The 55037-nt window shown below is 69.6% G+C and carries 57 protein-coding genes and 3 pseudogenes (2 of these 60 only partly in view); 25 read left to right on the forward strand and 35 right to left on the reverse strand.

Annotation, left to right across the window (positions count from 1 at the left end):
- Nucleotides 1-397, reverse strand: the 5' portion of a protein-coding gene (locus tag Q9G87_RS29570) for an AAA family ATPase (protein WP_305919779.1). Its footprint begins 233 nt before the window's first position; only the first 397 of its 630 coding nucleotides appear in the window; it begins with the start codon at nucleotides 395-397; its stop codon lies off the left edge, out of view.
- Nucleotides 398-499: 102 nt separating this feature from the next.
- On the reverse strand, nucleotides 500-1267 hold the full coding sequence (locus Q9G87_RS29575) for a potassium channel family protein (protein WP_305919780.1): 768 nt from the start codon (nucleotides 1265-1267) through the stop codon (nucleotides 500-502).
- A 348-nt stretch (nucleotides 1268-1615) separates the two neighbouring features.
- Between Q9G87_RS29575 and Q9G87_RS29580 the strand changes: the two genes are divergently transcribed.
- Nucleotides 1616-2329, forward strand: a complete 714-nt coding sequence (locus Q9G87_RS29580) for a PaaI family thioesterase (protein WP_305919781.1) — start codon at nucleotides 1616-1618, stop codon at nucleotides 2327-2329.
- Between the two features lie 40 nt (nucleotides 2330-2369).
- Complete coding sequence (locus Q9G87_RS29585; protein ID WP_305919782.1) at nucleotides 2370-2891, forward strand: hypothetical protein; 522 nt, start codon at nucleotides 2370-2372, stop codon at nucleotides 2889-2891.
- A 7-nt stretch (nucleotides 2892-2898) separates the two neighbouring features.
- Here the strand turns inward: Q9G87_RS29585 and Q9G87_RS29590 are convergent, their stop codons facing one another.
- Nucleotides 2899-3762 carry an alpha/beta hydrolase gene (locus tag Q9G87_RS29590; protein ID WP_305919783.1) on the reverse strand — a complete coding sequence of 288 codons (864 nt, stop codon included), beginning with the start codon at nucleotides 3760-3762 and terminating at the stop codon, nucleotides 2899-2901.
- Nucleotides 3763-3771: 9 nt separating this feature from the next.
- Entirely contained in the window at nucleotides 3772-7284 is a 3513-nt protein-coding gene (locus tag Q9G87_RS29595; RefSeq protein WP_305920057.1) for a WD40 repeat domain-containing serine/threonine-protein kinase, read from the reverse strand.
- A gap of 57 nt (nucleotides 7285-7341) precedes the next feature.
- Here Q9G87_RS29595 and Q9G87_RS29600 point away from each other — a divergent pair, with 57 nt between their 5' ends.
- On the forward strand, nucleotides 7342-8025 hold the full coding sequence (locus Q9G87_RS29600; protein ID WP_305919784.1) for a type 1 glutamine amidotransferase: 684 nt from the start codon (nucleotides 7342-7344) through the stop codon (nucleotides 8023-8025).
- A gap of 314 nt (nucleotides 8026-8339) precedes the next feature.
- Here the strand turns inward: Q9G87_RS29600 and Q9G87_RS29605 are convergent.
- Nucleotides 8340-8582, reverse strand: a pseudogene (locus tag Q9G87_RS29605) (HXXEE domain-containing protein); the annotation flags it as partial.
- A gap of 174 nt (nucleotides 8583-8756) precedes the next feature.
- Here Q9G87_RS29605 and Q9G87_RS29610 point away from each other — a divergent pair.
- From Q9G87_RS29610 to Q9G87_RS29625, 4 genes are read left to right on the forward strand one after another with little or no spacing between them, the layout of a single operon-like run.
- Nucleotides 8757-11687, forward strand: coding sequence for a bifunctional [glutamine synthetase] adenylyltransferase/[glutamine synthetase]-adenylyl-L-tyrosine phosphorylase (locus Q9G87_RS29610; RefSeq protein WP_305919785.1), 2931 nt, complete (start codon nucleotides 8757-8759; stop codon nucleotides 11685-11687).
- Between the two features lie 32 nt (nucleotides 11688-11719).
- Nucleotides 11720-12754 (forward strand): hypothetical protein, encoded by a 1035-nt coding sequence (locus Q9G87_RS29615; protein ID WP_305919786.1) that lies wholly within the window; start codon nucleotides 11720-11722, stop codon nucleotides 12752-12754.
- Between the two features lie 8 nt (nucleotides 12755-12762).
- Nucleotides 12763-13374, forward strand: coding sequence for a GNAT family N-acetyltransferase (locus Q9G87_RS29620; RefSeq protein WP_305919787.1), 612 nt, complete (start codon nucleotides 12763-12765; stop codon nucleotides 13372-13374).
- 56 nt (nucleotides 13375-13430) lie between these two features.
- Complete coding sequence (locus Q9G87_RS29625; RefSeq protein ID WP_305919788.1) at nucleotides 13431-14129, forward strand: B3/B4 domain-containing protein; 699 nt, start codon at nucleotides 13431-13433, stop codon at nucleotides 14127-14129.
- On the opposite strand, the gene Q9G87_RS29630 is transcribed toward Q9G87_RS29625, so the two are convergent.
- The 3 genes from Q9G87_RS29630 to Q9G87_RS29640 all read right to left on the reverse strand — a co-directional run bounded on the left by Q9G87_RS29630 (nucleotide 14119) and on the right by Q9G87_RS29640 (nucleotide 16294).
- Nucleotides 14119-14301, reverse strand: coding sequence for a hypothetical protein (locus Q9G87_RS29630; RefSeq protein WP_305919789.1), 183 nt, complete (start codon nucleotides 14299-14301; stop codon nucleotides 14119-14121). The genes Q9G87_RS29625 and Q9G87_RS29630 overlap by 11 nt on opposite strands.
- Before the next feature lie 358 nt (nucleotides 14302-14659).
- On the reverse strand, nucleotides 14660-15514 hold the full coding sequence (locus tag Q9G87_RS29635) for an FG-GAP repeat domain-containing protein (RefSeq protein ID WP_305919790.1): 855 nt from the start codon (nucleotides 15512-15514) through the stop codon (nucleotides 14660-14662).
- Between the two features lie 258 nt (nucleotides 15515-15772).
- Nucleotides 15773-16294, reverse strand: coding sequence for a hypothetical protein (locus Q9G87_RS29640; protein WP_305919791.1), 522 nt, complete (start codon nucleotides 16292-16294; stop codon nucleotides 15773-15775).
- 317 nt (nucleotides 16295-16611) lie between these two features.
- On the opposite strand from Q9G87_RS29640, the gene Q9G87_RS29645 reads away from it, so the two are divergent.
- Nucleotides 16612-17211, forward strand: coding sequence for a helix-turn-helix domain-containing protein (locus Q9G87_RS29645; RefSeq protein WP_305919792.1), 600 nt, complete (start codon nucleotides 16612-16614; stop codon nucleotides 17209-17211).
- Nucleotides 17204-18499, forward strand: a complete 1296-nt coding sequence (locus tag Q9G87_RS29650; protein WP_305919793.1) for an MFS transporter — start codon at nucleotides 17204-17206, stop codon at nucleotides 18497-18499. Before Q9G87_RS29645 ends, Q9G87_RS29650 begins: the two co-directional genes overlap by 8 nt.
- A gap of 338 nt (nucleotides 18500-18837) precedes the next feature.
- Here Q9G87_RS29650 and Q9G87_RS29655 read toward each other — a convergent pair.
- The 4 genes and pseudogenes from Q9G87_RS29655 to Q9G87_RS29670 all read right to left on the reverse strand — a co-directional run.
- Nucleotides 18838-19122: pseudogene (locus tag Q9G87_RS29655) on the reverse strand (type I glutamate--ammonia ligase); the annotation flags it as partial.
- Between the two features lie 163 nt (nucleotides 19123-19285).
- Nucleotides 19286-19468: a helix-turn-helix domain-containing protein gene (locus Q9G87_RS29660; protein WP_305920058.1), complete on the reverse strand. Its 183-nt coding sequence runs from the start codon at nucleotides 19466-19468 to the stop codon at nucleotides 19286-19288.
- Nucleotides 19465-19587 (reverse strand): hypothetical protein, encoded by a 123-nt coding sequence (locus tag Q9G87_RS29665; RefSeq protein WP_305920070.1) that lies wholly within the window; start codon nucleotides 19585-19587, stop codon nucleotides 19465-19467. Before Q9G87_RS29665 ends, Q9G87_RS29660 begins: the two co-directional genes overlap by 4 nt.
- Before the next feature lie 79 nt (nucleotides 19588-19666).
- Nucleotides 19667-20050, reverse strand: a pseudogene (locus Q9G87_RS29670) (type II toxin-antitoxin system RelE/ParE family toxin); the annotation flags it as partial.
- Here Q9G87_RS29670 and Q9G87_RS29675 point away from each other — a divergent pair.
- Both Q9G87_RS29675 and Q9G87_RS29680 read left to right on the forward strand, forming a co-directional pair.
- A complete protein-coding gene (locus Q9G87_RS29675; RefSeq protein ID WP_305919794.1) occupies nucleotides 19988-20260 on the forward strand; it encodes a CopG family transcriptional regulator in 273 nt (90 codons plus the stop codon). The pseudogene Q9G87_RS29670 and the gene Q9G87_RS29675 sit on opposite strands and share 63 nt — an antisense overlap.
- The gene (locus Q9G87_RS29680; RefSeq protein ID WP_305919795.1) at nucleotides 20257-20694 is read left to right on the forward strand and encodes a type II toxin-antitoxin system VapC family toxin; all 438 of its coding nucleotides are present in this window, start codon (nucleotides 20257-20259) and stop codon (nucleotides 20692-20694) included. Before Q9G87_RS29675 ends, Q9G87_RS29680 begins: the two co-directional genes overlap by 4 nt.
- A 202-nt stretch (nucleotides 20695-20896) precedes the next feature.
- Here the strand turns inward: Q9G87_RS29680 and Q9G87_RS29685 are convergent, their stop codons facing one another.
- Nucleotides 20897-21796 carry an MBL fold metallo-hydrolase gene (locus tag Q9G87_RS29685; RefSeq protein ID WP_305919796.1) on the reverse strand — a complete coding sequence of 300 codons (900 nt, stop codon included), beginning with the start codon at nucleotides 21794-21796 and terminating at the stop codon, nucleotides 20897-20899.
- A gap of 128 nt (nucleotides 21797-21924) precedes the next feature.
- Here Q9G87_RS29685 and Q9G87_RS60825 point away from each other — a divergent pair, with 128 nt between their 5' ends.
- A complete protein-coding gene (locus tag Q9G87_RS60825; protein ID WP_371825855.1) occupies nucleotides 21925-22149 on the forward strand; it encodes a M55 family metallopeptidase in 225 nt (74 codons plus the stop codon).
- On the opposite strand, the gene Q9G87_RS29690 is transcribed toward Q9G87_RS60825, so the two are convergent.
- The gene (locus Q9G87_RS29690; RefSeq protein WP_305919797.1) at nucleotides 22058-22711 is read right to left on the reverse strand and encodes a TetR/AcrR family transcriptional regulator; all 654 of its coding nucleotides are present in this window, start codon (nucleotides 22709-22711) and stop codon (nucleotides 22058-22060) included. The genes Q9G87_RS60825 and Q9G87_RS29690 overlap by 92 nt on opposite strands.
- Nucleotides 22712-22813: 102 nt before the next feature.
- On the opposite strand from Q9G87_RS29690, the gene Q9G87_RS29695 reads away from it, so the two are divergent.
- From Q9G87_RS29695 to Q9G87_RS29705, 3 genes are all read left to right on the forward strand, one after another.
- Nucleotides 22814-23770, forward strand: coding sequence for an oxidoreductase (locus Q9G87_RS29695; protein WP_305919798.1), 957 nt, complete (start codon nucleotides 22814-22816; stop codon nucleotides 23768-23770).
- A gap of 438 nt (nucleotides 23771-24208) precedes the next feature.
- On the forward strand, nucleotides 24209-24748 hold the full coding sequence (locus Q9G87_RS29700; protein WP_305919799.1) for an RICIN domain-containing protein: 540 nt from the start codon (nucleotides 24209-24211) through the stop codon (nucleotides 24746-24748).
- A 342-nt stretch (nucleotides 24749-25090) separates the two neighbouring features.
- Nucleotides 25091-25570 (forward strand): AAA family ATPase, encoded by a 480-nt coding sequence (locus Q9G87_RS29705; RefSeq protein WP_305919800.1) that lies wholly within the window; start codon nucleotides 25091-25093, stop codon nucleotides 25568-25570.
- Nucleotides 25571-25971: 401 nt separating this feature from the next.
- Here the strand turns inward: Q9G87_RS29705 and Q9G87_RS29710 are convergent, their stop codons facing one another.
- Nucleotides 25972-26337 carry a DUF2809 domain-containing protein gene (locus Q9G87_RS29710; protein WP_305919801.1) on the reverse strand — a complete coding sequence of 122 codons (366 nt, stop codon included), beginning with the start codon at nucleotides 26335-26337 and terminating at the stop codon, nucleotides 25972-25974.
- Between the two features lie 110 nt (nucleotides 26338-26447).
- Between Q9G87_RS29710 and Q9G87_RS29715 the strand changes: the two genes are divergently transcribed.
- Nucleotides 26448-26978: a hypothetical protein gene (locus Q9G87_RS29715; protein WP_305919802.1), complete on the forward strand. Its 531-nt coding sequence runs from the start codon at nucleotides 26448-26450 to the stop codon at nucleotides 26976-26978.
- A gap of 376 nt (nucleotides 26979-27354) precedes the next feature.
- Here Q9G87_RS29715 and Q9G87_RS29720 read toward each other — a convergent pair whose 3' ends face one another.
- Nucleotides 27355-27822, reverse strand: a complete 468-nt coding sequence (locus Q9G87_RS29720) for a helix-turn-helix domain-containing protein (RefSeq protein ID WP_305919803.1) — start codon at nucleotides 27820-27822, stop codon at nucleotides 27355-27357.
- A 441-nt stretch (nucleotides 27823-28263) separates the two neighbouring features.
- Nucleotides 28264-28869, reverse strand: coding sequence for a hypothetical protein (locus Q9G87_RS29725; protein WP_305919804.1), 606 nt, complete (start codon nucleotides 28867-28869; stop codon nucleotides 28264-28266).
- A gap of 149 nt (nucleotides 28870-29018) precedes the next feature.
- Between Q9G87_RS29725 and Q9G87_RS29730 the strand changes: the two genes are divergently transcribed.
- From Q9G87_RS29730 to Q9G87_RS29745, 4 genes are all read left to right on the forward strand, one after another.
- On the forward strand, nucleotides 29019-29135 hold the full coding sequence (locus Q9G87_RS29730; protein WP_305920059.1) for a tyrosine-type recombinase/integrase: 117 nt from the start codon (nucleotides 29019-29021) through the stop codon (nucleotides 29133-29135).
- A gap of 285 nt (nucleotides 29136-29420) precedes the next feature.
- The gene (locus Q9G87_RS29735) at nucleotides 29421-30002 is read left to right on the forward strand and encodes a hypothetical protein (RefSeq protein WP_305919805.1); all 582 of its coding nucleotides are present in this window, start codon (nucleotides 29421-29423) and stop codon (nucleotides 30000-30002) included.
- 706 nt (nucleotides 30003-30708) lie between these two features.
- Nucleotides 30709-31488 carry a site-specific integrase gene (locus tag Q9G87_RS29740; RefSeq protein WP_305919806.1) on the forward strand — a complete coding sequence of 260 codons (780 nt, stop codon included), beginning with the start codon at nucleotides 30709-30711 and terminating at the stop codon, nucleotides 31486-31488.
- A gap of 8 nt (nucleotides 31489-31496) precedes the next feature.
- On the forward strand, nucleotides 31497-31856 hold the full coding sequence (locus Q9G87_RS29745; protein ID WP_305920060.1) for a tyrosine-type recombinase/integrase: 360 nt from the start codon (nucleotides 31497-31499) through the stop codon (nucleotides 31854-31856).
- Nucleotides 31857-31883: 27 nt separating this feature from the next.
- On the opposite strand, the gene glnA is transcribed toward Q9G87_RS29745, so the two are convergent.
- The 3 genes from glnA to Q9G87_RS29760 form a co-directional block, all read right to left on the reverse strand.
- Nucleotides 31884-33308: a type I glutamate--ammonia ligase gene (glnA, locus tag Q9G87_RS29750; protein WP_305919807.1), complete on the reverse strand. Its 1425-nt coding sequence runs from the start codon at nucleotides 33306-33308 to the stop codon at nucleotides 31884-31886.
- Nucleotides 33309-33434: 126 nt separating this feature from the next.
- Nucleotides 33435-33851: a hypothetical protein gene (locus tag Q9G87_RS29755; RefSeq protein WP_305919808.1), complete on the reverse strand. Its 417-nt coding sequence runs from the start codon at nucleotides 33849-33851 to the stop codon at nucleotides 33435-33437.
- A complete protein-coding gene (locus Q9G87_RS29760; protein ID WP_305919809.1) occupies nucleotides 33848-34279 on the reverse strand; it encodes a hypothetical protein in 432 nt (143 codons plus the stop codon). Before Q9G87_RS29760 ends, Q9G87_RS29755 begins: the two co-directional genes overlap by 4 nt.
- A 77-nt stretch (nucleotides 34280-34356) precedes the next feature.
- Between Q9G87_RS29760 and Q9G87_RS29765 the strand changes: the two genes are divergently transcribed.
- A complete protein-coding gene (locus Q9G87_RS29765; RefSeq protein ID WP_305919810.1) occupies nucleotides 34357-34818 on the forward strand; it encodes an RDD family protein in 462 nt (153 codons plus the stop codon).
- 3 nt (nucleotides 34819-34821) lie between these two features.
- Here the strand turns inward: Q9G87_RS29765 and Q9G87_RS29770 are convergent, their stop codons facing one another.
- The 14 genes from Q9G87_RS29770 to Q9G87_RS29835 form a co-directional block, all read right to left on the reverse strand.
- Nucleotides 34822-35586, reverse strand: a complete 765-nt coding sequence (locus Q9G87_RS29770; protein ID WP_305919811.1) for a class I SAM-dependent methyltransferase — start codon at nucleotides 35584-35586, stop codon at nucleotides 34822-34824.
- Nucleotides 35586-36266 carry a DUF4191 domain-containing protein gene (locus Q9G87_RS29775; protein ID WP_305919812.1) on the reverse strand — a complete coding sequence of 227 codons (681 nt, stop codon included), beginning with the start codon at nucleotides 36264-36266 and terminating at the stop codon, nucleotides 35586-35588. The genes Q9G87_RS29770 and Q9G87_RS29775 overlap by 1 nt, the downstream gene beginning before the upstream one ends.
- Before the next feature lie 64 nt (nucleotides 36267-36330).
- The gene (locus tag Q9G87_RS29780; protein WP_305919813.1) at nucleotides 36331-38838 is read right to left on the reverse strand and encodes a beta-glucosidase; all 2508 of its coding nucleotides are present in this window, start codon (nucleotides 38836-38838) and stop codon (nucleotides 36331-36333) included.
- Between the two features lie 57 nt (nucleotides 38839-38895).
- On the reverse strand, nucleotides 38896-39708 hold the full coding sequence (locus Q9G87_RS29785; RefSeq protein WP_305919814.1) for an alpha/beta fold hydrolase: 813 nt from the start codon (nucleotides 39706-39708) through the stop codon (nucleotides 38896-38898).
- Nucleotides 39684-40070 carry a VOC family protein gene (locus Q9G87_RS29790; RefSeq protein WP_305919815.1) on the reverse strand — a complete coding sequence of 129 codons (387 nt, stop codon included), beginning with the start codon at nucleotides 40068-40070 and terminating at the stop codon, nucleotides 39684-39686. Before Q9G87_RS29790 ends, Q9G87_RS29785 begins: the two co-directional genes overlap by 25 nt.
- A gap of 92 nt (nucleotides 40071-40162) precedes the next feature.
- Nucleotides 40163-41119, reverse strand: a complete 957-nt coding sequence (locus tag Q9G87_RS29795; protein ID WP_305919816.1) for an AraC-like ligand-binding domain-containing protein — start codon at nucleotides 41117-41119, stop codon at nucleotides 40163-40165.
- Between the two features lie 108 nt (nucleotides 41120-41227).
- On the reverse strand, nucleotides 41228-42157 hold the full coding sequence (gene lipA, locus Q9G87_RS29800) for a lipoyl synthase (RefSeq protein WP_305919817.1): 930 nt from the start codon (nucleotides 42155-42157) through the stop codon (nucleotides 41228-41230).
- A gap of 42 nt (nucleotides 42158-42199) precedes the next feature.
- Nucleotides 42200-43180 carry a M48 family metalloprotease gene (locus Q9G87_RS29805; protein ID WP_305919818.1) on the reverse strand — a complete coding sequence of 327 codons (981 nt, stop codon included), beginning with the start codon at nucleotides 43178-43180 and terminating at the stop codon, nucleotides 42200-42202.
- A gap of 58 nt (nucleotides 43181-43238) precedes the next feature.
- A complete protein-coding gene (lipB, locus tag Q9G87_RS29810; RefSeq protein ID WP_305919819.1) occupies nucleotides 43239-43943 on the reverse strand; it encodes a lipoyl(octanoyl) transferase LipB in 705 nt (234 codons plus the stop codon).
- A gap of 38 nt (nucleotides 43944-43981) precedes the next feature.
- Entirely contained in the window at nucleotides 43982-44719 is a 738-nt protein-coding gene (locus Q9G87_RS29815; RefSeq protein ID WP_305919820.1) for a Type 1 glutamine amidotransferase-like domain-containing protein, read from the reverse strand.
- Between the two features lie 38 nt (nucleotides 44720-44757).
- On the reverse strand, nucleotides 44758-45651 hold the full coding sequence (locus Q9G87_RS29820; RefSeq protein WP_305919821.1) for a TIGR01777 family oxidoreductase: 894 nt from the start codon (nucleotides 45649-45651) through the stop codon (nucleotides 44758-44760).
- 102 nt (nucleotides 45652-45753) lie between these two features.
- Nucleotides 45754-47202, reverse strand: a complete 1449-nt coding sequence (sucB, locus tag Q9G87_RS29825) for a 2-oxoglutarate dehydrogenase, E2 component, dihydrolipoamide succinyltransferase (RefSeq protein WP_305919822.1) — start codon at nucleotides 47200-47202, stop codon at nucleotides 45754-45756.
- Nucleotides 47203-47241: 39 nt separating this feature from the next.
- The gene (gene lpdA, locus Q9G87_RS29830; RefSeq protein WP_305919823.1) at nucleotides 47242-48606 is read right to left on the reverse strand and encodes a dihydrolipoyl dehydrogenase; all 1365 of its coding nucleotides are present in this window, start codon (nucleotides 48604-48606) and stop codon (nucleotides 47242-47244) included.
- A gap of 51 nt (nucleotides 48607-48657) precedes the next feature.
- On the reverse strand, nucleotides 48658-50157 hold the full coding sequence (locus Q9G87_RS29835; RefSeq protein ID WP_305919824.1) for a leucyl aminopeptidase: 1500 nt from the start codon (nucleotides 50155-50157) through the stop codon (nucleotides 48658-48660).
- A 74-nt stretch (nucleotides 50158-50231) separates the two neighbouring features.
- Here Q9G87_RS29835 and Q9G87_RS29840 point away from each other — a divergent pair, with 74 nt between their 5' ends.
- From Q9G87_RS29840 to Q9G87_RS29855, 4 genes are all read left to right on the forward strand, one after another.
- On the forward strand, nucleotides 50232-50579 hold the full coding sequence (locus tag Q9G87_RS29840; protein ID WP_305919825.1) for a GntR family transcriptional regulator: 348 nt from the start codon (nucleotides 50232-50234) through the stop codon (nucleotides 50577-50579).
- A complete protein-coding gene (locus Q9G87_RS29845) occupies nucleotides 50576-51556 on the forward strand; it encodes a DUF1648 domain-containing protein (RefSeq protein WP_305919826.1) in 981 nt (326 codons plus the stop codon). The genes Q9G87_RS29840 and Q9G87_RS29845 overlap by 4 nt, the downstream gene beginning before the upstream one ends.
- Before the next feature lie 358 nt (nucleotides 51557-51914).
- Nucleotides 51915-53228, forward strand: coding sequence for an RNA-guided endonuclease IscB (iscB, locus tag Q9G87_RS29850; protein WP_305919827.1), 1314 nt, complete (start codon nucleotides 51915-51917; stop codon nucleotides 53226-53228).
- A gap of 106 nt (nucleotides 53229-53334) precedes the next feature.
- Nucleotides 53335-54234 (forward strand): CPBP family intramembrane glutamic endopeptidase, encoded by a 900-nt coding sequence (locus tag Q9G87_RS29855; protein WP_305919828.1) that lies wholly within the window; start codon nucleotides 53335-53337, stop codon nucleotides 54232-54234.
- 87 nt (nucleotides 54235-54321) lie between these two features.
- Here Q9G87_RS29855 and Q9G87_RS29860 read toward each other — a convergent pair whose 3' ends face one another.
- Nucleotides 54322-55037 carry the 3' portion of an adenosylcobinamide-GDP ribazoletransferase gene (locus tag Q9G87_RS29860; RefSeq protein ID WP_305919829.1) on the reverse strand. 232 nt of this gene lie beyond the right edge of the window, so 716 of the gene's 948 nt are visible here — the last part of the coding sequence; its start codon lies beyond the right edge, outside the window; it ends in the stop codon at nucleotides 54322-54324.

Consider the following 55037-nt stretch of genomic DNA (forward strand, 5'->3'; position numbering starts at 1 on the left):
CCGGGGCGTCCAGCAGGAGCAGGTGGAAGGCGGCGCCGTGGCGGCGGGCCAGCCAGGCGAAGCCGCGCAGCACGTACGGGCCGCAGCCCCGGTTGTGGGCGATGACCGACTGCCCGCCGGCCAGCGCGCGGCGGATGCGGGTCAGGTGGGTGACGAAGACGACGGCGCGGCGCAGCGGATAGGGGGCCCAGGTCATGCGGCCGTCCCAGTGGCGCCGGGACTGCGAGGAGTCGATCACCATGACCATGTCCCTCACGACGGGCGCGCTCTCCGCGCCGTGCAACCCGTACAGGCGTTGCAGCAGGGTGGTCTTGCCCGCGCCGGGGAGCCCGGTCAGGATGACCAAGGACCCGGACGGGTAGCGCACCATCGCGCCCTGCACAGGCTCACTTCGCACGGATCCGTGTCCCCTTCTTCCGATCACGCTGGCAACTTCTCTCCGATCACGCCGGCAACGCCCAGCCTCGCCGAGGCAGCAAGCTGGCGCGCACCTTAGAGGTTATGAATTCAACCGGGCGGTGAGCGTGGCCAGTTCGTCGCGCAGCGCGCCGTGGGTGTGGGCGAGCTCGACCAGCGCCTTGCGGGTCTCGGCCAGTTCGGCGGCGATCTGGGCGAGCTCGGCCTCGGTACGGCGCTCCAGCGCCGCCGTGCGCTCGAACCGCTCGACGAACCAGGAGGCGATGGCGGCGGTGACGACGCCGGCCAAGGCGATGCCGGCGATCATCAGGCCGGACGCCACCATGCGGCCCTCGGCGGTGACCGGGAAGCGGTCGCCGTACCCGACGGTGGTCATCGTGGTGAGCGACCACCACAGCGCGTCGCCGATGGTCTTGATGTTGCTGTCGGGGATGTCACGTTCCACGTCGAGCACGGCGATGCTGCCGACCATGCACAGGAACAGCGCTGTGCCCGTCACGTACACGACGGCACGCAGGCGCAGCGGGAGCTGTACACGTTCGGCGATGACCTGGAGCAGCAGCAGTGCCCGCAGCAACCACAGCGGCCGCAGGAGGGGGAGGAGGACGACCAGGAGCGAGGGGATGTTCCTGAGGAGGAAGCGCAGCCGGCGGGGCGCGAGGGCGACGCGGATCAGATAGTCGGCGGTGAACAGGGCCCAGGTGGTGACCTGGACATACCAGAAGGCCTTGTGCGCGGCGGGAGACAGGTCGGGGACGAGGACGGGGATCGCCCAGCTCAAGAGGAACCCCGTGCCGATGGCGAGGAGCGCCACGCTGGTGCGTCGCTCCCAGGAGGTCAGCCGGTCCATGCGGACAGTCTGCACCGGTCGGCCCGTATTAGGGGGATTGGTCGCGACACGCGGGATTTCCGGGCTAAAGTACGGGCAACGCCTTGATCGGCCTCACATCGGGATCGCTCCCGGAGTGAGGCCGATTTTCGTTGCTTCTGACCCTTGAGTCACGCTTGTGCCATGTGCGGTGCCTAACCTCATGGTGAGGGTGGGGAAGTTTCGGACCCGGTCGAGGCGTTATGGGAGGGGTACGGAGCACCCGGCACCCCCGCCCTCTGGGCAAACGGGTGGTCCAGGTAAAATTGGCCCTCTCTTTATGGTATTTCCGGACTTTGCGCCTCATGTGGCGATATTGGAGGATGTGGCATGACGACGGCTGCCCTGCAGACCGTATTGACCGTTCCCCAGCGTTTCCGCGGGCCCGAGGGAGTCGCCAACGGCGGCTGGATCGCGGGCACTATGGCGGAGGCGCTCAACGGTGGTCGATCAGCCGTCGAGGTCACGCTCCATGCCCCCACACCGCTGGAGACCGAGCTTCGGCTGGAGCACGTCGCCAACTCCGCGTCCCTCTCGCACGACGACAAGCTGCTCGTCGAGGCCATCCCCGTGGCCGAGGATCTGGAGGGGCCCGGGTTCGTGGCGTTCAACGACGCCGCCCGCGCCGAGGCCGGGTTCGTGGGGCTGAAGGCGCACCCGTTCGCCGAGTGCTTCGCGTGCGGGCTGCGCGAGCCGGGTGACGGCCTGCGCATCTTCCCCGGCCCGGTCGAGGGCACGGACCTGGTGGCCGCCGGCTGGCGGGTGCCGTTCACGGTGTCGGGCGAGGACGGGGTGCCCGCCTCGATCATCGGCGCCGTGCTCGACTGCATCACCGGCTGGGCGCACTTCGGCCCCGGCGAGACCGCCCTGCTCGGCAGGCTGGCCCTGCAGATGCACCGGCCCGTCCAGCCCGGTGGCCGCTACTCGGTGGTGGCCCGCCCGACCGGCCGCGACGGCCGCAAGATGTACGGCCAGAGCGCCATCTACGAGATGGACGGCACGCTGGTGGCCGCCGCCCGCGCCACGTGGATCGCTCCACGCTGACCTTACGCCGGCCATACAGGCGGTGACCGATCATGCCGCGATGGCGGGAAATTCGTTACTCAAGCTGACTCCGGTCTTCGGGGCCGCCGCCGTCGCCATCTACCTGATCGGCTACGAGCAGACGGCGAACTTCGCGAGCACGGGCATCCGGCGCCCGCTCGAGGAAGTGCTCGCGGCCCAGCGCGTCGTCACGGACGTGGTGATGGAGCCGACCGCGTTCGCCTGCGTGTTCTTCACCCTGGCCGCGCTCTCCTTCTGGCACCTGGCCAGGGCGCGGCCGACCTCCCGCGTCCTGCTGGTGGCGGGCCTGCTGACGCCGCCTTACCTGCTCGGCCTGTACGTCGTGGGCAAGGCCAACCCGGCGAACCACCTGCTGCGGCTCGGGCGGGAGGCGGCCGACGACGGCCATTCCGTCGCGCCCGAGGTGATCGGTCTCGGCTGGAGTCCTGCCGCGCTCGCCGTGGTCCTGGCCGCGGCGGCGATCGCGCAGGTCTGGGGCGTGCTGCGGCTGGCCCGCGGCCTGGGGCCGTGCGCGGGGGGCGGGTGCTGGCGGGCATGGTGACCCCTGTCTACGTGCTCGGCCTGTCGGCGGTGAGCCGCTCCACGACGGTCCTCACGCAGCGGTCGTCGAACATGATCGTGTAGTGGTTGCAGTCGGGGATCATCTCCTCCCGCAGCCCGGGCAGCCGCGCCGCCCACGGGGCGGTCAGGTCGTCGGGGAGCAGGCCGACGTCCTGGTTGAGCAGCCCGCGCGGCGCCCTGAGGAGCAGCAGCGGCGACGTGATCGCCTCCAGCGCCGCCCCCGCCCGGTCTTGCTCGGTGTTGAGCCACCGCCCGTCCTGCAGCACCGCCTCGCCCACGACCCGCGACCGCAGCGCGCCCTCGGGCCCGGTCAGGTCGTAGCGGACATACGCCTCGACGTCGTCGTTCCAGTGCCCTGTGAAGGCCGGATGGCTCTTGAAGAAGTCGACGTACGCCTGCGCCGACGGGTACGTCTGCCGCAACCGCGCCAGGGCGGGCCCCAGCGTGGCCTGCAGCGCCACGTCCGGGTCCACGCCCTCGGGCAGTCGCGGGAACGGGATCCCGCCGTCCACCAGCACCACCCTGGCCCAGTCCCGCTGGGCGGCGGCCAGCGCGGCGACGTACGCGCCCATGGAGTGGCCGGTCAGCACCGCGTCCGGCCCTGCCCCCACGTGGCCGGCGACCCGCAGCACGTCCTCGGCGTGCCTGGGCAGCCCGTACGGACCGGGCAGCGAGGCGCTGTGCCCGCGCCCGCGCAGGTCCATCGCGACCAGCGACCACCCTTCGGGCAGCCGCCGCCCCACCGCGCCCCACGCCATGAGCGAGGCGGTGATCCCGTGCACCGCGATGATCACCCGCGGCCCGTTCCCGAACGTGGCGATCCGCAGCCCGCCTACCTCTTCGACCCTCATATTCGGATCTTAAGGACAAACCTTCAGGTAGGGCGCACCGGTCACGTACCGCTTCCACTCGGCGCCGCTCAACGGCACACCCGCGCGGGCGCACACCGCGGCGGCCACGTGGCCGGGGCCGACGAGCTGCTCGCGCACCATTCCCGAGCCGTCGAGCTCCACCACCTTGGACCCGTCCGCGGAGAACGCCAGCGCCATCGGCCCCTCCACCGCCCCGTCGCGCAGCACCCCCAGGTCCGCCCCCGCCGCCAGGTCGAACAGCTGGACCCGCCCGTCCTGGGTGGTCACCGCCGCCACGTCCTCGCGCGGTGACCTGGCCGCGACGGCGCCGCGGCCGCCGAGCCGGCCCCGGATCGGCTCCCCGGACTGGCGGTGCGTGGCCACGTCGTACACCGTCACCCGGCCGCGCGAGTCCACCGCCGCCACCTTGCCGCCGTCCCTGGTGAACATCACGCCGGTGATCGTGGTCCCCTGTCCGGTGCCGCCGAAGGCCCCGCCGCGGCGCGTGCCCGACGCGGCGTCGAAGAGCTGCTGCGCGTCCGACGCCGCCGCCAGGGTCGTGCCGTCGGGGGAGAACACCATGTCCCGGATCTCGTCCACGTGGGCCGACCACAGCGGGCGGCGGGCCCGCCAGTCCCACGCCCGCAGCGTGTATGTGGTCTCTTCGTCCAGGTCGGCGGCCTCCAGCACACCCGCCAGCCGCGTCCCGTCGGGACTGAACGCCAGCAAGGTCGTGTTGGAGAACTCGCCGATCGGCCAGCGGGCCAGCTCCCGCCGCGTGCTCGTGTCCAGGACCGTGATCGTGCTGCTGCCCCCCACGGCCGCCAGCCGCCCGTCCGGGCTGAGTGCCAGTGCGCCGGCCCCATCGGCGTCCGGCCTGCGCTGCACGGGCTTTCCTGAAGGCTTGCCTGGCGTGGTCAGGTGGATCGCGTAGAGGTCCCCTGTGGCCAGCACGCGCCCGGGGACGAGCGCGGTCAGCGACCACCCGATGCCCCCCGGCTCCGGACGCTCCCCGGTCAGGTCGGCGAGGTCCACGGTGACGACACGGTCCTCGTTCAGGTACCGCAACGTGTGCCCGTCGAAGGCGGCCTGGGGGACCGGCTGAGCGTCGTCGTCCGCTCCGCCGGGCAACGACAGCGCCGTGAGGAAGGTGCTGTGACGCCGCCACACCTGGATCCCGGTACGGGTCACCGACGCCAGCAGCAACCCGTCCCGGCTGAAGGTGAGCTCGCCCTCGTTCCAACTCGTCCCGTCCGAGCCGATCTGCCAGGAGGCGCCGTCCTTCAACGAGGTCTCCTGAAGCCCGCGGCGCACCCTCTCCAGCAGCGATCGGCCGTCCGGGGTCAGCGCGAGCGGGAGCCCGCACGCGTCGCATCGCTCTGCGGCCGGCCGCGTGGACCTCCTGGCCAGGTCGGGCAGGCGCAGCAGGTCGATCCGCCCAGGCGTGTCCATGGCGTAGATCGCCTCGCCCGAGGGCGTCATGGCGCCCAGTGTCGCCTTGGTCCTCACCCGGGTGCCGCGTTCCAGATCCCACACGTGGTTGTCCTCGCCGTCCCACGCCAGCACGTACCGGTCCACGGTCCCGTACGCGAAGAACATCGGCGTGGACTTCTTGCCGTATGCCCACGAGCGCGTCACCTTGCCCGTCCGCAGATCCCAGACGTCGGCCCGCGCGGCGGTCGCCACCACCACGTAGCGTTTGCTGGGCGACAGCGCCGCACTGACCAGGGGTTCACCTGCGATGCCCAGCCTGGCGATCCCGCCCGTCCGCCGGCCGGTAGGCACGTCCCACAACCGGATCGCGTCCTCGCCGACGCTGGCCAGCGTCCTGCCGTCCAGGCTCAGCATCCGCAGCGTCTCAGCGGCCGTCGCCGGATCCCTGAACGACGCCACCTCCCGCTGCGCCAGCGAGGCCGTCAGCGCCGCGCGCGTCTGCGGCGTGCGGTGCAGCCGCCACGACGCCACGCTGAGCTGCATCGCCATCCGCGGGTCGCTGTGCCGCAGCGTGCCCGCCAGCTGCGCCAGCCTGGCCGCCTCCGCCTGGTCGCGCTGGGCGGCGATGTGCGCGGCCCGCTCGTCGGCCAGCCCGCCCTGGTACACGGCCAGCCCGGCGGCGACCAGAGCGATTACCAGCAGGCCGCCGAGCGAGAGCGTCACGAGCCGGTCCCGCCTGGCCCTGCGCGCCCGCATCCGCGCGCCCGCCGCCAGAAAGTCCCGTTCGAACGGCGACAACGTGATGTTCCTGCGGGCCGTGGCCGCCCACTGGAGCGCGTTCTCCAGGCTGTGGCCATGGAACAGGTCGCCGTCCCTGCGCCCGGCGCGCTCCCATCGCCGCGCCGCCGCCAGGATCTCCCGGTGCACGGACAGGCCGTCCCGGTTGGCGTCCACCCAGCGGCGGTAGCGCGGCCAGGCGTGCGGCAGCGCCGGCCGGGTCAGCCAGACCTGCTCGCCGTCCCTGCCCAGCAGGTACGCGAACACCTCCAGGATCCGCGTCACCGCCGACACCTCGGGCAGCGGCCGGCCGTCCACCAGCTCGGCCAGCGCCGCGCGCCGCGCCGACAGCTCGCCCCGCTCGCCCACCGTGACGAGTCTGAGGAACACCTCCGGCGCGAGCTCCCGCTCCTCCTGGCCGAGGTGCTCGTACGCCTCCTCGGCCAGCGTCCCGAGCGCCGGGTCCGCCGTGGCCGCCGTCACACCGGCCGCCTCCCTGCCGCCTTCGGCGAGGAGATGCGCGGTGTCCGTCCCGGTATGCCCGCTGACCAGGGACAGCAGCAGCTCCCGCGCCGTCGGCCGATGCAGCGGCTCCTTGCTGAGCGTGGCGGCCACGAGTGGGCGCAACGCCTCCGGCAGCACGCTCAGGTCGGGGACGGCCGACAACACCCGGTGCATGACCCCGCCCAGGCTCTCGGCCTCGAACGGATCCTTTCCCGTCGCCGCGTACAGCATGATCGCGCCCCACGCGAACACGTCCGCAGGCTTGCCGGCCCGCTGCCCGGTGAAAACCTCCGGCGCCATGTACGTCGGCGTCCCCGTCACCAGCCCGGTGCTGGTGAGTGACATCTCGGCCGTCCTGGCGACACCGAAGTCGATCACTCGCGGGCCGTCCGAGCCGAGCAGCACGTTGTCCGGCTTGAGGTCGCGGTGGATCACGTCCGCGTCGTGGATCGCGGTCAGCGCGGTGGCCACCGCCGCCCCCAGCCGGTGCAGGTCGCCGCCGGTGAACCGGCGTCCCTCCGCGACCGCCCCGCGCAGGCTGGGGCCCTCGACGTACTCGCTGACGATGTACGGCCTGGCCTCCTCCAGCCGCGCCTCGATGACCCTGGCCGTGCAGAAGGCGGCCACCCGCTGTGCCGCGGTCACTTCCCTGGCCAGCTGCGCGGCCTGGCCGCGGTGCAGCACCTTGATCGCCACCCGCCGGCCGTCCTCGGCGTACGCCTCGTAGACGACCCCCTGGCCGCCCGCTCCGAGCCGTCCGGCCAGCCAGTAGTCCCCGAGCCGCTGGGGATCGTCCTCGCTCAACATCTCCACGGCGTGTTGGATGATACGTTTGGGACGAAAGTTCCGGATAAATTACCTGGTATGCGCATCACCGTAATCGAGCACGAGGCCGAGGCCGGGCTCGGGTATCTCGGCGGCTGGCTGGGAGCGACCTGCGAAGTCGTGCGGCCGTACCTGGGGGAGGACGTGCCCGAGCGGGCCGCCGACGGCCTGATCGTGCTCGGCGGTGCGGCGGCGGCGTGGGAGGACGAGCGCAGCCCCTGGCAGCCGGCCACCCGTGACCTGCTGCGCCGCGCGGTGGACGAGGCCACGCCCACGCTCGCCATCTGCCTGGGGGCGCAGCTGCTCACCATGGCCTGCGGGGGCACGGTGGAGCGGGGCGCCGGCGGGCTGGAGGTGGGCGCATGCGAGGTGGTCACGCTGCCCGAGGCCGCCACCGACCGGCTGCTGTCGGGCGTCGGCACGGCCGTGGCCATCCAGTATCACCAGGACGCCATGACGCGGCTGCCGGACGGGGCGGTGCCGTTGATGACCGGCTCCCCGTACCCGAACCAGGCCTACCGGCTCGGCGAGGCCGCCTGGGCGGTCCAGTTCCATCCCGAGGCCACGCCCGAGATCTTCGCCTCCTGGACGGCCGAGTCGGATCTGGAGGCGGCCGAGGAGCTGAACGCCCAGGTCAAGGCCGCCGAAAGGGCCCTCGTGACCACGTGGCGCCCGGTCGCGCAGGCCTTCGCCGACGTGGTCAGAGCCGCCGCCCGCCCCTGACCCGCGGCCCACCGAGCGCTGGACGTAGCGTCTGGCCCGCCCCTGACCCACGGCCCCTCGGCGCCGGGCGTCGCGCCTCGTCCGCTCGCCGCCCGCGCGGCCTGCGCGGCACCCGCCCGGCGCGGGCCGCGCGGGTGGGCGAGCGCGTGGGCGATCGCATGCACGCCGCCCAGCACCAGCGGGAAAGCCGCCGTCGCCGCCAGGCCCGCGCGCCCGGAACGCACCGGCACCCCTTCGGACCGCAGCCGCCGCCACGCCCACACCGAGAAGGGGATCACCACCACGGGGGCGGTCACCGCCCCGGGCATGTACCCACGGGTCGCGGCCACCTGCGCCAGGTGCGCCACCCCATGCGCGCCGAAGCCGGCCAGCGCCGCCTGGAAGACCGGGCTCCGCCCGCCCGTGCGCGCCCCCAGGGCCGCCGCCCCCGCCATCACCCCGCCCATGAGCCCGATGGCCACGTTGACGTGCCGCTGCGGCACCTCCAGCCGTTCCCAGGGAATCCAGGGAAGCCGCTCCTCCAGCCGCGGCCGGGCGGCTCGCGTCCATCCCGCCATGGTCGCCAGCTCCTCCGCGTCGTGCACGGCCCACGCCGCGAGCAGCCCCCACGTCACCGTCGCCGGAACCCGTCCCACGTTCACCCGTCCCACGTTCACCCCTCCCACCGAAACACAACGCAACGTTGCGTTCGATGCTACGGCGGCCGGCGCGAGTGCTGTCAAGATGGAGAGGTGCCCAGGATCGAATCGACCACCGCGCGCCTCGCCAAGCTCGGCTTCGCCGACGGCGCCAGGGCGGCCCAGCTCGTCCGCCAGGCCGGCACCGACCTGGACGACCTCCTGGAGTCGCTGGTGGACGTGGCCGACCCCGACCTGGCACTGGTCTCGCTGACTCGGCTGATCGAGCGCGAGCCCGCCGTGCTCGGCACCCTCCGCCAAGACGACGACCTCAAGGTCAGGCTGCTGGCCGTGCTCGGCGTCAGTGCCGCCCTGGGCGAGCACCTCGTCCGTCACCCCGCCCAGATCGCGTGGCTGGCCGAGCCGCAGCCGGGCGAGGCGCGAGCCGAGCTGCTGCGCGCGGTCGGCGCCGATCCGGATGCCCCCGAGCCGGTCGCCACGGGCGAGAGGACGCTGGTGGCGCTGCGGGTCGCCTACCGGGGCAGGCTCACGCACCTGGCGGCGCGCGACCTGACCGGCCAGGCCTCGCTCCAGGAGGTCATGGCCGAGCTGTCCGACCTCGCGGGCGCCGCGCTGGAGGCCGCCCTGGCCATCGCGCGGGCGGAGGTGGACGCGAGCGACGTACGCCTCGCGGTCGTGGGCATGGGCAAGTGCGGCGCCAGGGAGCTCAACTACATCAGCGACGTGGACGTGATCTTCGTGGCCGAGCCGCGCGAGGACGCCGACGAGGCCAAGGCACTGCGTACCGCGACCAGGCTGGCCCAGGCCATGATGCGGGCCTGCACCGCGACCACGCCCGAGGGCTCGCTGTGGGAGGTGGACGCCGGCCTGCGTCCCGAGGGCCGCTCCGGGCCGCTGGTCCGCACACTCGGCAGCCACCTGGCCTACTACCGGCGCTGGGCCAAGACGTGGGAGTTCCAGGCGCTGCTCAAGGCCCGGCCGGTGGCGGGCGACATGGAGCTGGGCGCCGCCTACGTCGAGGCGGTCAACGACATGGTCTGGACGGCGGCCACCCGCAAGGACTTCGTCGAGGACGTGCAGGCCATGCGCCGCCGGGTCGAGGCCCACGTGCGCTCGGAGGGGGAGCGGCAGCTCAAGCTGGGGCCCGGCGGGCTGCGCGACATCGAGTTTGCGGTGCAGCTGCTGCAGCTCGTGCACGGGCGGCTCGACCCGCTGCTGCGCCGCCGGGCCACGCTCCCCGCGCTCGCCGCGCTCTCCCGAGGAGGCTACGTCGGCCGCGACGACTCGCGCAGCCTGGCGGAGGCGTACTCGTTCCTGCGCCAGGTCGAGCACCTGCTGCAGCTGCACCGGCTGCGGCGCACGCACCTCGTGCCCACGGGCGAGGGCGACCTGCGCAGGCTGGGCCGGGCGCTGGGCATGCAGACCGACCCGGTGGGGGAGTTCACGGCCAGGTGGCGGCGGCACGCCATGGAGGCGCGGCGGCTGCACGAGAAACTCTTCTACCGGCCGCTGCTGCAGGCGGTGTCGCGGCTGCAGGAGTCCGAGGCGCGGCTGTCGGCCACGGCGGCGGCGGCCAGGCTGGAGGCGCTCGGCTACGTCGACCCGAACGGGGCGCTGCGCCACATCGGCGCCCTCACCTCCGGGGTGTCCAGGCGGGCCGCGATCCAGCGCACCCTGCTGCCGGTCATGCTGGGCTGGTTCGCCGACACGCCCGACCCGGACGCGGCGCTGCTGGGGTTCAGGCAGGTCAGCGACAAGCTGGGCAGCACGCCGTGGTATCTGCGGCTGCTGCGTGACGAGACAGCGGTGGCGGCCAGGATGTCCCGTGTGCTCGGCACCAGCCGCTACGCGACCGGTCTGCTCATGAACGCACCCGAAGCGGTCGCCATGCTGGGCTCGGACGAGGAGCTCGCCGTGCGGCCGCGGGAGTCGCTGCGCGGCGAGGCCTCCGCCGCGGTGTCCAGGCACGTCGGCGGGGACGGCGGCGCGGAGACCGCCGTCGCCGCCGTGCGGGCGCTGCGCCGCAAGGAGCTGTTCCGCATCGCCGTGGCCGACATCTTCGGGCTCGCCGACATCGAGACGGTCGGCGGCGCCCTGTCGTCGCTGACCGACGTGACCCTCCAGGCGGCCATGGACGCCGCGCTCAGCAAGGTCGGCGATGTCTCCTCCTTCGCCGTCATCGCCATGGGCCGGCTGGGCGGCCTGGAGAGCTCCTATGCCAGCGACGCCGACGTCATGTTCGTCCACCGGCCCAAGCCCGGGGTCGAGGAGCGCAAGGCCACGGACGCCGCCTTCGCCGTGGCCAACGAGCTGCGCAGGCTGCTGTCGCTGCCGGCGCCGGACCCGCCCCTGATCATCGATCCTGACCTGCGGCCGGAGGGCCGGCAGGGCCCGCTGGTGCGCACGCTCGCCTCCTACCGCGCCTACTACTCCCGCTGGTCGTCGCCGTGGGAGGCGCAGGCGCTGCTGCGCGCCCGGTTCTCGGCGGGCGACGCCGAGCTGGGCGCGGCGTTCACCGAGATGATCGACGAGCTGCGTTACCCGCAGGGCGGGCTGCACGACGACGCGGTCAGGGAGATCAGGCGGCTCAAGGCCCGCATGGAGGCCGAGCGGCTGCCGCGCGGCGCCGACCCCGGCCTGCACACCAAGCTGGGCCCCGGCGGGCTGTCCGACGTGGAGTGGGTGGCCCAGCTGCTGCAACTGCGCTACGCGGGCACGCTGCCGTCGCTGCGCACCACGCGCACGCTGGACGCGCTGCGCGCCGCCGTGGCCGAAGAGCTGCTCACCCCCGCCGACGAGGCCGTGCTGGCCGAATCGTGGCGCTTCGCCTCCCGGATCAGGGACGCGATCATGCTGGTCAAGGGCCGTCCCGGCGACAGCGTGCCGCGCGACGCGGGCGAGCGCAAGCTCCTCGCACAGACCCTCGGCTACCCGCCGGACGGCTCGGAGGACTTCCTGAACGATTACCGCCGCGTGACCCGCCGCGCACGCCTCGTGGTAGATCGAGTCTTCTACGGGGCTTGATCCACCCCGGTGCGCCGGTGTATCAAGGCCCGGTGTTATCCGTTTACGTGGATCTGGCCCTCGGCCTGGTGGTGTCGTTCCTGCTGCTGTCGCTGCTGGTGAGCGGCGTCAATGAGGCGTTCGTGCGGGTGCTCGCCATCCGGAGCAAGTTTCTGTGGGCCTACCTCAGGGACACGATGGACGGCGCCGACGACAAAACCGGGTCATGGTTGCCGGCCAAGATACGCGACGTGTTCACCGCGCTGCCGTTCCTGCGCGATCCACGTCCCCGCCACAGCGACCTGCCCGCGCCCGCCGAGGCCGGCGGGCTGCCCGACCCCGAGCATCGGGCCGGTGACTCCATGATCAACCTGCTGTACGAGCGGGTTAGGGAGATCGACCACGCCAAACGCGGCCGCACCAGCATCGCCAACATCCCACCCGGCCGGTTCGCGGTCGCGGTGATGGAGCTGGCCGCGGGGCAGGACGGCGACGTCGACCGGTTCCTGGAGAAGCTGAAGGCCATCGACAGCCCCCTGTACGGCCCTCTCAAGGGCATCTGGGAGACGGCGCAGCGCGACCTCGACCGATTCAGGCAGGGCATCGAGACCTGGTTCGACAGCGAGATGCAGCGGCTGTCGATGTTGTACAAGCGCTACGTGAAGTGGGTCGTCGCCGTGCTCGGCCTGCTGGTGACGCTGGTGTTCTCGATGGACGGGCTCGAGTACGCCAAGACGCTGCTGCGTGACAACGCCTTCCGCGCCTCGGTGACCGCCGTGGCCGAGGCGGGGCCGGACGCGTACAACGAGCTCAAGGCCCGCTGCAGCGGCGAGGACCCGATGCGGTGCGTCACCGAGACGCTCAGCCAGCCGGCCCTGGTCAGGATGCTCGACCAGGGCCTGGTCAACGTGTCGATCCCGGAGCAGGGCGACCCGAGCATGCACTGGAACGGCGGCCTGTGGTGGGACCGGATCAGCACGCCCAGCCACTGGCCGGGGTTCCTGCTGACGTACGTGGCGTTGCTGTTCGGCGCGCCGTTCTGGTGGGACGTCTTCCGCCGCATCACGGGTATCAAGGCCAGGCGCTGAGCCCTATCGTGGGCCGGATAGAGACCGAACGGCTGATCATGCGCAGGTGGCGCGAAGAGGACAGAGAGCCCTTCGCCGCCATGAACGCCGACCCCGAGGTGATGGAGCACTTCCCGGGGACGCTCACCCGGGAGCAGAGCGACGTCATGGTTGACAAGATCGAGCAGCACTTCGACAAGCACGGATTCAGCCTGTGGGCTCTGGAGGTACGCGAGAGCGGGGAGTTCATCGGCTTCACCGGACTGGGCTGGCAGACCTTCGACGCGCCGTTCCTGCCCGCCGTGGAGGTCGGGTGGCGGCTGGCCCGCCCGGCCTGGGGTCACGGGTACGCCATCGAGGCGGCCAGGCAGGCCGTCGGCTACGCCTTCACCGAGGCTGGCCTCGAGGACATCATCTCGATGACCGCCGCGCGCAACCTGCGTTCCCGCGCCGTCATGGAGCGCCTCGGCATGACGTACGAGGCGGACTTCGACCATCCCCGGGTCGCGAAGGGCAGCCCGCTGCTCCCGCACGTCCTCTACCGGCTCAAACGCGGCACAACGTCCTCCCGTACCGCCCCCGCCCGCCCCGGCCCATTGCCCAACCCGCGCCTCCGTCCCTCCTCCGCGGATGGCGAGTAATGTGATCGGCGCGGCGGATGCCGTGCGGCGTGTGTTCCGTGGCCACGATGACGGGGGTGACCGTGCGTTTCCAGCATTCGAGCGACATCTGGCGTGACTTTCCCGAGCTCGTCCCCGCGGTGATCTCCGTGCGGGGCGTCAGCGCGGGCGTCTCCGTGGAGGACCGGATCGCGACGTTCGGCGAGCTCGCCGCCAAACGACTGGCCACCGCGTCGGAGGGCGAGCTGCCGGAGATCCAGGCGTGGCGCCGGGCGTTCTCCAAAATGGGGCTCAAGCCGACCCAATACCGCTGCGCCTCGGAATCGCTGCTGCGCCGCTTCAGGAAGGAGGGATCGCTGCCTCGCCTGCACCCCCTGATCGACCTGTGCAACGCGGTCTCCATCGCGTACGCGATCCCGGTCGCGGTGTTCGACACTTCCAAGATCGCGGAATACGTTGAGGTGCGGCGTGCGGCGGGCGACGAGACCTACGTGACCTTCTCCGGAGAGAGGGAGCACCCGCCCGCCGGAGAGGTGATCTTCGCGGACGCCGAGCGGATGGCGCACGCCCGCCGCTGGACTAACCGCCAGAGCGGCTATTCGGCCATCCGCGACACGACCGCCGACGTCCTGATCGTCGCCGAGGCGCTGCACGAAACAGCCCAGTCCGACGTCGAGTCCCTCATGGTCACGCTCATCGACGAACTGGCAGCGCTCTGGCCGGTGACTCCCCGGGCGGCGATCCTCAGCTCCTCGGCGCCCGAGTTCACCGTGTGATGCCGCACAGGACGGCGTCGGCCAGTGCCTCGGCCTGATCGGCGGGGGAGAAGAGGTCGGGGCAGGCCAGCCATGTGGCGGCGGTCCCGTTCACGGAGGTGATGATCGTCAGGGCGGCGGCCTCCGCCGAGACCCCGTCGCGCAGTCCCGCCCCTGCGAGCAGTTCCATCATGCCGCGCTTCCATCGGCAGGCGGGCAGGCTTCCACGGCAACCCGATAGACGGGTAGGAACGATCTTGGCTGCCCGGAGCCTGATGGTCCCGGCACCGGGTTTCACCCGTCTCGCTGGCTCCGGCCCCATTAGGCATGCGGTAAGGCCGGGCGTGTTGCGGCACGGGCACGGGAGCACGAGCGGGAGAGCCCGGCCCGCTGCCGCGTCGGCGGCGCGTGCAGCCCGGTCAGGGCCGCTCTAAGATCTTCGACCTGCGCCGACTGTCACCCTGCACTTGGGTCATACAGAAACGCAAGATCAACATCGTCTCTGGCCAGCCGAAACTTCTGGCGAGGAGGGGCCGGTTTGGAAACTCCGGCTAGAAGTACGGTGCCCAGCCGGTTCCGATCGTCTGGCGGCTACCGAAGGTGTTGTTGCCCTTGCCGTTCCACAAGTACAGCGTGCCGTTGACGGTCGCGGCGATGTCGGTGCGGCCGTCCTTGTTGACGTCGCCGAGGGACATCAGGGTGCGGGCGTACTGCCCCCAGCCCGGTCCGATTTGGATGGGCATGGTGAAGTTGTCGGCGCCCCTGCCGTTCGCGACGTGCAGGGAGCCGGTGCCCTTCTTGACCGCTATCAGGTCGCCGATGCCGTCGCCGTTGAAGTCGCCGGCGATCGGTGTGGTGAAGGCCGTCCAGGTGCCGGGGACTCTGTGCGCCTTGCGGTCCTTGGAGCTCACGACGTAGATGACGCCGTCGCGGCTGGCCGCGATGTCGGGGCGGCGGTCTTTGTTGACGTCGGGTAGGGCCGCCAAGGTGTCCGCGTACGGGCGGCCGTCGTATCCAAGCTTGACCTGCCGGGGGCTGGCAAACGTGTTACCGCCCTTGCCTATCCAGCCGTGGAGTTGCCCGTCACTCTTCTTGACCGCAATCAGGTCGGCGATGCCGTCCTGGCCGGCGTAGTCACCCGGGATCGGCCGGCCGTAGGCCGCCCAGCCGCCGCCGATCGTCTTCCGGGCGGAGAACGTGTTGTTTCCCTTGCCGTACCAGATGTTGAGCGTCCCGGTTTTGGTCGAGAAGATGTCGCCCACCCCGTCGCCGTTGAAGTCCGGTGTGGCCGCTCCCTTCGTGCCGTTGGCCGCCGTCGCGGTCGCCGGCAAGATCACGGTTGACGCCGCCATCACGACGCCCACACCGGCTATGAGCGCCAGCCTGCCGAATCGCGTCCCCATCATTGAACTTCACACCTTCCAGTTGATTTTGTTGATTTTTCCTGTACGGCGCAGCAACCTACGGGACAGCGGTATATCGGCGGTATGCGATCCGATCGGCAGGACACACCTTCGCCAGTACGGCTCTCGCCGAGAGTGTCCCGATTTCCGGTCTCCAAGTGGCTCGGGCATGAGTCGATCTCCACGACCGTGGACCTGTACGGCCACCTCCTCCCGAAGCTTCTGCCAGGGCCAGGGAAGCCCTCGAGCCAGGCGTTCCGATCATCGCTGGAGTGCCCTGAGCGTGCCTTGATCCTGGAGGGTGCCTAATCCCTCCCCGGTCAGAGAGACGTTACGGAACCTAATTTGATCAAGGCAGTTGAGCTGGGCTAATTCTGTGTCGGATTCCTTGCGGCGTCCTCGTTGTCTGTCTCGGGCTTGGGTTTGTTGATCCAGGCGGGGCCGGGCAGGGCGGGCGGGGTGGGGGTGCCGCCACTGGCGAACCGTTCGGGGTAGGTGGCTTGAGCGGCGGCCAGGACGGCGGCGCGTCGGTCGTGGATGGCGGCGGCGCGGACCATCCAGCAGCGTCTCCAGCGGCGTGGCCGATGGCTGCTCCGCCACGATGACCCCGGCCTTGCGCAGGTAGGTCAGCAGCGACACCACGCCCGCGGTCCCAGGATCCGTCGCTGGCCGGCTTGGCGCCGCGCGCGTGAGGAACGTCGCCATCCGCTCCTCGTCGAGTTGGTCGACCCGGAGCCGCGTATCCTCCGGCCAGCGCTCGACCCGGCCCAGGTCGGTGAGCATGTTTCGGACCGTGCCCGCCGTGTAGCCTCGCTGCACGAGCCATGCTCGGTAGCCCTCGACCTGCGGCCCCAGCTGGCCAGGCTTCCTCCTCGTGCCCGCCATCGCACTCGCCTCCTTCGCGAGAGCCCTCTTGCTCCCACGAACGAGACTCCGCTCGATCTGTGACTATGCCGAGCGCTGGGCGGCGCAACCCCTGCTCCGCCCAGGCAGCCTGATCCGTACGTGCATCTCGCGCATCAAACACGCCTTGATTGGTCTGCGTCACCATTCCAAAGGTTCCCTTGACATATGTTCGGTGCTGATCAAAGATTCCAAGCATGTCTTTGGAATCCTGGAGGAGGCGGCCACGACGGGTGCTCGACGACCCGGCCGCCATGCGGGCATTTGCCCATCCCGTGCGCCTGGCACTGCACGAGCTGCTGATGCGGGCTGGCGCCACGACCGCCGCGGACGCCGCCCGCGAGGTCGGCATCAGCCAGGCGCTGGCCTCCTACCACCTGCGGCAACTCGCCAGGTACGGCTTCGTGGAGCAGGCCGAGGCGCGCGACGAACGGGAACGGCCATGGAAGGCGACATCACTCACCCAGGAGTGGTCCGATGCCGAGTCGACCCCCGAGGCCTCGGCCGCCCGGGGCCTGCTGGAACAGGTCATCGCCGAACGGGCGCTGTCACGGCTGGCCGAATGGCAGGAGCGCCGTATGGACGAGCCGGACGCGTGGCGGAAGGTCGGCGGGATCGGCAGCTCCTACCTCTACGTCACGCCCGACGAACTCGCCTCGTTCGACGCCGCGGTCGATCGCCTGCTGGAGCCGCTGATGGCGCGGATCGCCGACCCGTCCGAGCGGCCGGAGGGCGCCCGGCCCGTCCTGCTGGCCACCCTCCTGGTTCCGCTCCCGACCACCGGCACCGGTGACTGACGCCAGGGACGCCACCCTGCCGGGAGAGGAAGCGGCGGGGGAGGCTACGAGCGCTCCCGAGAAGTCGACAGCGGAGGCGCCGGGCGGGATCCGGGGCCTGATTGGGGGGAACCAGGACTATCGGCGGCTGCTCTCGGCCGGGCTGATCTCGCAGACCGGTGACTGGGTTGTCAGCACCGGCCTTGCGTACCACGTCTACGTGCTCACCGGGTCCACACTGTCCAGCGCCACCATGCTGCTGGCCGCCCGGTTACCGGACGTCCTGCTCGGCTCGCTGGCGGGGGTGCTCGCCGACCGGTGGGACCGCCGCAGGCTGCTGGTGATCACGGACGTGCTGCTCGCGCTGGGGCTGCTGCCTCTGCTGGTGGTACGCGAGCCGGGTCAGGTGTGGATCGTCTACGCCGTCGCCTTGTGGACGGGCGTGCTCAGCACAGTCCTATCCCCCGCCCAGAAAGCCCTCGTGCCACAGATCGTGGCCGCCTCGCAGCTCGTCAGGGCCAACGCGTTGCACGGGCAGAGCGGCCAGGCCGCCAGGCTGCTGGGCGCGCTCGCGGGCGGGGTCGCGGTCGGCGCGGGCGGGCTGGCCGCCGTTGTCTGGATCGGCGTGGCCGGCTTCCTGATCTCCGCGCCGCTGCTGGCGCGCTTGCGGACGCCCGCCCGCGCCGCGGCCGCGACAGCGACGATAGGCGGGCAGTGGGTCTCCGGGCTGCGGCTGGCCAGAAAGAACCTCGGCGTGCGCCTGCTGGTGGCATACATGGTGATCACAGGGCTGGGCGAAGGCATCTTCGGGACGCTCGCGGCACCGTTCGTGGCGGACGTGCTCGGCGGAAAAGGGGACGCGTACGGGCTGTTCCTGTCGGCGCAGGCAGTCGGCGGGATCGCTGGCGGTCTGGCGGTCGCCGCCCGCCCGGGGAACGCCTCGCCACGGGCGCTGTTTGGGTGGGGGACGGTCGTCTTCGGCTTGGCCGACCTGGCGCTGTTCACCTACCCACTCCTGACGCGTGAGCTGTGGCCGGCCATCACGCTGATCGGCCTGGCCGGGATACCGGCCGCGGCAGCGATGGCGGGGCTGACCACATTCGCCCAGACGGTCACCAGCGAGGACCGGTTGGGCGCGGTGTTCGGGCTTCTCATCAGCGCCCAGGCCGCTACCTCGTTGCTCGGGATGGCGCTGGCGGGCGTGCTCGGCGAACGGCTCGGCATTGTCCCAACGCTCTGCCTGCACGCCGGCGGGCTCATCACGGCGGGTCTGCTCATTGTGCTGAAATCAGAGCGTCATGCCCATTGACCCGCGATGACGCGTGCTTCGATACGGACCTCTTCGCGATATCGCTATTCAGCGTCTTCTCTGATCTCGAACCGATCTCTCAGTTCCTCAAGATCACATAAGGAGTTCGAAGACACCTCTCAGCAAGCTCCCGCGGCTCGGCGCTCGGCATAATCGCGATGTCGGCATAGGTCGATGACGATGAGGTCCGCGCGGCAGATCCGGGCCACGGTGCGTGCGGTGGAGGCGTCGACCTTCGACTTGCCGATGGCGGCGCTCAACGTCTCCAGGGTGAACCAGGCCACCCGCAGGTCCTTCTCGATCGCGGCCTGGGCGAGCCCTTCGGTGAAGTGGCTCTCCCGCTTGTAGGCGATCCATGTCTCGATCAGGTCAGGCGTGAACACGCCGCCCTCGAGCAGGTAGTCGTGGTCCTCTTCCAGGGCGTTGAGCACGGCGGTGAGCGAGCCGGGCGCCGGCGGGATGTTGCGGGCCTCTTCCGGCGGCAGCTCGTAGAGGTCCTTGTCGACCGGCTCCGGCGGCTCGATCTTGTTGCGGATGCCGTCGATGCCCGCCATCAGCATGGCCGAGAAGGCGAAGTACGGGTTGCAGGACGGGTCCGGCACGCGGAGCCCGATGCCATCTGCGGGCACGGGAGTTACTCGGAGGAAGCAGCGGAACGCTCTGGTCGCACGTGTCCGACCTCAACCCCATGGTGCAGGCCTGGGGCATCGATGGAACGTCGCGTCATCGGGCACGCCGAGCGCGAAGCCAAGGGGAGTGGCGCATTCTTGCGGGGACTTGCCTGGGTTATACGGCGTCGTACAAGGGGATGATCTCGCCGCTGTCCTTGGCCAGCACTGTCCGGACGTGCCAGCCGATGGCCGCCGCGTAGCGGCCGACCAGTTCCATGGTGGCCACGTCGCCGCGCTCGATCTGCGAGACTCGGCCCTTGGTGACGCCCATGCGTTCGGCCACCTGCGCCTGCGTCAGCCCGTCGGCTTGCGTTGCGCGGCAAGCCGACGGCCGACCACGTAGGCGTCGGTTACACGCCGCGCCTGCGCCTGCTCCTCCGGCGTGAACTGGGCCGCGACCGCTTTCCGATCCCACATGTTGTGTCCGCTTACCGCTGCCCCTCTTCCGCTTCCCGTTCTCCCTTTCCTTCAAATACTGCTCGTGGCGCGCTTCCGCCCAGGGGATCCACTCGCGGCACCAGCCCGACCAGTTACCGGACTTATCGCCGCCAATCAGCATGATCGCCTCACGCCACGGGTTGAACGCGAACAGGATGCGGATCTCGCTGCGCCCCGATGATCCCGGCCGCAACTCCTTCAGGTTGGCTACCCGAGCACCTCTCAGGGCATCTGCCAGGGTCGGCCCAGAGCTGGCTTGACGAGGCCGACCGTCTCGGCAGGGACGCCTTCCGAGAATGGCCCGAACGAGGGCCTGGACGTCTCTCACATTCTCCCGCCGCCTGGGTGCCTCTAACAAAACTTTTGCTAGAGTTGGGTCATGGACGAAGGCACTGAAATACACGATGTGGACCCTACGGTCTCCGTTTCGATCTCGTTCCATTCGAGTGTTATCGAGTCGGTCCGCGACCGTGTCGGCAAGCGCGGCGTGTCCCCGTATGTGGAGGCCGCAGTCCGACGGCAGATCGAGCGCGACAATCTGGCCGCTCTCATCAGAGCAAACGAAGAAATCCATGGACCGCTCACCTCAGCGGAGATTCAAGCGGCCCGGGAAGAGATGCACGGACTCGGCAGCCATGGCGAGGTGGCGTGAGCGGCACATGGATCCTGGACAGCGTAGCTCTTTCCCTGTACCTGCGAGCCGACCGGAAGATGACCGCCCGATTCGCCGCGGCACTCGAGGATGACATTCGCGTCGTCATCAGCGCCGCCACGATCGTTGAGGCGGACCACGACAAGGTTCATCCCGCGCGGCTGGCCTGGACGCTGTCCAGGCTCACAGTGGAACCGCTCACGAAGCATCTTGCCCGACAGGCGTCAGACCTGCTCAAATCCGCAGGTTTGCATGGCCATAAATACGCCATCGACGCCATGGTCACCGCGACGGCAATCGCAGTCTCCGACAAGCCCGTCACGATCCTTACGTCCGACGTAGATGATCTGGTGAGACTCCTCGGAGAGCGATTGGACCGCTCGAGCCTGGAGTGGGGCGCTGACCGCTCCAAGGTCAAGGTCATTCCAGTTTGACTGCCACTGGCCAGTAGCTTCGCCCGGATCGGGCAAGGGTAGTTGGCGTGCTGTGCCTGTACGTAGATCGGATGTAGCTCCAGTCCGGAGGCGGCTGCCGCCTCACGGTCTTCAGTCCCGTCGACGACGAGACCACCGTGAAATTGGAGCGTCTGCATGCCCTCGCGGCCTGACCCGTGCCGAATGGCTCGGGCGGCCGCGATCACGCCGAGATGAACGGCTCCGTCAGATGCGGTGTCGCCAGGTGCAGCGTGGTGGCGGTTTCGTGGCCGAGCATGCGCTCCCTTGAGTGCCGGGCCGCCTCAGGGTCGATCTCGTGCGAGTAGGCGAGCTCGGGGTGGAGTAGCTGGAGCGCGTGCACCAGGAGGTCGCCGGTGACGAGCGCCAGCTCGCGCCCGTGGGTGACCAGCACGCTCTGGTGCCCGGGTGTGTGACCGGGCGTGGCGACCGTGCGCCCGGCGCGCAGCGGCGTGTCCCCGTCGAGGAGCCGGAGCCGGCCGGCCGCCGCGAGCGGGTCGGTGAGGGTCTCGCGAAGCTGCGGGTTGAGCGCGTCGAGGGCGTCGAACTCGGCCCGCTGGAGCAGGTATTCGGCGTTCGGGAAGTAGGGGCGGCGGTCGCTGGTCGCGCTGCCGGGCGCAGGGGCGCCGCCCACCGCGCTGCTGGTCGAAGCGTTGCCGTCCACCGCGCCGCCCCCAGATGGGACGGCCGCCTCGGTCACGACCGCCCATCCGACGTGGTCGGTGTGCAGATGCGTGAGCACCACGGTGTCGACCTCGGCCGGGTCGATGCCCGCGGCGGCGAGCGATTCGGGGAGCGTGCCGGGCACGGGCGCCCACGAGCGGGCCGGGCTGTCCGCTGGACCGATCCCGGCGTCCACGATGGTGAGGCCCTTGTCGCTGCGGATCGCGTACGCGCGGAACTGGAGCCGCCAGCGGCCCTCGGCGTCGACCGCGCCCGGGTCGTAGCGGTCGGCCTCGGCCCACTGAGCGGCCGTGGCCTCGGGGAAGGCCTCGGCGCGCGGGGAGAAGAATGGGCCCTCGCCATCGGCGAGGGCGATGATCTCGGTCGAGCCGATCCGGAGGCGGGGAACGCTGAGGGACATGGCCGCGATCCTGCCATGCCTTGCACGCGGGTGTTGACTCGCTCCACCCACGGCTCCTGAACGTGCTGTGCTCGCGGGCCCCGGTCAGTGTGAGCACGACGATGAGTTGAAGCATGCCGGCCCGCACCATGGCCGACACCATCCTCGACGTCCGCATCAGTGACAGTTCGCACGGCGTGATCGGGATCAACATCCTGCTGGCGGGCTCGAACGGCGTGTCCGTCGTGCTGGCCGGCGGCGACAACGCGGCGTGCGAAGAGTTCAGCGCGCTGCTGCCCCAGGGTCCTCATCCGGTCGCCGGCTCGCGTCGCGCGCCAGCCGCAGGGCGCCGGCGTGTGCGGCGGCGAGTGTGACGCGCACCGCCTGATCGGCGGTCGCTTCGTCGACTGGATCGGCGGTGATGAGCAGTCGCAGGTAGATCGGTGCGGCCAGGGTCTTCAACAGCTCGGCGGGATCGGTGTCCCTGGGCAGTTCGCCGCGTTCGATGGCCCGCGTCACCACCGGTTCGGCTCTGGCGAGCCGGTCGTCGAATACGTGACGCCGGGCGGCGGCGATCTCCGGAAGGCGGGCTGCCCCGGTGAACATGGCGGCGAGGATGGCTTGCCCGGTCGGACTGGTGAACGCCTGGACGAGCGAGCGTGCCAGCGCTCGCAGGTCGGTCTCGATCGCTCCGGTGTCAGGGAGGGGGATGTCCGTTGCCATGTGCTCGGCGAGGGCGTCGGTGAGCAGGATCTCTCGATCTTTCCACCGCCGGTACACCGTGGTCTTGTGGACTCCCGCGCGCTGGGCGATGTTCTCGACGGTCAACGCGGCGTAGCCCTTGTCCACGAGCTCGGCGAGCGTGGCGGCGTGGACGGCGGCGCGTACTTTGGCGCCGCGGCCGACCGGCCTGGCGGCGGAATGATCGGACTGCATTGCAACTCCAAGTTGCGATATTCACGAGGTGAGTGGCAAGATGAATGTATCGCAACTCAAAGTTGCGATACATTCGCCTGCGTTCCCTTGAGGTGGCACATCATGCGCAGCTCTTCCCCCTGGACCTTCCGTACCATCCCCGAACTGACCGGGCGCGTCGCTGTGGTGACCGGAGCCAACAGCGGCATCGGCTACGTCACCGCCCGCGAGCTGGCCCGCCGTGGTGCACACGTCGTGCTGGCCTGCCGCGACCTCGAACGCGGCCAGGCCGCGCTCATCCACATGCGGGGCGAGGTGCCCGGCGCTCACCTGGAACTCCGCCGGGTGGACCTGAGCAGTCTGACCTCCATCCGAGAATTCGCCTCCGGTTGGAACCACGACCGGCTCGACCTGCTGGTCAACAACGCCGGGGTGGCGATGGTGCCCCATGCCCTGACCTCCGACGGGTTCGAGTCGCAGTTCGGCATCAACCATCTGGGGACCTTCGCGCTGACCGGCCTGCTTCTGCCGCATCTGCTCGCCACGCCCGATCCACGGGTGGTAACCGTCAGCAGTGAGGGGCAGCGCTTCGCCCGCTTCGACCTGGAAAACCTCAACGCCGAGCGCAGCTACCGCACGGCGTTCGCCTATGTGCAGTCCAAGCAGGCCAACCTCTACTTCGCCATGGAACTGCAGCGCCGGGCCGACGCCGCCCGGCTGAAGCTGCGCAGTATGGCCGTCGCGCCCGGACTCACCCGCACCAACGTGCTCACCGGGGGCGCCAACAGCGGCAGAGGACGGCTGTATGCGACCCTCACCCGCCTGCTGGTGCGCGTGGCCTTCCGGCCCACCCCGGAAGGCGCGAAGACCTCCCTGTACGCAGCGACCATGCAGGACCTGCCCGGCGGCAGCTACATCGTTCCCGACGGGCCGCTGCAACTGCGTGGCGAGCCAACTCGTCGTACTCGCGAGCGCGCCATCCGCGACACCGCCACAGCCGCTCGCCTGTGGCGGCTGTCCGAACGGCTTACCGGCGTCACCTATGCCCTATCCACCGCCACAGCGACACGCCTGCCGTAGCGTTCATCGCCTATGAGTACGTCCACAGGACGGCCTCGTCCCACGCCGGTTCGTCGGGCTGGCTGCAGGGCGCCGCAGACAGCCCGTGGGAGATCGTCGGCGTCAAGAAGGACCTGCGACCAAGCACACCGCGCTCGGTGACACCCGCCTGAACCGCGACGTGTACGACGTGATCCGCAGCGGGCAGTGACGCTATGGGCTCGAGATGGGTGCCCATTCGACGGGGACCCAGGCAAGCCCAGCAGCCCGCCTCCTCCGCCGCAAGCCCGGCTGTGACCATTGGCGTCCGATGACCGTGGAAGGTGAACGGGCGAAGGGACACGTCAAGCCGGGCTTGCACCTCCGGCACCGGCCCGCTGCCGTTCCGCGGCCTGTCCCGTGCCGGAACGGCTTGGAACGCCTAGGTCTAAAAGCACATACAAGAGCGTGCAGCGAGCGATGGATCGTTCCATCGCCGTGGACGCCGATCACCATGAAAGGAACGTCATGCGAAAGCCACTCATCGCGCTGTTATTCACGACGGCGATAACAGCCAGTGTCGGGCTAGCAGCGGCACCGGCGCAGGCCGAAAGCGAGATCGTCAAGCTCGTGAGCGTCCAGAACGGCAAATGTCTTCAGCCGAGGACCTTCGAAGAGGGAGATGTGATCATTCAGCAGACCTGCAACGGGACCTACGCTCAGCAATGGGTGGTCCAGTACCTCTCCGGCAACAAGATGCACCTAAAGAACAGGGGCAGTGGCTACTGCCTCGAAGTCCGCGATGGGGCCTTCAACGGAGGCCGTGTTGATCAGTGGGGGTGCGCCAATATCAGCAACGAGAACTGGACCTTCGGTATCGGGAACAACCTGCTGGGGTCGAGAATCTCCGGCACCGCGAGCCACTGTGTCGCCACACCGGGGTCACAGGACGGCCTAGTGGTGGAGTTGCGGTTCTGCAACGGCAACTCCTCGCAGCTCTGGAGACGTCCCGCCGGCTGACATCACCGCCGCACACGGTCTTGATGGCCTGTCGGCCGGGTAATGACCATCTCTCGCCCACACGCCCTCAACGTTGCTCACGACCGCCATCATCTACCGACTTCGGACACACCGGAAAGCTCCGCAGTGCGCAACGGAAACGGCCCGGCACCGATGGTGTATTCGAGGGGTCGTCGCAACACGATGATCACTTACTGGCGGCGGCCAGCATAGCGAGCCGAGTGGGTTTCCGTAGTCCCCGAGTTGCGGGGACTACGCAAACCCATAGCCGGACGCCAGCAGATCGCCAACGTGGGTGACATGAAGCCGACCGAGATCGGGGCGGTTCAGTAGTCTCGGCTGATGGCGAAGATCCTGGTCACGGGGATGTCGGGCACCGGCAAGTCCACGGCGTTAGAGATGCTGGCCGCCCGGGGTCATCGCGCCGTCGATACTGACACCGACCAGTGGAGCCACTGGGTGACCCTGTCGGACGGATCCACTGATTGGGTGTGGCGGGAGCCGGCCATCAGCGACCTGCTCGCCAACCACGGTGAGGGCGCCCTCTTCGTGGCTGGCTGCAAGTCCAATCAGGGTCGGTTCTACCCGCAATTCGACCACGTCGTCCTGCTCAGTGCTCCCGCTGAGATCATGCTTGCCCGCATCGCGACGCGAACCAACAACCCCTTCGGCAAGCGCCCTGAGGAACGTGACGCCATCTTGCGCGACCTGGCCAACGTGGAGCCGCTGCTCAGAGCCACCTCCACAGTCGAGATTGACGCTTCTGCGCCGATCGACAAGGTCGTCCAGCAGCTTGAGGAACTCGCGCAAACGACGCCGTGACCACAGGGGTTGCAGAAACAGGTACTCCAGCCTCACCGCCTCTAGGGGCCCGGCCCACATAAGCCCAAAACCCACATTCGATCTTGCTGGGCTGCTGATGTACCGATAACGCACCCGAGTCGCGCGGCGACCGTTCCGGTGAACCCGCAGGTCGCCGATACCTTGGCGACGGCCATGTACCGGATAACCGTCCCTTATCCGGTACATCAACCCGTGTCCGCCGCGCGCCGCTCATCAGGCTCCTCGCCAGTGGCTACACCTGGTGAATGTGGGTTTGGGCTTATATGGGCCGGACCTCGTCCTGCTTTGCAACGGCTGGCCGCCGCGCAGGACGAACCCGATGACCTCGCCGCTGTGGGGCATCCGTACCGTCAGCGTGCCGGTGGGGTGGAGTCCGAGAGTCAGCCGGTCTGATCACCGGATCGGACCAATCGGCGTTCCCAGGCCAGGGCTGCGACCACACCGATGGCATAGGCGACCAGGTCCCATGGGTCGGGGAACGCGCCGACCAGGACACCGCCGATGCCCGGCGGGGTCATGCCGACTATTTGGTAGAACTCGACGGCGGCGGCGGTCGCGGCCGTGGCCAGGGTGCGGCGTGCGGCGGTGGTGCGCCACAGCAGCCCCAAGAACGCGTAGACCAGCATGGTGGCGCCGACGTCGCTCACGTAACCGCGGATGAACGGTTGTCCCGGGCCCCGGTAGAAGAGGGCGAACGCGCCGACGGCGAGGGCGACGCCACCCAGAAGGACCATGGCACGGCGCATGTGATTGACATCTTCTCCGAATCTCAACGATCAGGACGAACCTGATCATAGAGCTCGTCCCTTATGGCGGCATGCTGATTGCGGCAGGTCAGCGACCGCGGTGGAGCGGAATGGAGCTGCTCTGGCCGTTCCTGGCAAGCTTCCCCTTGAGCGTCGTCGCAGAGTGGGCCTGGTCGGCAGGGCTGAGTTCGATTGTCCCCGAGGGCTTATTCGGGGGGTCCAGACTCAACGCGCACGTTGGATTCCTGACCATTACCGGACTGGTTCAATGCCTGGCGATATGGCGGATCATCCTCGGCAGGAGAAGATCGGCAGCGCGTAATCCTCCAGCCATCGGCAGAGCAGACAGGGTTTTGCCGAGAGTGACCCTGACATATATCGGAATCGTTGTGTCACTCGCTCTGCTGAGCCTGCTCACCATGCCCGACAGGCCAACTGAGCCATGGGTCGGCGGCGATCATTCAGATTTCTGGCCCCTCAGCCTCTACGCCGCGTTCCCCACCTCCATGCTGCTGACCTCGATCACGGCCCTGTTCACCGTCGCGGTCGACCACAGAATCTTGGTATTGGAGTCGCTCTGCGCCGGGATGATGCAAGCCGTAGCCGTCTGGATGACTCTGCGGCAAACGCGGGGCGGATAGCACTCCAGTGATGTCTTGCGATCGGTTCTCATCCCATCCCGGCGCCAACGTCCAGCTGAGGAGGTCCTGCACTGGTCCTCCTGGCGACGGCGACACCAGGCCGTCGCCCGACGCTGCCAATACCAGCGTAGATCTCAACCATGATCGCGAAATGTCACTGGAGTACTACCGAGGCTTCGCCTCGGACTGCCGAGATTGCTGGTTCTGCTGGCGATTTCGTAACGCTGAGTTCGCCGTGACGACCATAGAAACGGTTGCGGTGGGTCGTGGCGCGGGTCGTAACGGTGAACGAGATTCTCGACGGCATGTGGAGCTGGACTTCGAATGCCTGGGCCGGATCTACCTCAACGCCTACGTACCGATCCAGCAGACCAGCTCACAGGTGGTGGCGTTCCTGTCCGGGCGCCTTCCCGCTTCCCTCGCCCGTGCGGTTCAAGTAGCTGGGTGATCGGTTCCGGCGCGCGGTGTCTTCTTCGCCGAGGCCAACCACATCCCGTGGGTGAAGTTCAGCAAGGACCAGGCCAAGCTGGAGACAATGACCCCATATCTTGATCTCGCCGCAGTCCTTGGCCAGCACCGTCCGCACGTGCCAGCCGATGGCCGCCGCGTAGCGGCCGGCCAGTTCCATGGTGGCCACGTCGCCGCGCTCGATCTGTGAGACTCGGCCCTTGGCGACGCCCATGCGTTCGGTCATCTGCGCCTGCGTGAGCCCTTCCCGCTTGCGTTGCTCGGCGAGCCGATGACCGACCACGTAGGCGTCGATCTCCCGCCGCGCCTGCGCCCGCTCCTCCGGCGTGAACTGGGCCGCAACCGCCTCCCGGTCCCACTTGCTGTGCCCGCTCACCGCTGCCCCTCATCCGCTTCCCGATGCTTCACATACTGGCTCCCGAACAAGGTAACGGCCTTCTGGTCGCCCTGGGCGAGTGAACACGAAACGGCCCGGAATCATAGCTAGTTCCGGGCCGTTCCGATCAGATCGGATCAGGCGTCGTAGTAGAGCTCGAACTCTCGCCTGGTGTTCCCCAACCTGCGTCGATGGCGTCGCGTGGTGCTCTGACCAGGCGACACGGCTCTCAACGTTTCCCATCCGTTTCTGGTGTTTTGCGGTCTCAGACGGAACCAGAACGGAACTGACAGTCAGAAGCTCAGATGGCCTTGCGTCTGCCGTCGTTCCCCACCTGTCATGGAAGCGCCGGGTGCTGGGATACCAAGTGTCAGTGGGTCGGCGACGGAGACGCTCCGGTATGGTGTGTTCCATTGCTTGCATATCTTCCACGAGTTGGGCCTATAGATCAGGCTCTTTTCGCGTCGGCTGCTGGAGGGCTACCGGCTCAGCCTCCCGGCTATTCTGGCTGGTTAAGTCGTAGGCGAGACTATTCGTGGAGCTTGTCCACTGCTCTGGAATTGAGTCAGTTATTGCCGGCTTGAGCGATGTTTCTACTTTTTCTGCGGCGACTGTATTGTATCTGCGGATAAGGCTCTCTGTCTTGGATGCGTAGCCGGGATTCGTGAGGCGCCTGTCTTCGATGTGGGGCAGCGCTTGGCTGTAGGTTAGTGGCATTTGCGGGAACAGACTGATGGCGTCGTCGAGATCGACTAGGCGACGTTGTACGAGAAATCCAACCAGTTCCATTTGCTTAAGCAGATCACTGATCACGTCGCGGTCTGCCCCACTGACGGTGCTGATGTCGGAGAACTCGCCGTTGCGTAACCGTCTACGGATGGCGGTTAGCTGAGGGGCCTGACACTCTTTGTGAACGGCTAGCAATGTGGTGATGGCGCGGCTGTGCCGGGTTTCCCTGAGTTGGCGTGCGGCGTAAATCAGAGCACCAGTCACGGTGAACGTACTGACTGCACTGCTGATTGCGCTTACCATTTCCCAGGTACTCACGGGCGGCTCTCCTCTGAGCGGGTGGGACTGATAACTACTAGACGAACCCCCCTTGCTCTCAGTTCCGGACCAGAGGTGATGATCTTCACAAGGGGCCTTAAGCGCTCCCAGTCGTAGATCGCGATCTCTGATGTGCCCGTCCATGCCGCCTGCCATCGACCCACGACTTGCGGCACTACCTTGTGTCGCTCCTGATCGCCTCCGGCGCCGACGTCAAGGTCGTCCAGGCCCGTCTGCGGCACGCGAGCGCCAATATGGCCCCCTAGCGCAACGTGTTGTCACTCTGACGAGCGCGGGCGTTTTAGTGTGTAGGGCTGTGCACTGGTGAGCGGGGGCAATGCGCTCCTGATGTCACTCAGATTGCCACTCAAGCTCTCGATGTCCCGAGCGTCAGAAATCCTGCGACTGGCGTCTGGCTGCGCGCCCCGGTGTCAAGCTGGTCAGTCGCTGGCCTGCTTGTCTACAACCGGCGGCAGACGGTAGTGATCGCTTCGGTGTGAAGCAACGCTGAGAAGTGCACGTGGGTGTCCGAAATCATGCAACATGGGGACATGGCAGACTTCTGGGTAGGTGCTATTGCGGGAATCTTGGGAGCGCTCGTAGGTGGCTTCTTCACTGCGTGGGGTGCACGTCTTCAGGTACGTGGAGTGCTTGAGGCCGCGCGACTAGAGATTAATGCAACAGTCAGAGAAGAACGTAGAGCGCGGCAGGTAGCCTCGCAGCATGCCGCTCTCATCGAGATGTTCAGAGTAGTCGGTAAATGTTTGCACATTCTAGAGGAAGAAACGGATAGTCATAAGCATCACAGCGCTGACACAGATTGTGATGGGTCTCCGTCACTTGAGTTAAAGCATGCGCGAATGGAGCTTGAATGCGCTTATTGGGTCTACAACCATGAGCTTTATGATGACGAGGAGCTAGATGGCACCCCCATAGACAAGCTTATGCATTTTCTATCTATCCTGTGCTCAAAGAACTCAGAGTTGTTGTCAAATTATATTCCGAAAGGCTTTAGTAAAGAAGCTTATGCAAGGCACTGTGATTATAATCTAATTGTCGGATATTCGGGGGATCCGATTGCTTTCGATGCTTGGGAATATCTACGCGGAATTCGGAAGACGCTGGATACGTAACTTCTTCGCTTTGACCGCGTAGCCACTAGCCCGCCCGATCCATCCCGTCTGCCGTCGACCCACCGCGGAGCGGCAGCGGGCCGGTGACGGAGGTGCAAGCCCGGCTTGACGTGTCCCTGCGGTTGGGCACTTTCCACGGTCATTGGACGCCAACGGTCACAGCCGGGCTTGCGGCGGAGGAGGCGGTCTGCTGGGCTTGCCTGGGTCGATGGCAGACGGGATGGATCCCACCAGCCACCCCACAACCTTCACGCGTGTTCGAACGTCATCCCGGAGCCGGAGCGCCCCCGCCGGAGGCATATTGTAAGGCCGGCCACGTGACCGCGCATGCGTGCGCTGACCGGCCCTTTCCTCGTGACCCGGGAGATGCGCTCCCCTGTGATCAGGCTGTGCTGTCGCACGGCGGCCCCCTTCCACTCGTCCGCGCCAGCCGTCCGGCGGTGCTTTTAGCCGTCCGCCGGGAGCGCCAGCGGGAGGCGGCGGCGTGCCGAGACGGCGGCGCGTGCGGCCCGGGTCCCAAAGCCGCTCGCGTCGGTCGGCATCTCCGCTACTTGCCTGCTGACGTCATGGCATGGTTCCGCGAGCAGCAGGGAGCCGCCTGAGTGTTCTCCCGACATCGTTATCCCAGCAACCCCCGCGCTCGGGTCTAGTGTTCGCGTTGTGGAACTCGTTGTCAGTGAGGTGAAGGCGTTGATCGGGAACGACTATGGCCAGGGTTAAAGATCTCTGGTTCTCCGAGGTCCAGGGCGTCAAGAAAAAGACCGGCAAGCATCCCGACAATGGCGGAAACAAGAACGCTAAGCGGTGGCTCGCCGTTTGGGCCGGCCCGGACGGCAGAGAAAAGACCAAGGCATTTGCTAAGAAGGTCGACGCTGATCGCTATGCCGCTGCTCAAGAGGTCGACGCGGCACGTGGCATTTATATCGACCCAAGGTCGGCTCGGCTCACCCTGTCGGAATGGTGTCAGACTTGGCTCGCAGGTTATGCCACCCGGCGGTCGTCGACGGTCCGGCAGGCACGGGTGCACATCGCTCAGATCACGGCGCACCTGGGGGCGATGCAACTGTCAGCGCTACGCCCGTCGCATGTCCGCTCCTGGACCTCACGCCTTCGCGAGGACGGGCTGGCTGATTCCTACGTCTACGCATTGCACGCTCGCCTCGCGCAAATCATGGCCGACGCCGTGCACGACGGGATCATTCCCCGCTCGCCATGCTCGCGGAGGACGTCACCCGGACAGGGGAAACAGCGACCCTACGTCGCGACAACTGATCAAGTTTGGGCCTTGCACGACGCGATGCCCGAGCGATACCGGGCGGCGATTCTGCTCGGTGCGTTCGTTGGTCTCCGAATGGCCGAAGTCTGTGGCTTGCGCGTCTCTGATCTCGACTTCATGCGCGGGATTGTTCACCCCAACGTGCAGTATCCCGCCGAGCCGCCAAGACCGAGATCTCTCGCACACCCATCCCTATCCCTGCGTCGTTAACGCTTGAACTGTCGGCCCATGTCCAGGCCAGCTACAGCGCCGAAACGATCCTGACGGACGACAACAGGGAACAGGTCGGCCCTTGGAAGCTTGAGCGTGCAATGCGAAAAGCCCGCAGCAAGGTAGAGGACCTTCCCACGGGCTTTCGATTCCACGACTTGCGGCACTACCTCGCGTCGCTCCTGATTGCTTCCGGCGCCGACGTCAAGGTCGTCCAGGCCCGCCTACGGCACGCGAGCGCCACGACGACCCTCGACACTTACGGCCACCTCTGGCCGGACTCTGACGAGTCGACGCGGGCCGCGATCGATGCGGTGCTTGCCGCTCGGACGGAACTGAGGCAGAACCAGACAGGAACCGCGCGATGAACGTGCAGCTCACCGCGCGGTAACCGGCTATACGTCGTAGTAGAGCTCGAACTCGTGCGGGTGCGGACGCAGCCGGATCGGGTCCACCTCGTTCTCCCGCTTGTAGGAGATCCACGTCTCGATCAGGTCAGGCGTGAACACGCCGCCCTCGAGCAGGTAGTCGTGGTCCTCCTCCAGCGCGTTGAGCACGTCGGTGAGCGAGCCGGGCACCTGCGGGATGTTGCGGGCCTCTTCCGGCGGCAGCTCGTAGAGGTCCTTGTCGACCGGCTCCGGCGGCTCGATCTTGTTGCGGATGCCGTCGATGCCCGCCATCAGCATGGCCGAGAAGGCGAAGTACGGGTTGCACGACGGGTCCGGCACACGGAACTCGATGCGCTTGGCCTTCGGGTTGGAGCCCGTGATCGGGATGCGGACGCAGGCCGACCGGTTGCGCTGCGAGTAGACCAGGTTGACCGGCGCCTCGTAGCCCGGCACCAGGCGGTGGTAGGAGTTGACCGTCGGGTTGGTGAAGGCCAGCAGCGACGGGGCGTGCTTGAGCAGGCCGCCGATGTAGTAGCGGGCCGTGTCCGACAGGCCGGCGTAGCCGACCTCGTCGTAGAAGAGCGGCGAGCCGTCCTTCCACAGCGACTGGTGGCAGTGCATGCCCGAGCCGTTGTCGCCGAAGATCGGCTTCGGCATGAACGTCACCGTGTGGCCGTACTCGAGGGCCGTGCTCTTGATGACGTACTTGTAGAGCATCAGGTTGTCGGCGGTCTTGAGCAGCGTGCCGAACTTGAAGTCGATCTCCGCCTGACCGGCGGTGCCGACCTCGTGGTGCTGCATCTCGACCTCGATGCCGCACTCGATGAGGTTGCGGACCATCTCCGAGCGCAGGTCGGTGAAGTGGTCCATCGGCGGGACCGGGAAGTAGCCGCCCTTGTAGCGCGGCTTGTAGCCGAGGTTGCCGCCCTCGGTCGCCTTGCCGGTGTTCCAGGCGCCCTCGATGGAGTCGATGTAGTAATAGCCGGCGTTCTGCTTCGTCTCGAAGCGCACGTCGTCGAAGATGTAGAACTCGGCCTCGGGGCCGAAGTAGACCGTGTCGGCGATGCCCGTGCCCTTGAGGAATTCCTCCGCCTTGCGCGCCACGTTGCGCGGGTCGCGGCTGTATGCCTCGCCGGTCAGCGGGTCGTGCACGAAGAAGTTGATGTTGAGCGTCTTGTGCTGGCGGAACGGGTCCACCACGGCGCTCGACGGGTCAGGCAGCAGAAGCATGTCCGACTCGTGGATCGCTTGGAAGCCGCGAATCGACGAGCCGTCGAACATGAGCCCGTCGGTGAAGACGCTTCCGCTGAAGTTCTCTACCGGGAAGGTGAAGTGGTGCGTCGTCCCCGGCAGGTCGGTGAACCTGACATCGACGAACTGCACCCCTTCGTCACTGATGAACTTCAGGACGTCGTCGGCGGAGTTGAACACTCTCGAACCTCCCTGGGGACTGGCCATCATTCCGACGCTAGGGCTTGGCCGTTTCCGTATGGTGTCTCGATTGTTTCGCACGTGTTACGCAGGGTCAGCTTCGCGCATGATCGAGCCGGGAGCCGATCATGTTCTCTTGGCGGCGCGGCACTCGCCCGTGTGCCGCTCCTCGTCGAGGACATATGGGTCTGTGGGCGTGCCCACCGGGACTTCCCTATCAGGGGCCGAGTCGGGGTACGCGGGGTGGATATATCCGTCGCGTACGTCACACCGCGCGGGCGTCGCGCTGCTGCCCCAATCGGTGATCCAGGTGATCGTGCCCCGTGCGTCACGGTACATGAGCACGGTGCCGCGGTGGTGCTTGACCAGCCGCATCGTCGTGTCGGGCCGACCCGGGCGCCGGATCGCGTACACGATCAAATGGTTGATCTCCAGCTTGGCGCCAGTGATCCCGTCCTTGTTGAAGGCCGAGAGCTTGGTCCGGCCGTGGACCTTGATCACATCGGTGGCCTGCTCGGCGGTCTTCGGCGCGAAGCTCGTCACCCATGACCTGGTGTTCCGCTCCTTCGCGCCGTCGTCTCTTCCGGGCCCGCCGTCGTTTCCGCCGCCACCGTCTCCTCGGGTTCCGGCACTTCGGCCAGAGGAGCGGCTTGCACCGGCATGGTCTCCTCGGGTATCGGGCCTGAGGAGGCCAGCAGGTCGGGGCGGAGGGTGATGACGACCCCCGCGGCCGCGATCAGCGCCGCGACTATGGCCATCGCCAGCCAGACCCGCCCGATCCGGCGCGGCGGCCCGGCTAAGTGAGAGTCCTGCGACGGGCCGTCGGCGCGGCCGGGCCGGCGTCCTGAGCGGCTCCGGCGCCCCATCCTGGCCTCCTTCTTGGCGGTGGCCCGCATCCTGCGCCGCTCTTCGGCGTCGATCTGCGCGACCAGCTCGTTGAAACGCTCGTCAAGGTCATCCCCGTTTGGCATGGCGTACATCGTGGCCGCTCCACGACGCGGTTGGGTCACAATGCTGACCGGCGTATCGGGCGGATACCGTGGAGGGCATGAGCAGCAAGGAACCTCGGTGGACGCAGACGTGGCTCGGCGGGGTCCGGGCCGCCGGGGTCGACCTCGGATACCCGGGCGAGCGCCTGGGGCTGCCCGAGGAGGGCAGCGGGTCGATCGCCGGGTGGGGCCGCAGGATCGGCGCCCTCGTCATCGACTGGGTGATCTGCACGTGGGCCGTCGTGCAGTTGCTGCTGAGGATGAATCCGGCCGAGTCGCCGTGGGCGCCCATGGCCGTGTTCGCCGTGCAATATCTGATCCTGGTCGGCTTCATGGGGCAGACGTTCGGGCACCGGCTGATGGGGATCAGAGTCGCCGCGATGGACGGGGGCAGGCCCCGATGGCTGCCCGTGCTGGCCCGCACCGTGCTGCTGTGCCTGGTCGTGCCCGCGCTGATCTTCGACCGCGACCATCGCGGCATCCATGACCGCGCGTCCAACACGATGGCCGTACGAATGTGACCGCTAGGCGCGCACGCAGCTGAAGATCGCCGTACCCGGGAGGTGCCGGCCGCGGAGTGGGCTCCAGCCGCCCCACACCCGCTCGTGCCCCTCCGGCCACTCCGGCTCCAGCAGCCCCGTGATCGTCAGGCCGGAGGCGACCACCAGGTTGACCCAGTCGGCCAGCGTCCGGTGATGCTCGACGTAGGTGACCGTGCCGTGCTCGTCCCGTTCCTCATAGGGGGAGCGGTCGAAGTAGGACCGGTCGGAGGTCAGCCCGCGCGGCCCCGGGTCGTCAGGGAACGCCCACCGGATGGGATGGCTCACCGAGAACACGAACCGGCCGCCCGGCCTGAGCACCCGGCGCACCTCGCGGAACGCCGCGAGCGGGTCGGCCACGAACGGCAGCGCCCCGAACGCCGAGCACGCCAGATCGAAGGCGGCGCCGGCGAACGGCAACGATTCGGCGTCGGCCTGCACCACGGGCACGTGCAGCCCCGTGTCGAGATCGATCCGCTGGGAGTGGCGCAGCTGGCGATGCGAGATGTCGAACGCCGCCACCTCGGCACCTTGCGTCACCAGCCACCGCGCGCACTGTGCCGCACCGCAGCCGATCTCCAGCACACGCCGCCCGCGCACCTGCCCGAGCAGGTGCACGTCGGCCTCGTCCACGCCCTCGGGGCACCACAGGAACCCGCTGTCACGCAGGAACTCGCCGTGCTCCACCTGGTAGTCATCGGCGTTGCCGTCCCACCAGCCGCGGTTGGCCCGCGAGGAAAGCGACAGCACTAGCGCATCTTGGGGCCGCGTGGGATGCGGGCACCCTTGGGCATCGGGCCCTTGGGCAGCGGCATGTTGCGCGGCAGCGAGCGCAGGCGGTCCTTGACCTCGTTGACCGCGGGCTTCTTCAGGTTGCGCGGCAGCTTCATGAGGTGGCGCTGCAGCTTGCCCAGCGGCACCTGCCCCTCGCCGTCACCGCACTGGATGTCGTAGATCTCGATGCCCAGCACCACCCGGGCGATCCGCTTCTTCTCGGCCGCCAGCATCTTCCCCACCCGGTTGCCGGGCCCCTCGGACACCAGCACGACTCCCGGGTAGCCGATCACGAGATGCACCAGGTCCTGGTCGCGGTTGACCGCGATGGCCGGGTTGACCTGCCAGTTGCCCCGCATGCCCTGCAACACCGCGGCGGCGGCGCCGGTCTGCCCGTGCAGGATCGAGTATTGCGCCCTCTGCGCGAGCTGACCGAACACCACCAGGCCGACGGTGAACGCGGCCAGGACGCCGATGAAGACCGAATACCACAAATAGCCCGTGACCAGGCCGATCACAACGACCACAGCGAGCGTGCCCACCGCCGAGAGGAAGACGAGCGGCATCCCCTTGGGATTGGCCTGCTTAATGATCTGCGCGACCATGCGGAGCTGCTTGATGCGCCCCGGCTTCTCTGGATCCTCGGACTTTGCCATGCTCTGAAGGATACAAACCAACTGGTGGGCTATGGGAAACGCGGCCCGGCGATTTCGCCGACGGCTAGATCTTGACGGTGACGGAGAGCCGCGGGTCGGCCACGTGGCGTGCCGCCTCGACCGTGTGCTCGCCCGTGAGCGTGCGCCAACCGCTCTCCCACACCTGGAAGGCCCGCTCGGGCAGGAAGACGGTGGTGAGCACGGTCTGCCCCGGCTCCGCCTCGACCACGTCGAACCCGGCCAGCCGCCGATCGGCCCCGTCGGCGACGTAGAGCTGCACGACCTCGCGGCCCGGGCGGTCGCCGGTGTTGGTGAGGGCCACCGTGACGGTGGTGCCCTCGGCGGCGATGGAGTCGTACGACCAGGTCGTATACCCCAGGCCGTGCCCGAACCAGAACGCCGGCTCCTTCCCCGACCGCTGCCATGCCCGGTAGCCGATGAACACCCCCTCCTCGTACGCCACCGACCCGTCCACGGGCGTCACACCGGCCACGGGAACGTCCTCCAGGCGGCGCGGCCAGGTCGTCGGCAGCCGCCCGCCCGGCTCGGCGTCCCCGAACAGCACCTCGGCCAGCGCGGCCCCCGCCTCCTGCCCCGGGAACCAGGTGAGCAGCACCGCCGCCACCTCCCCGGCCCACGGCATCTCGACCGGCGAGCCCGCGTTGACCACGACCACCGTGCGCGGGTTGGCCGCGGCCACCGCGCGGATCAGCTCGTCCTGCCGTCCGGGCAGCCTGAGGTCGGTACGGTCGAAGCCCTCGCTCTCCACCTCCGGCGTGGTCCCGGCCACGACCACCGCCACGTCGCACTCCGCCGCCACCCGCACGGCCTCGGCCATGAGCGCCTCGTCGCCGGGGCTCGGGTCGGCGTGGCCGAGCGTGAAGGACACGATCGCCATGCCGCCGAACGCCCCTGTGGGGTGCGTCACGGTCACCTCGTAGGGCTCGCCCGCCGTCATCGGCACGCTCAACCGCCGCTCCGGCGGAGAAAGGAACGCCGCCGCCGGGTCGCCGCCCGGTGGGTCGATGGTGTCGTCGAAGACGGTCTCGCCGTTCACGGTGACGGTGAAGGCGCCGGCGCCGATGACGGACAGCTGGTGCTCACCCGAGAGCCCCGGCGTGTATGCGGTCACCAGCCGGACCGCCTTGAGCCGATCGCCGTCCACGTCCGGCGGCAGCTGGCCGATCCAGCGCGCCTCACCGTCGGCCAGTGGGTGCTCGGCCAGCACGCCGCCCGCCTCGTCCAGGAACAGGGCCCTGGTGGGGGAGGGGATCGGTGCCAGGCGGACCCGGGGGTCGGTGCCGAGGGCGTACCGGACCTCGGCACGCGCACCGAGACCCTCCAGGGGTGAGATGATCCGGTCGGGGAAGACCTGGGCGCTGCCGCCGCCCATGACGCGCGCCTTGTCGGCGGCCGAGCCGATGACGGCGATCGCCGGAGCGCCCCGGAGCGGCAGGACGCCGTCGTTGGTCAGCAGCGTGAAGGCCCGTGCGGCGACCTCACGCGCCAGCGCCACACCATCGATCACCTCGCCACACGCACCCGCGTCCCCTGCGGCGGTGTCCGCGTCCGCGTCCGCCCGCGCATCGGCCCATTCGCCGGCGCCGGCAACTTCGGCCGCGCCGGCCGGGTCGGTGGCCGAGGCGCCGATGCGCGTGGCGGCCGCCGGGTCGGAGGCGCCGGTGGGGGAGGCGGCCAAGGCCCCGGTGGACTCGTCCGGGATGTGGAGGGCGCCGACGCGTGCGGCCAGGCGCAGGATGCGGCGGATCCGGTCGTCGATGACGGCCTCGGGCACGCGCCCGTCCCGCACCGCCGCCTCCAGCTTCTCGCCCCACGGCCCGTACGGCCCCGGCATCGCCACATCGGTTCCCCCCATGGCGGCCGCCTCGGTGGAACGCACCGCCGTCCAGTCGGACACGACGAACCCGTCGAACCCCCACTCGCCCTTCAACACCCCGTTGACCAGCTCCGCGTGCTCGGTCATCGTCGTGCCGTTGACCGCGTTGTACGCGGTCATGACGCCCCAGGCGCCCGCCCGAACCACGCGCTCGAACGGCCGCAGGTACACCTCCCGCAGCGCCTGCTCACCCACCCGGACGTCCACGGTGAACCGGTCGGTCTCGAAGTCGTTGGCCACGAAGTGCTTGGGTGTGGTGGCCACGCCGCCCTCCTGCACGCCCTCGACGTACGCCGCGCCGAGCTCACCCGTCAGGTACGCATCCTCCGAGAAGCACTCGAAATGCCGCCCACCGAGCGGCGAACGGTGCAGGTTGAGCGTGGGGGCGAGCAGCACGTGCACCCCCTTGCGCCGGGCCTCCTGGGCGAGCAGCCGCCCGGCCTGCCTGACCAGGTCCAGGTCCCAGGTCGCGGCGAGCGCGGTCGGGCTCGGCAGCGCGATCGACGGGTCGGCGGAGCTCCACTGCTCGCCGCGCACGCCGATGGGTCCGTCGCTCATGACGAGCCGGTCCAGGCCGATCTCTGGAACCGGCGGGAGCGACCACATGTCCGCCCCCGTGAGCAGTCCGATCTTGGTGGTGAGGTCCAGGCGGGTGATCAGTTCGTCGAAGTCCACCCGCCCAGTGTTCACCAGCAAACCAACCACTCGATAGGTTTGTTACTTTAGCGTTACCTAAAGTGCGAAGAACTCCAGCAACTCGGGCACCAGCGCCTCGACGGCCACGTCGTGCGCCTGGTCCTCCAGGACCCGGTGAACCGCGCCCGGCACCGCCGCCGCGACCGCCGCGCCCGCGTTCCGCATCCACCCGGGACTGTCCTCGCCGTTGAGCACGAGCACCGGCCGCCTGATCTGCGCGATCCGCCCGTCGGGCAGCGCGTTGCCGGGACCCAGCACGGCGGCCTCGTACGCCAGCGTGGGCGCGACCGCCTCGGCCTGCGCCCAGAACGCGTGCCCCCGCATCCCGGCCACCGCCTCGACCGGCACCTCGGCAGCCTCCACCAGGAACCGCTCCACGGCCTCCGCCCGCCTGCCCGCCTCGACCAGCGCGGTCAGCTGCGCCGCGAAGTCGTCAGGGAGCGCGGGCGCGCTGTCGTCCACGTGGTACGGCGGCTCCCACAACGCCAGCTTGGCGATGCCCGGCAGCCGCACCGCGGCCTCCAGCGCCAGCGCCGCCCCGGACGAGCCGCCGAACACCATGGCAGACCCGCCGGCCGCCGCCATGACGGCCGCCAGGTCCTCGACCTCCCGCTCGACCGCGTACGGCGGCGTGTCCCCGCTGTCACCGCGGCCCCGGCGGTCGTAGGAGCAGACCGTGAACCACGGCGCCAGGGCCGCCGCCACGCCGGTCAGTGTGGGGTGCGCCCGCTCCATCATGGCCCCGGCGACCAGGATCACCGCCGGGCCTGAGCCGTAGGCGTCGAACACGATCGGGGTGCCGTCGGCGGAGACCGCCTTGCCGCTCAGGACGCGGGCTGCACCAGGCACAGCGCCTCCCAGTGGTGGCCGTCCAGGTCGGCGAAGCCGCGCTGGTACCGGAAACCGTCCTCGTGCTTGACGCCGGCCGGGGCCGCGCCGGCCGCCAGGGCCTTGTCCACCAGCTCGTCCACCTGCTGCGGGTTCTCCATCCCGAGCACCAGGATCGCCTCGGTGGCCGCGGCGGCGTCAGCGACGTCCTTGGCGATGAACGAGGCGAACACCGGCTCGGTCAGCAACATCACCTGCGTCTGCTCGCTGATGATCACCGACGCCATGCCCTCGGCCATGCCGAACAGCTGGAATCCGAGGCTGGTGAAGAAGTCCTTCGACCGGTCCAAGTCCTTGACCGGCAGATTGACGAAGAGCTGCATGTTCCTGATCCCTTCCCTCGATCGGTTGATGCCTCCAGTCTGCTGACGAAGGGCTCGCCGGTCTTGGATCTGGGTGCCAGGCGAATTGACGTTCAGCGCACCGTGCCGGCGCGGCGGTATTCGGCGGGCGGCATCCCGTACGCGCGCCGGAACAGCCTGCTGAAGTGCGCGGAGTCCGGCAGCCCGTAGCGGGCCGCGATCGCGCTCACCGGCTTGTCGCCGCCCCTGGCCAGCTCGGCGCGGCAGCGTTCCAGCCGCCGCTGCCTGATCCAGGCGGCCACCGTCGTGTTCTCGGACTCGAACAGCCGGTGCAGGTAACGCACCGAGATGTGGTGCGCGGCCGCGATCGCGCCCGGGTCCAGGTCGATCTCGCCCAGGCGCTGCTCGATGAAGGCGTGCACGCGCAGTAGCAGCGTCCGCTGGCGCGCGTCGGCAGGCAGCGCCCGCGTGAGCTCCAGGCGCTCGGCGAGCGCGGTGCTGAGCAGGTCCGTCACCACGGTCGACAGCCGGGCCGCGCTGGCCGGCGCGTACGTGTCGAGGTCCGTGGCCACCCGGCGCAGCAGCGGCACGGCCAGCGCGCCCGCGCCGGAGTCGGCGCTGATGGGCAACGCGGTGAGCGCGGCGACCGAGCCGGCGGGCAGGGCCAGCAGGTCGTGCGGGACGCTGAACACGGCCAGCTGCACGGCGCTGTCATAGGCCAGTTCGTACGGCCGGGTGAAGTCGTAGATCGCGAACTCGCCCCGGCTCAGCTGCGTGTACCGCTCGTCCTGGGCCAGGCGCGGGCTGCCAGAAAGGGCCAGCACCACCCGGTAGAGGTCGGGATTGTCACGGTGGATCAGCCCGGCGGTGCGGTGCACGCTGTGCGGCGTGGACGTGCGTATCCGTCCGACGCCCACGGCGCCGAGCCGCCCCATCTCGATCTCGCCCCGCAACGGCGCGTCGGGATCGATGCGTAAGTCGAGAGGGCCGAGCGTGTCGCACACGATGCTCCGCCAGGCATCGTGGCGGCGCTTGGCCGGAACATCACTGGTGCGGATCAGTACGGCCATGCCCCGTCGCCCTCCGTCGGCTGCCCCCGGCCATGGTAACGACGCGCCGCAGCACGCGGAAGCGAAGAAGCCCCGGGCGAGCGCGCCCGGGGCTGTCCTCAGCCGGTCTCAAGCGGTCTGGCGCGCCTCGATGGCCTGCTTGTAGAGCTTGCCCGCCCGGTAGGACGAGCGGACCAGCGGCCCGGACAGGACGCCGGCGAACCCGATCGCCTCGGCCTCGGCCTGCAGCTCGACGAACTCCTCCGGCTTCACCCACCGCTCCACCGGGTGGTGGCGGGGCGTCGGCCGCAGGTATTGCGTGATCGTCAGCAGGTCGGTGCCGGCCGCGTGCAGGTCACGCATGGCCTCGACGATCTCCTCGCGGGTCTCGCCCATGCCCAGGATCAGGTTGGACTTGGTGACCAGCCCGGCCTCGCGGGCCATGGTGATCACGTTGAGGGAGCGGTCGTAGCGGAACGCGGGACGGATGCGCTTGAAGATCCGCGGCACCGTCTCCACGTTGTGCGCGAACACCTCGGGCTTGCTGGAGAAGACCTCCTCCAGCTGCTCGCGGTTGCCGTTGAAGTCGGGCACCAGCAGCTCGACGCCGCAGCCGGGCAGCAGGGCGTGGATCTGGCGGGCGGTCTCGGCGTAGAGCCAGGCCCCGCCGTCGGGCTGGTCGTCACGGGCCACGCCGGTCACGGTCGCGTACTTCAAGCCCATCTGCTGGACGGACTCGGCGACCCGGCGCGGCTCGTCGCGGTCGTACTCCTTCGGCTTGCCCGTGTCGATCTGGCAGAAGTCGCAGCGGCGCGTGCACTGGTCGCCGCCGATGAGGAAGGTCGCCTCGCGGTCTTCCCAGCACTCGTAGATATTGGGACAGCCCGCCTCTTCACAGACCGTGTGCAGGCCCTCACGGCGCACGAGCGATTTCAGCTCGGTGTATTCGGGGCCCGTCTTGAGCTTGGTCTTGATCCATGGGGGCTTGCGCTCGATAGGGGTTTCGGCGTTGCGCACCTCCAGGCGGAGGAGCTTTCGGCCTTCAGGAGCAACGGTCACGTCCTCAGCTTACGTCTCCCGGTGAGCCGGCCCGGTCGAGGGTCACGAGATGAGGCCGAAGCCGCGGATCGCCCGGGCGTAATAGGCCTGGAGCTCGTCGTCGATGCGCTCGGACTCGCGCGTGCCGAGCAGCTCGCAGTGCGGGGCCGCGGCGAGCACGCCGTCGGCGGTGAGCCGGGACCTGGCCAGCGCAGCCTGCCTGATCGACGCCGCGTTCTCGCCGCGCAGCGCCGCCGCCTGCATCGGCGCCAGGTAGCCGCCGGACCGCAGCTCCTCCAGCTCCGCCTGCTCCGCCGCGGAGGCGACCCGCCGCGTCAGCGCCTGCCGCCGATCCCTGGTACGGGGCTCGCCGGCGCGGGCCAGCCGGCTGAGCGCGTACCGCATCAGCAGCACGGGAGCGCCGAGCACCCGGCCGAGCAGGCGGCCGAAGAACCCCGCCACCTCGTACGCGGTCCCCGGCTGGTCGGCGACGCCCAGCGAGGCGGCGGTGATCGTGGTTTGCGCCTCTTCCCTGACCCGCAGCGGCCCGGCCTCCATCAGGGCGTCCCGCCAGGCCTCCAGCGTGTCCAGCGCGCCGCCCACGATGAGCTCCTCACCGGTCGGCACGCGGGCGTACGCGCTCGCCAGCAGCGTCACCCGCTGCCTGGGCGGCAGGGCCAGCCACAGCGGCAGCCCCACGACCAGCACGGGCGTGCGTGCCAGGCCCACCCGGTCGTAGCCGGTCTCGGTGGCCAGGTCTCTGATCGCGATCTTGCGCGGCCGCGTCACGCCGACCCGGTCCGCCACGTGCTCGGCGACGGCGTACAGCTCAGGGGCCGAGTCGCGCTCGAGCGTCTCGGCGTCGGCGGGCAGCCGGGCCAGGCGTGGCCGCAGCACCCAGCCGATGGCCAGGCACAGCCCGCCGAGCAGCCACGCGAGCAGTGAATCCGCGTGCGCCAGGATGGTCCACGCGCCCAGCACGAGGAACGCCAGCGTCATCAGGTGCACGAGGAGCGCGAGAAGGAGAGCCAGGAGGCGCTTCACACGGGCGATGGTAAGCCGGTGATATCCCGGTTTTCGACGCTATTAAATGCCGATCCGGTTACCTCCGGAGGAGGTCCTCTTCGTGCAGCTCGAACGCCTCCATGCCGAGCGCCTCGGCCAGCCGCTTCTCCGCGATCGGCAGGACCTCTTCGACCACGATGCGCCGCCCGGTCTCCGCCGACAGCGAGGAGACGCCCACGTCGGGCAGCCCGCACGGCGCGATGCGGTTGAACCAGCGAGGGTCATTGGCGCAGTTGAGCGCGAAGCCGTGCATGGTGACGCCGCGCGAGACGCGGATGCCGACCGCGCCGAGCTGGCGATCCGGCAGCCCCAGGCTCGCATCGCCCTTCGCCCACACCCCGCCCCTGCCTCGCACCCGCCGGGCGGTGACGCCGAAGTCGGCGCACACCTGGATCATCGTCTCCTCCAGGCGGCACGCGTACGTGATCACGTCCGTGACGCCGCCGACGATCGGATAGGCGACGAGCTGCCCGGGCCCGTGCCAGGTGAGCCGGCCGCCGCGATCGACGTCGATGACCGGGGTGCCGTCGGACGGGCGCTCCTGCGGGGCGGTGCGCTTTCCCGCGGTGTAGACGGGCGCGTGCTCGAGGATCAGGACGGTGTCGGGCAGCTCGCCCGCCACCCGTTTGCCGTGCACCCAGCGCTGCAGCGACCAGGCCTGCTCGTAGGGGACGTCGACGCCGAGGCGGACGATGGCCAGTGCGTGGGGATCGTCCCCGTGGGTGCGAGCTCCGGGGCGCATGAGCCTATTGTGCCGTTCCCTCACCCTTGAAGGGTAATTCAGGGTGTGAGGAGACGAGGCTCGATCCTCAACTCCTTGATGCCGCCCGCCCCGTCGTGCTCCAGCCGGTAGGCGGAGCCGCCGGGCTCGACGGACACGGCCTGGATGAACTCCGTGCCCACGTAGTGGAGGCCGACGCCCTCGTCGGCGGCGAAGCCGGCGGGCAGCTCGCCGCTGGCCACCGACGCGTGCAGCAGCGGGCGCCGCTGCGGGTCGGAGTCGTAGTGGACGCCGCACGAGTAGGGCAGCAGCGCGAGCCCGTCGGCCCAGGGCCGCAGCTCGGGGCCGAAGGAGTCGGTGTTGCCGCCCACGTGCCAGCACAGGGCGCCGGCGCTCTGCCCCGTGAGCACCACCCCGGACCGCCAGGCCTCCTTGAACGCCTCGTCGAGGCCGTGCAGCCGCCACAACGCCATGAGGTTGGCCACGCTGCCGCCGCTCACGTAGATCATGTCCTGCTCCAGGATCCACGCCTTGGGGTCGGCCACATTGGGCATCGGGAACACCGTCAAGTGGCTCAGCTCGACGTCCCAGCCCGCGAACGCGCCGTACATCTTCAGCAGCCAGTCCGACGCGTCGCCCGTGGCGGTGGCGAGCAGGCCGAGCTTGGGCCGGTCCTGGCCGGTCAGGTCGAGCCCGTAGCGCAGCAGGCCGCTCGCCTCGATGAAGCTGTAACGCGCACTCGGGCGAAACGAGCCACCCCCGATCGCGAGGATGTGCGACTGTCCTGACCGGATCATGTCATGATCTCCTACCTGAAAAGAAGGATGAACGGCCCCTAGAGTACGGCGCTCAGCGCCTCACCGAGACTGGTATGGGCGAAGCCGTAGCCGCTGTCCAGCAGCGTGCGCGGCAGGACGCGGTGGCTGGGCAGCAGCCCCTCGCGGGCGAACTCGCCGAGCCCGAGGGACAGCGCGAACGCCGGGGCGGGCATCGGCATCATGCTCCTGCCCAGGGCTTTTGCGATGGCACGGGTGAACTCGGCGTTAGTGACGGGGGAGGGCGAGGTGAAGTTGACCGGCCCGGCCACATCCCGATTTTTCAGGACATGTCGTGCGGCTCCCACCCAGTCGTGCAAGGAGATCCACGACCAGTACTGCTTGCCCGATCCCAGCGGCGCTCCCAGCCCCATCTTGAAGATCGGCAACACCCGGCCCAGCACCCCGCCCCGCCGGCTCAGCGCCAGTCCGGACCGCATCTGCACGGTCCTGATGCCCGCCTCGCCGGCCCGCCGCGCCTCGGCCTCCCACTGCACGCACAGGTCAGCCAGGAACCCCGTGCCCCGGTTCTCGCTCTCGTCGATCTCTCGGTCGCCGGTGTCGCCGTAGAAGTCCACTCCGGAGGCCGACAGGAGCACCTCGGGCGGCCTGGACAGCGCGCGCAGGGCGTCCACGAGCACCCGGGTGCTCCGCACCCGGCTGTCGACCAGCTCCCGCTTGTACGCCGCCGTCCACCGCTTGTCCCCGATCGAGGCCCCGGCCAGGTGCACGATGGCCTCGGCGCCGTCCAGCGCGGCCAGGTCGACCTCCTGCTCGGCGGGCTGCCAGTAGGCCTCGTCCGGGCTCCTCGGCTCCCGGCGCACCAGCCTGACGACCTCTTGCCCCTCGGCCCGCAGCGCCGCCACCAGCGACGTGCCGAGCAACCCCGACGCTCCCGTCACGATGATCGCCATACGCTCACCCTACGCGGCTCACCCGCGGATGCGCCCCGCGAACCGGGCCGGCACAGCGGAAAGGGCCGGGCGGAACCCCGCCCGGCCCTTTCCCTGAACCCCTTACGCGAGGCCGAGCTGGGCCTCGAAGCGGCCCTCCTCCAGACGGCGCTTGATCGTCGTCAGGAAGCGCGCCGCGTCCGCCCCGTCCACCAGGCGGTGGTCGTAGGTCAGCGCCAGGTAGACCATCGACCGCACCGCGATGACCTCGCCCTCAGGCGTGTCGACCACCACGGGCCGCTTCACGACGGCGCCGGTGCCGAGCATGCCGACCTGCGGCTGGTTGAGGATCGGCGTGTCGAACAGCGCGCCCCGGCTGCCGGTGTTGGTCAGCGTGAACGTGCCGCCGGTGAGCTCGTCGGGCGTCACCTGGTTGTTGCGGGTGCGCTCGGCGACGTCGGTGATCTTGCGGGCGAGACCGGCCAGGTTGAGGTCGCCGGCGTTCTTGACGACCGCCGCCAGCAGGCCGCGCTCGGTGTCCACCGCGACGCCGAGGTTCTCCACGTCGAAGTAGGTCACCTCGTTGGTCTCGTTGTTGATCGTGGCGTTGAGCTTAGGGTGCTGCTTGAGCGCCTCGACCGCCGCCATCGCGAAGAACGGGGTGAAGGTCAGCTTCACGCCCTCGCGGCGGAAGAAGTCGTCCTTCGCCTTCGCCCGCAGCCGCGCGATCTTGGTGACGTCCACCTCGACGACCGAGGTGAGCTGCGCGGCGGTCTGCAGCGACTCGACCATGCGCTTGGCGATGGTCTGACGCAGCCGCGACATCTTCTCCGTGCGGCCCCGCAGCGTGGTGTCGACCGCCACCGGCTCGGGCGCCGCGGCGACCGGGGCGACCAGCGCGGCCGGAGCCGGGGCGGCGGCCGGAGCGGGCTGGGCGGCGGCAGGCGCCGGCGCGGCCTGGGCCGCGGCGGCCTTCTCACGCTGGGCCTTGGCCGCCTCGAGCACGTCCTGCTTGCGGATGCGGCCACCCACGCCGGTGCCGTTGATCGCGTCGAGGTCGACGCCGTGCTCGTTGGCGAGCTTGCGCACCAGCGGCGTGACGTAGGGGCTCTCACCCGAGGGCAGCGGGGTCGGCTCGGCGGCCGGCTGCGCCGGGGGAGCGGCCTGCGGGGCCGGAGCCGGGGCGGGCGGCGGCGTCGGCTGAGCGGGGGCCGGCTGCGGGATCGAGGAGACCGGCGCCGGGGCAGGCTCGGGCTCGGGCTCGGGCTGCGGCGGAGCGGGCGCCTGGGCGGGGGCCGCCGCCTCAGGAGCCGGGGCGGCGGCGCCCGGCTGGGCGTTCTCGTCGATGACGGCGAGCTCGGCCCCGACCTCGACCGTCTCGTCCTCGGCCACGACGATCTTGGTGAGCACACCCGCGGACGGCGACGGGATTTCGGTGTCGACCTTGTCGGTCGACACTTCGAGGAGCGGCTCGTCGGCCTCGACGCGCTCGCCCTCCTTCTTCAGCCAACGGGTGACGGTGCCCTCGGTCACGCTCTCGCCGAGCTGGGGCATCTGTACGGAGACCGGCATCGTTATTCTTCTCTCGCGTTCTGATCTCGAGGGCTAGGACTAGTTGTGGACGTGCAACGGCTTGCCGGCCAGGGCCAGCATCGCCTCACCCATGGCCTCGGACTGGGTCGGGTGTGCGTGGATGAGCTGGGCGACCTCTGCGGGCAGCGCCTCCCAGTTGTAGATCAGCTGGCCTTCCGTGACGAGCTCGCCGATGCGCCGGCCCACCATGTGGACACCGACGACGGGGCCGTCCTTCTGGGCGATGACCTTCACCGCGCCCGAGGTGCCGAGGATCTGGCTCTTGGGGTTTCCGGCGAGGTCGTAGACCTGCTCGACGATCTCGATGCCGCGCTCGGCCGCCTGCTTCGAGGTGATCCCCACCGAGGCGACCTCGGGGTCGGAGTAGGTGATGCGGGGCACGCCCGCGTAGTCGATGGGCGGCGGGTTGAGCCCGGCGATGTGCTCGGCCACCATGATCCCCTCGGCGAAGCCGGCGTGGGCCAGCTGCAGGGTGGGGATGAGGTCGCCGATGGCGTAGATCCCCGGCACGGAGGTGCGGCAGTGCTCGTCGACCACGACGGCGCCACGCTCGATGGCGATGCCCTGCTCCTCGAAGCCCATGCCTGAGGAGACGGCGCCGCGGCCGACGGCGACCAGCAGCAGCTCGGCGTCGAGGGTCTTGCCGCTGGCCAGGGTGACGACGACACCCGTCTCGGTGGTCTTGGCGCTGTCGAAGAAGACGCCCAGCTCGTATTTGATGCCGCGGCGGCGGAAGGCCCGCTCCAGCAGCTTGGAGCTCGACTCCTCCTCGGTCGGCAGCAGGTGCGGCAGCGCCTCCACGATCGTGACCTCGGCGCCGAAGGAGCGGTAGACGCTGGCGAGCTCGACGCCGATCACGCCGCCGCCCAGCACGATCACCGAGGTGGGCACGCGGTCCATCTTCAGCGTGTGCTCGCTGGTGATGACGCGCTCGCCGTCGATCTCCAGGCCGGGCAGCGACTTGGGCGCCGAGCCGGTGGCCAGCACGATGCTGCGGCCCTCGTAGACGTCCTGGTCCACCTGGATCCTGTTGGCGCCGACCAGCCGGCCCTCGCCCTCGACGATCGTCACGCCCGCGCCCTTGAGCAGGCCCTGCACACCCTTCCAGGCCCGCGTGACGATCTTGTCCTTGAACGTGTGCACGCCCTGCACGTCGATGCCGTCGAAGCGGGCCTTGACGCCGAAGGCCTCGCTCTCACGGGTCTCGTCGGCGACCTCGGCCGAGTGCAGCAGAGCCTTCGTGGGGATGCATCCCCTGTGGAGGCAAGTGCCGCCGATCTTGTCCTTTTCGATGAGGACGACCGACTTGCCCAGCTCAGCCGCCCGAAGCGCGCAAGCGTAACCGCCGCTGCCGCCCCCTAGGACGACGATGTCATAGGCCACAGGAAGGCTCCTTGTCGGGGTGTTCGTGATGCCGCCATCTTTTCATTTGTTTCAGATGCTCGCGTGCCGCTCTGCCAGTCCGATGAGGGTACGGGTGACGGCTCCGGTCCCGCCCTTCGGGGTGTAGCCATACGGCTCGGCCTTGTTGAAGGCGGGCCCGGCCATGTCGATGTGGGCCCAGCGCACCCCTTCGGGCACGAACTCCTTCAGGAAGATGCCCGCCGCCAGCATGCCGCCCCACCGCTCGGGATGCAGGTTGGCGATGTCGGCGATCGGCGAGTCAAGACCCTTGCGCAGCTCCTCCGGCAGCGGCATGCCCCACGCGCCCTCGCCGGCCGCGCCCGCGGCCTGGAGGACCAGCTCCCTGATCGCGTCGTCGTTGGCCATGACGCCGGAGATGCGCCAGCCGAGCGAGACGATCTGTGCGCCGGTGAGCGTGGCCACGTCGACGAGCACGTCGGGGTTGTCCTCGGCGGCCCTGGCGATGCCGTCCATGAGCACCAGGCGGCCCTCGGCGTCGGTGTCGAGCACCTCGACGGTCTTGCCGCTGTAGCTGTGGATGACATCGGAGGGGCGCTGCGCGGTGCCGCTCGGCAGGTTTTCCGCCAGGCACAGATAGCCGATGGCGTTGACCGGCAGGCCCAGCCTGGCGATGCCGATCAGGGCGCCGAGCACCGCGCCCGCGCCGCCCATGTCCGACTTCATCCAGTCCATCGCGTTGGACGGCTTGAGCGACAGACCGCCCGAGTCGAACGTGATGCCCTTGCCCACGAAGGCGAGGGTCTTGCCGGCGTCCGGGTGGCTGTAGGAGAGGCGGACCAGGCGCGGCGGGTTGGCCGAGCCCTGGCCGACGCCGATGAGGCCGCCGTAGCCGCCGTCCTTGAGCTGCTTGTCGTCGAGCACCTCGACGCTCAGCCCCACCTCGCCGCCCGCCTGCTCGGCGATCTCGGCGAACTTGGCCGGCCACAGGTCCGAAGGCGGCGTGTTGACCAGGTCGCGGACCAGCGCGACGGACTCGGCCAGGACGCCCGCGCGCTCGGCGACGGACTCGGGCTGCCCGGAGACCACGGTCAGTTCGGCCACCGGCGCCTTCTGCTCACCGTTGGTGCGGTAGCGGGCGAAGGAGTAGGCGCCGAGCAGGCCGCCGAGCGCGACCGCCTCGGCCTCCTCGGGGGAGCCCGCGGGAAGGGCGAGCGCGGCGCGCGAGGTGCCGGCGAGCGACCGCACGGCGGCGCCGGCGGCGCGGCGCAGACCTTCTGCGTCGTAGGAGTCGCCGAGTCCGACCGCGACCAGCAGCGGGGCGGCGATGGCGCCGAACGTGGGCAGCTTGGCCAGCTCCCCGGCCTTCCCGGAGAAGGTCACCGCGGCGAGCGACGCGGCCAGCTTGCCGCCGAAGGCCGCGTCCAGGGACTCGGCGCCCGTGGCAGGGCTGGGACCTTCCTCGCTCGACGTGAAGCCGACGATCAAAGCGTCGGTGTCCAGGGAGACGGGATCTGCTGAGTTCAGCCGCACAGTGGTCACGTAAACCGATGCTATCCAGGGTTTCTGCATACTCACAAACAGGGGTTCATCCTATGAATGGCCGGTAGCGTCTTTCGAGATATGGTGCTAGTGTCATTAGCACCATGCTGCTGACGCTCGATCTCAACGACGCGCGGCCCCTGCACGAGCAGGTGGCCGGCGCGATCCGGCGCGCCATAGGGGACGGCTCCTACGCGCCGGGAGACCGCCTGCCGCCCGCCCGCGACCTGGCCCAGGCGCTCGGCATCAACCCCAACACCGTGCTGCGGGCGCTGCGCGACCTGCGGGACGAAGGGCTCCTGGAGTTCCGGCGCGGGCGCGGCGTCAGCGTCGCCGGCCGCGACGGCGGCCGGGCCCTCCTCGTGCAGCGGACCCGCGAGCTGCTGGAAGAGGCCAGAAGGCACGGCTACGGCCGTGACGACCTCATCGCCATCTTGAAGGAGCTGCCATGAACGCCCGAGTAGCCGCCGCCGCGTGGGGCCTGCTCGTCCTCGCCGGGCAGGTGCTGCTGCCTCTGGCCGCGCGGGACCGGCTGCCCGATCCGCTGGCCACGCACTGGGGGGCGGCGGCGCGGCCCGACGGCTCGATGTCGTTCGCGGCGTACGTGGGGATGATGGTGCTGGTCTGGGCGGTGCCGGGGCTCGGCCTGCTCGCGACGGTGCGGGCCCTGACCCACAGGCAGGGCCGGATGCTCTGGTGGGGCGTGCTGTTCGGCGCGGGCGTGTTCGCGTTCGGCATGAACGTCACGACCGTGCTGGCCAACCTGGACGCGCCCGGCTGGCGTGAGGCGCGACTGCCGGGCTGGGCCGTCCTCGCGGTCGTCGGCGCGACGCTGGCCGTCGCCGTCGCGGCCGGCTACCTGGGCAGGGGAGCGCCCGACGAGCCCGCGCCCGCCGGGCTGCGCCCGCCGCTCTTGCGGCTCAGGGCAGGGCAGCGGACCGTCTGGGTCAGTCACGTCGCCAACCCGTGGCTGGCCGTGGTCACCGCGGTCGCGGCGGCTGTCATCGCCGTGCTGGCCGCGCTCTCCTTCGCCGGCATCGTGCCGGGTGAGCTTGCGGTCCTGGTCCTGCCCGGGCTCGCCCTCGTGCTGGCGCTCGGGGTCCTGACCTCGTCGGTCTCCGTACGGGCCGGGGACGACCGGGTCGTCGTGCAGTTCGGGCCGCTGGGCTGGCCGGTGCTCAGGATCCCGCTCTCCAAGATCGCCTCGGCGTGGGCGGAGGAGCGCCATCCGAGCGAAGTCGGCGGATGGGGCATCCGCGGCCTGCGCGGAAGTGCCACCATCATGATGCGCGGCGGCGAATGCCTGGTGCTCGGCTACCGGACGGGAGGGCAACTGGCGATCAGCATCGACGACGCCGTGCGCGGCGCCTCCCTCATCAACGCCCTCATCAACGTGCGAGTGGAATCGTCAAACGCTCCCCCGGCTTGAAGGCCGGGGCTTGTCCGCCGTGGACGGCTGTGCGTCGTCGGCGGGTGGGCGTTGTTTGACCAGCCCGAGCCATCACCGACAAGGAGGTGCATCCTTGATGGCTACGTTTCACGCAGGACGGAAGACCCACCGTGCCGTGCTTCCTCAGCGGCACGCTCTGGAACCTGTCTCAGCAGACAACCCCGGGAGCAGGGACGAAACGGGGGACAGGCGCGCGGCAGGCCGCGCACCCGGCGTGGGACATGGGCGACGGGAGACCCGCCGCACCGCACCGCGTGGCGGGCGTCACCCCGAGGCGTCAGGTGACGCTGAGGGAGGCCGCGGCATTCCCGCCGCACCCCAGTCACACCAACCGCGCGTGTTCGTGCTGGACAAGCACGGCGCGCCGCTTCAACCCACCCGCCCGGCGATGGCGCGCAAGCTGCTGGCCTCCGGCCGGGCGGTGATCCACCGGCACACCCCCCTGGTCATCCGGCTGAAAGACCGGGACGCCGACACCTGCGCGGTGCCCGGCGTCGAGGTCGGCGTCGACCCCGGCAGCAAGCACACCGGCTTGTCCGTCTTCCACGACGGTGACGGCACCCGCACGGGGCTGTTCGCGGTGCAGCTCGACCACCGGGGCGGGCGCATCCGAGACCGGCTGGCGGCGCGAGCCGCCTTGCGGCGGCGCCGCCGGGGCGCGAACCGGCGCTACCGGGCGCCGCGTTTCCTCAACCGAGCCCGGCCGCAGGGATGGCTGGCCCCGTCGCTGCGGCACCGGGTGGACACCACCATGAGCTGGGTGGACCGGCTGGCCCGGTGGGCACCGGTGCGCGCCGTGCATGTGGAGCGGGTGGCGTTCGACACCCATGCCATGTCCGCGGGTCGCCCGCTGGAAGGGGCCGAGTACCAGCAGGGCACCTTGTGCGGGTATGAGGTGCGCGAGTACCTGCTGGAAAAGTGGGGCCGCGCCTGCGCCTACTGCGGCACCAGCGGCGTGCCGCTGAACATCGACCACATTCATCCCCGCTCCCGCGGCGGCTCGGACCGGATCTCGAACCTGGCCGTGGCCTGCATCGGCTGCAACCAAGCCAAGAACGCGAGCCCGGTCCAGGAGTTCCTGGCCACACGCCCGAAGGTCTTGGCGCGTGTGCTGGCCCAGGCCAAGGTGCCACTCAGGGACGCGGCAGCCCTCAACGCGACCAGGCAGGCGCTGTGGCAAGCTCTGACCGCAACCGGCTTGGTCGTGCACGCCGCCTCCGGCGGGCGGACCAAGTGGAACCGGTCGCGGACCGGCGCCGCCAAGTCACACACCCTGGATGCCCTGCACGTCGGCGAGCTCGACGCCGTGGCCTGCTGGCCGGCCGTCGTGCTGGTGGCCGCCTGCGCCGGTCGCGGCGGCTACGCCCGCACCCGCACCGACCGGTACGGGTTCCCCCGGCTACGGCTGCCCAGAGTCAAACAGATCCACGGGTTCGCCACCGGTGACCTGGTACGCGCCAGCGTGCCCTCCGGCAAAAAAGCCGGGGTTCACACCGGCCGGGTCGCCGTCCGCTCCACCGGCAGCTTCAACATCACCACCACCCGCGGCACCGTCCAGGGCATCGGCCATCGGCACGTCCGCCTGCTGCAACGCGGCGACGGCAACTCCTACCACCACCAAGCAGAAAGCGAAGGCGATGCGCCACCGTGACTGGATCGACGGCGATTCGCCTGGCGTCGAATCGCCGTCCCCTCCCTGCTCCGCATGAGTCCGTTTCCTCTCCGGCCTGAAGGCCGGAGTATCCACGGAGATTCTGATGAAAAGACCTCTGCTCATCTTCATCGTCCTGGCCTTCGGGTTGTCCTGGGCGGCGGTGCTGCCCATCTGGTTCGGCGGTGGGCTCGGCTCGCCGCTGATGGCCGGGCTGGCCACGCTGATGATGTTCACGCCCACCGTGGGGGTGCTCGGGGTGTGGGCGCTCTCGCGCACGCCGTTCAAGGAGTGGGCCAGGCAGACCGGGCTGACGCTCGGCGAGCGCAAGGGCCGCACGGGCGCGCTCGTGCTCGCCGCGTGGTTCGGCGTCCCCCTGCTGGTCTTTCTCGCGATGGGGCTCAGCGCCGCGGTCGGGCTGGTGTCGCTGGACCTCGGCGGGCTCAGCCTGCTCAGGTCGGCGCTGGAGGGCCGGGGCGCCCCGGTGCCCCCCGACCTCGGCTCGGTGGCCGCCATCCAGGTCGTGCTGGCGGTGCTCGCCGGTCCCGTGCTCAACGCGATCCCGGCGCTGGGGGAGGAGTGGGGCTGGCGCGGCTGGCTGCTGCCCCGGCTCGTGTCCGGGAACGGCGTCTTCGCCGGGCTTCTGCTCTCCGGCGCCATCTGGGGGGTCTGGCACGCGCCGCTCACGCTGCTCGGCTACAACTATCCCCGGCTCGGGTCGTGGGCGGCGCTGTACTTCATCGGGTTCTGCGTGCTCGCCGGGGTGGTGTTCGGATGGTTGCGGCTGCGCACGGGCAGCGTGTGGCCCGCCGTCGTGGCGCACGGCTCGCTGAACGCGGTGGCCCCGGCCGCCATCCTGCTCGGCGACGCGGCCGCCCCGCCGAACGAGGTGCTGGTCGGGGTGACCGGCCTGGTGGGGTGGGTCCTCATCGCGGTGATCGGCGCGGCTCTGCTGCGCTTCTTCCCGGTACGCCCGCCGCAACCGGCTGCCGAGCCCGCCGCCTAGCCGGGCCCGACTCCGCCTGTCAGCCGAGCCCGCCGCCTAGCCGAGCCCGACTCCGCCGCTCAGCCGAGCCCGGTCAGCCGAGCCCGGTCAGCCGAGCAGCGCGCAGGCCACCAGCGTGGCGGCCGTGGCCGTCTCCACCAGCGCGCCGAGGACGTCGCCGGTGATGCCGCCGAGGCGCCGCCTGGCGCGCCGGAGCAGCAGCAGGGCGGCCGCCAGGCCGGTGAGCAGGCCGAGCGGCAGCGCGAGGAAAGCGGGCAGCCGCAGCCCTGTGGCCCCGGGCTCGCCCTCCAGCGAGTACCCAGGGGCTATGAGCTCGGGGCCCCACTCCTCGCGGATGATCCCGTCGCTCGGCGCATAGCTGCCGTACCTCAGCCCAGGCGTGAGGTACTGGGGGTCCGAGCCGGTGAACCACGTGGTCGCTTCCCGGGCCAAGCCCGACGGCCTGCCGTCCCAGACGTGGGAGTCGATGGACAGGCCGAAGGCGGCGGAGGCGAGCAGGGCGGCCAGGGTGACGAGCCACGGCGCGGAAGGGCGTACCGTGCCGGCGACCGTCGCCCCCAACCCTTCCGGCCGGGCGGCGGGGACGCTCGGCCGGCAGGCCCACGTCAGGGCCAGCCGCCCCGCCACGCAGGCGGCCGCCAGGGCCGCGAACCCGGCCTCCGCCAGTGCCGCCACCTGGACGAGCAGCGTGAAGACCAGAGCCATCACGCCGAACGGCCCGATGTCCGACTTTTTCATGATGGCGAGCGCCTGATCGGCGGGCTTGCCGCTGCCCAGCCCGTCCGCCAGGTCGGCCAGCCCGT

Source organism: Nonomuraea turcica (assembly GCF_030718205.1).
In the GTDB taxonomy this organism is placed as follows: domain Bacteria; phylum Actinomycetota; class Actinomycetes; order Streptosporangiales; family Streptosporangiaceae; genus Nonomuraea.

Bases quoted from the DNA above. Each gene is read 5' to 3' on its own strand.
- Q9G87_RS60825 (WP_371825855.1), top strand. From the start codon at position 21,925: ATGGCCGACACCATCCTCGACGTCCGCATCAGTGACAGTTCGCACGGC.
- Q9G87_RS29790 (WP_305919815.1), bottom strand. From the start codon at position 40,070: ATGCAGCTCTTCGTCAATCTGCCGGTCAAGGACTTGGACCGGTCGAAG.
- Q9G87_RS29820 (WP_305919821.1), bottom strand. From the start codon at position 45,651: ATGGCGATCATCGTGACGGGAGCGTCGGGGTTGCTCGGCACGTCGCTG.
- Q9G87_RS29705 (WP_305919800.1), top strand. From the start codon at position 25,091: ATGGCGAAGATCCTGGTCACGGGGATGTCGGGCACCGGCAAGTCCACG.
- Q9G87_RS29585 (WP_305919782.1), top strand. From the start codon at position 2,370: ATGGCGGGAAATTCGTTACTCAAGCTGACTCCGGTCTTCGGGGCCGCC.
- Q9G87_RS29695 (WP_305919798.1), top strand. From the start codon at position 22,814: ATGCGCAGCTCTTCCCCCTGGACCTTCCGTACCATCCCCGAACTGACC.
- Q9G87_RS29840 (WP_305919825.1), top strand. From the start codon at position 50,232: ATGCTGCTGACGCTCGATCTCAACGACGCGCGGCCCCTGCACGAGCAG.
- Q9G87_RS29665 (WP_305920070.1), bottom strand. From the start codon at position 19,587: ATGTGGGATCGGAAAGCGGTCGCGGCCCAGTTCACGCCGGAGGAGCAG.
- Q9G87_RS29760 (WP_305919809.1), bottom strand. From the start codon at position 34,279: ATGCCAAACGGGGATGACCTTGACGAGCGTTTCAACGAGCTGGTCGCG.
- Q9G87_RS29640 (WP_305919791.1), bottom strand. From the start codon at position 16,294: ATGCTCACCGACCTGGGCCGGGTCGAGCGCTGGCCGGAGGATACGCGG.
- Q9G87_RS29600 (WP_305919784.1), top strand. From the start codon at position 7,342: ATGCGCATCACCGTAATCGAGCACGAGGCCGAGGCCGGGCTCGGGTAT.
- Q9G87_RS29580 (WP_305919781.1), top strand. From the start codon at position 1,616: ATGACGACGGCTGCCCTGCAGACCGTATTGACCGTTCCCCAGCGTTTC.
- Q9G87_RS29795 (WP_305919816.1), bottom strand. From the start codon at position 41,119: ATGGCCGTACTGATCCGCACCAGTGATGTTCCGGCCAAGCGCCGCCAC.
- Q9G87_RS29855 (WP_305919828.1), top strand. From the start codon at position 53,335: ATGAAAAGACCTCTGCTCATCTTCATCGTCCTGGCCTTCGGGTTGTCC.
- Q9G87_RS29685 (WP_305919796.1), bottom strand. From the start codon at position 21,796: ATGTCCCTCAGCGTTCCCCGCCTCCGGATCGGCTCGACCGAGATCATC.
- Q9G87_RS29690 (WP_305919797.1), bottom strand. From the start codon at position 22,711: ATGCAGTCCGATCATTCCGCCGCCAGGCCGGTCGGCCGCGGCGCCAAA.
- Q9G87_RS29740 (WP_305919806.1), top strand. From the start codon at position 30,709: ATGGCCAGGGTTAAAGATCTCTGGTTCTCCGAGGTCCAGGGCGTCAAG.
- Q9G87_RS29715 (WP_305919802.1), top strand. From the start codon at position 26,448: ATGGAGCTGCTCTGGCCGTTCCTGGCAAGCTTCCCCTTGAGCGTCGTC.
- Q9G87_RS29590 (WP_305919783.1), bottom strand. From the start codon at position 3,762: ATGAGGGTCGAAGAGGTAGGCGGGCTGCGGATCGCCACGTTCGGGAAC.
- Q9G87_RS29710 (WP_305919801.1), bottom strand. From the start codon at position 26,337: ATGCGCCGTGCCATGGTCCTTCTGGGTGGCGTCGCCCTCGCCGTCGGC.
- Q9G87_RS29630 (WP_305919789.1), bottom strand. From the start codon at position 14,301: ATGATGGAACTGCTCGCAGGGGCGGGACTGCGCGACGGGGTCTCGGCG.
- Q9G87_RS29575 (WP_305919780.1), bottom strand. From the start codon at position 1,267: ATGGACCGGCTGACCTCCTGGGAGCGACGCACCAGCGTGGCGCTCCTC.
- Q9G87_RS29595 (WP_305920057.1), bottom strand. From the start codon at position 7,284: ATGTTGAGCGAGGACGATCCCCAGCGGCTCGGGGACTACTGGCTGGCC.
- Q9G87_RS29765 (WP_305919810.1), top strand. From the start codon at position 34,357: ATGAGCAGCAAGGAACCTCGGTGGACGCAGACGTGGCTCGGCGGGGTC.
- Q9G87_RS29845 (WP_305919826.1), top strand. From the start codon at position 50,576: ATGAACGCCCGAGTAGCCGCCGCCGCGTGGGGCCTGCTCGTCCTCGCC.
- Q9G87_RS29635 (WP_305919790.1), bottom strand. From the start codon at position 15,514: ATGATGGGGACGCGATTCGGCAGGCTGGCGCTCATAGCCGGTGTGGGC.
- Q9G87_RS29700 (WP_305919799.1), top strand. From the start codon at position 24,209: ATGGATCGTTCCATCGCCGTGGACGCCGATCACCATGAAAGGAACGTC.
- Q9G87_RS29775 (WP_305919812.1), bottom strand. From the start codon at position 36,266: ATGGCAAAGTCCGAGGATCCAGAGAAGCCGGGGCGCATCAAGCAGCTC.
- Q9G87_RS29835 (WP_305919824.1), bottom strand. From the start codon at position 50,157: ATGCAGAAACCCTGGATAGCATCGGTTTACGTGACCACTGTGCGGCTG.
- Q9G87_RS29815 (WP_305919820.1), bottom strand. From the start codon at position 44,719: ATGATCCGGTCAGGACAGTCGCACATCCTCGCGATCGGGGGTGGCTCG.
- Q9G87_RS29645 (WP_305919792.1), top strand. From the start codon at position 16,612: ATGTCTTTGGAATCCTGGAGGAGGCGGCCACGACGGGTGCTCGACGAC.
- Q9G87_RS29675 (WP_305919794.1), top strand. From the start codon at position 19,988: ATGGACGAAGGCACTGAAATACACGATGTGGACCCTACGGTCTCCGTT.
- lipB (WP_305919819.1), bottom strand. From the start codon at position 43,943: ATGCGCCCCGGAGCTCGCACCCACGGGGACGATCCCCACGCACTGGCC.
- Q9G87_RS29735 (WP_305919805.1), top strand. From the start codon at position 29,421: ATGGCAGACTTCTGGGTAGGTGCTATTGCGGGAATCTTGGGAGCGCTC.
- sucB (WP_305919822.1), bottom strand. From the start codon at position 47,202: ATGCCGGTCTCCGTACAGATGCCCCAGCTCGGCGAGAGCGTGACCGAG.